The 57,671-nt window shown below is 47.6% G+C and carries 53 protein-coding genes, 2 tRNA genes and 2 rRNA genes (1 of these 57 running past the window's edge); 14 read left to right on the top strand and 43 right to left on the bottom strand.

Annotation, left to right across the window (positions count from 1 at the left end):
- Positions 1-343: the 3' end of an ABC transporter permease gene (locus KNP76_RS08630; protein WP_214844169.1), read on the top strand. 365 nt of this gene lie to the left of the window's left edge; only the last 343 of its 708 coding nucleotides appear in the window; the start codon falls outside the window, past its left edge; it ends in the stop codon at positions 341-343.
- A gap of 43 nt (positions 344-386) precedes the next feature.
- Here KNP76_RS08630 and KNP76_RS08625 read toward each other — a convergent pair whose 3' ends face one another.
- The 6 genes from KNP76_RS08625 to KNP76_RS08600 all read right to left on the bottom strand — a co-directional run bounded on the left by KNP76_RS08625 (position 387) and on the right by KNP76_RS08600 (position 6,419).
- Positions 387-953, bottom strand: a complete 567-nt coding sequence (locus KNP76_RS08625) for a YdeI/OmpD-associated family protein (protein WP_214844167.1) — start codon at positions 951-953, stop codon at positions 387-389.
- Positions 954-1,078: 125 nt separating this feature from the next.
- A complete protein-coding gene (locus KNP76_RS08620) occupies positions 1,079-1,366 on the bottom strand; it encodes a hypothetical protein (RefSeq protein ID WP_214844165.1) in 288 nt (95 codons plus the stop codon).
- Positions 1,367-1,378: 12 nt separating this feature from the next.
- Positions 1,379-2,491 (bottom strand): VanZ family protein, encoded by a 1,113-nt coding sequence (locus tag KNP76_RS08615; protein WP_214844163.1) that lies wholly within the window; start codon positions 2,489-2,491, stop codon positions 1,379-1,381.
- 555 nt (positions 2,492-3,046) lie between these two features.
- Positions 3,047-3,691: a DUF3841 domain-containing protein gene (locus KNP76_RS08610; protein WP_371816196.1), complete on the bottom strand. Its 645-nt coding sequence runs from the start codon at positions 3,689-3,691 to the stop codon at positions 3,047-3,049.
- A 71-nt stretch (positions 3,692-3,762) separates the two neighbouring features.
- On the bottom strand, positions 3,763-5,871 hold the full coding sequence (locus KNP76_RS08605) for a Piwi domain-containing protein (protein WP_214844161.1): 2,109 nt from the start codon (positions 5,869-5,871) through the stop codon (positions 3,763-3,765).
- A gap of 170 nt (positions 5,872-6,041) precedes the next feature.
- Positions 6,042-6,419, bottom strand: a complete 378-nt coding sequence (locus KNP76_RS08600; RefSeq protein WP_128124310.1) for a hypothetical protein — start codon at positions 6,417-6,419, stop codon at positions 6,042-6,044.
- A gap of 230 nt (positions 6,420-6,649) precedes the next feature.
- On the opposite strand from KNP76_RS08600, the gene KNP76_RS08595 reads away from it, so the two are divergent.
- Positions 6,650-10,822, top strand: a complete 4,173-nt coding sequence (locus tag KNP76_RS08595; protein WP_214844159.1) for an AAA domain-containing protein — start codon at positions 6,650-6,652, stop codon at positions 10,820-10,822.
- A 67-nt stretch (positions 10,823-10,889) separates the two neighbouring features.
- Here the strand turns inward: KNP76_RS08595 and KNP76_RS08590 are convergent, their stop codons facing one another.
- The gene (locus tag KNP76_RS08590) at positions 10,890-11,588 is read right to left on the bottom strand and encodes a CBS domain-containing protein (RefSeq protein WP_214844157.1); all 699 of its coding nucleotides are present in this window, start codon (positions 11,586-11,588) and stop codon (positions 10,890-10,892) included.
- Positions 11,589-11,617: 29 nt separating this feature from the next.
- Positions 11,618-13,945, bottom strand: coding sequence for a hypothetical protein (locus KNP76_RS08585; protein WP_214844150.1), 2,328 nt, complete (start codon positions 13,943-13,945; stop codon positions 11,618-11,620).
- Between the two features lie 65 nt (positions 13,946-14,010).
- Between KNP76_RS08585 and drmA the strand changes: the two genes are divergently transcribed.
- Positions 14,011-17,421 carry a DISARM system helicase DrmA gene (gene drmA / locus KNP76_RS08580; RefSeq protein ID WP_214844148.1) on the top strand — a complete coding sequence of 1,137 codons (3,411 nt, stop codon included), beginning with the start codon at positions 14,011-14,013 and terminating at the stop codon, positions 17,419-17,421.
- Positions 17,408-19,162, top strand: a complete 1,755-nt coding sequence (drmB, locus tag KNP76_RS08575; RefSeq protein ID WP_214844146.1) for a DUF1998 domain-containing protein — start codon at positions 17,408-17,410, stop codon at positions 19,160-19,162. The genes drmA and drmB overlap by 14 nt, the downstream gene beginning before the upstream one ends.
- A 65-nt stretch (positions 19,163-19,227) precedes the next feature.
- On the opposite strand, the gene KNP76_RS08570 is transcribed toward drmB, so the two are convergent.
- The 9 genes from KNP76_RS08570 to KNP76_RS08530 form a co-directional block, all read right to left on the bottom strand.
- Entirely contained in the window at positions 19,228-22,218 is a 2,991-nt protein-coding gene (locus KNP76_RS08570; protein WP_214844144.1) for a type I restriction endonuclease subunit R, read from the bottom strand.
- 14 nt (positions 22,219-22,232) lie between these two features.
- Positions 22,233-23,528, bottom strand: coding sequence for a restriction endonuclease subunit S (locus tag KNP76_RS08565; RefSeq protein WP_214844142.1), 1,296 nt, complete (start codon positions 23,526-23,528; stop codon positions 22,233-22,235).
- Complete coding sequence (locus KNP76_RS08560; protein WP_214844140.1) at positions 23,525-25,537, bottom strand: type I restriction-modification system subunit M; 2,013 nt, start codon at positions 25,535-25,537, stop codon at positions 23,525-23,527. Before KNP76_RS08560 ends, KNP76_RS08565 begins: the two co-directional genes overlap by 4 nt.
- A gap of 216 nt (positions 25,538-25,753) precedes the next feature.
- Entirely contained in the window at positions 25,754-26,098 is a 345-nt protein-coding gene (locus KNP76_RS08555; RefSeq protein ID WP_214844138.1) for a hypothetical protein, read from the bottom strand.
- Positions 26,099-26,121: 23 nt separating this feature from the next.
- On the bottom strand, positions 26,122-27,144 hold the full coding sequence (locus KNP76_RS08550; protein WP_214844136.1) for a restriction endonuclease: 1,023 nt from the start codon (positions 27,142-27,144) through the stop codon (positions 26,122-26,124).
- A complete protein-coding gene (locus KNP76_RS08545; RefSeq protein ID WP_214844134.1) occupies positions 27,144-28,424 on the bottom strand; it encodes a TIGR02679 family protein in 1,281 nt (426 codons plus the stop codon). Before KNP76_RS08545 ends, KNP76_RS08550 begins: the two co-directional genes overlap by 1 nt.
- Positions 28,421-32,515, bottom strand: a complete 4,095-nt coding sequence (locus KNP76_RS08540; RefSeq protein WP_214844132.1) for a TIGR02680 family protein — start codon at positions 32,513-32,515, stop codon at positions 28,421-28,423. The genes KNP76_RS08545 and KNP76_RS08540 overlap by 4 nt, the downstream gene beginning before the upstream one ends.
- Positions 32,512-33,666 (bottom strand): TIGR02678 family protein, encoded by a 1,155-nt coding sequence (locus KNP76_RS08535; protein ID WP_214844130.1) that lies wholly within the window; start codon positions 33,664-33,666, stop codon positions 32,512-32,514. The genes KNP76_RS08540 and KNP76_RS08535 overlap by 4 nt, the downstream gene beginning before the upstream one ends.
- On the bottom strand, positions 33,663-35,138 hold the full coding sequence (locus KNP76_RS08530) for a TIGR02677 family protein (protein WP_214844128.1): 1,476 nt from the start codon (positions 35,136-35,138) through the stop codon (positions 33,663-33,665). Before KNP76_RS08530 ends, KNP76_RS08535 begins: the two co-directional genes overlap by 4 nt.
- 200 nt (positions 35,139-35,338) lie before the next feature.
- On the opposite strand from KNP76_RS08530, the gene KNP76_RS08525 reads away from it, so the two are divergent.
- Positions 35,339-35,653 carry a hypothetical protein gene (locus KNP76_RS08525; protein ID WP_034806069.1) on the top strand — a complete coding sequence of 105 codons (315 nt, stop codon included), beginning with the start codon at positions 35,339-35,341 and terminating at the stop codon, positions 35,651-35,653.
- A 1-nt stretch (position 35,654) separates the two neighbouring features.
- The gene (locus tag KNP76_RS08520; RefSeq protein ID WP_051622581.1) at positions 35,655-36,002 is read left to right on the top strand and encodes a type II toxin-antitoxin system RelE family toxin; all 348 of its coding nucleotides are present in this window, start codon (positions 35,655-35,657) and stop codon (positions 36,000-36,002) included.
- Positions 36,003-36,110: 108 nt separating this feature from the next.
- Here the strand turns inward: KNP76_RS08520 and KNP76_RS08515 are convergent, their stop codons facing one another.
- The 3 genes from KNP76_RS08515 to groES form a co-directional block, all read right to left on the bottom strand.
- Positions 36,111-37,070 (bottom strand): hypothetical protein, encoded by a 960-nt coding sequence (locus KNP76_RS08515; protein WP_214844126.1) that lies wholly within the window; start codon positions 37,068-37,070, stop codon positions 36,111-36,113.
- A 131-nt stretch (positions 37,071-37,201) separates the two neighbouring features.
- On the bottom strand, positions 37,202-38,842 hold the full coding sequence (gene groL / locus KNP76_RS08510; RefSeq protein ID WP_214844119.1) for a chaperonin GroEL: 1,641 nt from the start codon (positions 38,840-38,842) through the stop codon (positions 37,202-37,204).
- A 42-nt stretch (positions 38,843-38,884) separates the two neighbouring features.
- The gene (gene groES, locus KNP76_RS08505) at positions 38,885-39,169 is read right to left on the bottom strand and encodes a co-chaperone GroES (protein ID WP_021065365.1); all 285 of its coding nucleotides are present in this window, start codon (positions 39,167-39,169) and stop codon (positions 38,885-38,887) included.
- Positions 39,170-39,429: 260 nt separating this feature from the next.
- On the opposite strand from groES, the gene KNP76_RS08500 reads away from it, so the two are divergent.
- Together KNP76_RS08500 and KNP76_RS08495 are read left to right on the top strand one after the other, a co-directional pair.
- Positions 39,430-40,080 (top strand): CPBP family intramembrane glutamic endopeptidase, encoded by a 651-nt coding sequence (locus KNP76_RS08500; protein ID WP_214844117.1) that lies wholly within the window; start codon positions 39,430-39,432, stop codon positions 40,078-40,080.
- A gap of 16 nt (positions 40,081-40,096) precedes the next feature.
- The gene (locus KNP76_RS08495; protein WP_029333739.1) at positions 40,097-40,306 is read left to right on the top strand and encodes a YdiK family protein; all 210 of its coding nucleotides are present in this window, start codon (positions 40,097-40,099) and stop codon (positions 40,304-40,306) included.
- 40 nt (positions 40,307-40,346) lie between these two features.
- Here KNP76_RS08495 and KNP76_RS08490 read toward each other — a convergent pair whose 3' ends face one another.
- The 3 genes from KNP76_RS08490 to KNP76_RS08480 form a co-directional block, all read right to left on the bottom strand.
- On the bottom strand, positions 40,347-40,565 hold the full coding sequence (locus tag KNP76_RS08490) for a hypothetical protein (RefSeq protein ID WP_214844115.1): 219 nt from the start codon (positions 40,563-40,565) through the stop codon (positions 40,347-40,349).
- A gap of 423 nt (positions 40,566-40,988) precedes the next feature.
- Positions 40,989-41,150: a hypothetical protein gene (locus tag KNP76_RS08485; RefSeq protein WP_214844113.1), complete on the bottom strand. Its 162-nt coding sequence runs from the start codon at positions 41,148-41,150 to the stop codon at positions 40,989-40,991.
- Positions 41,143-41,508 carry a hypothetical protein gene (locus KNP76_RS08480; RefSeq protein ID WP_214844111.1) on the bottom strand — a complete coding sequence of 122 codons (366 nt, stop codon included), beginning with the start codon at positions 41,506-41,508 and terminating at the stop codon, positions 41,143-41,145. The genes KNP76_RS08485 and KNP76_RS08480 overlap by 8 nt, the downstream gene beginning before the upstream one ends.
- 117 nt (positions 41,509-41,625) lie before the next feature.
- Between KNP76_RS08480 and KNP76_RS08475 the strand changes: the two genes are divergently transcribed.
- Positions 41,626-41,904 carry a hypothetical protein gene (locus tag KNP76_RS08475; protein ID WP_214844109.1) on the top strand — a complete coding sequence of 93 codons (279 nt, stop codon included), beginning with the start codon at positions 41,626-41,628 and terminating at the stop codon, positions 41,902-41,904.
- A gap of 33 nt (positions 41,905-41,937) precedes the next feature.
- Here the strand turns inward: KNP76_RS08475 and bsh are convergent, their stop codons facing one another.
- From bsh to KNP76_RS08455, 4 genes are all read right to left on the bottom strand, one after another.
- Complete coding sequence (gene bsh, locus KNP76_RS08470) at positions 41,938-42,912, bottom strand: choloylglycine hydrolase (protein ID WP_214844107.1); 975 nt, start codon at positions 42,910-42,912, stop codon at positions 41,938-41,940.
- A 158-nt stretch (positions 42,913-43,070) separates the two neighbouring features.
- Positions 43,071-43,229, bottom strand: coding sequence for a hypothetical protein (locus KNP76_RS08465; RefSeq protein WP_024372064.1), 159 nt, complete (start codon positions 43,227-43,229; stop codon positions 43,071-43,073).
- 108 nt (positions 43,230-43,337) lie between these two features.
- Positions 43,338-43,922, bottom strand: coding sequence for an NADPH-dependent F420 reductase (locus tag KNP76_RS08460; RefSeq protein ID WP_214844106.1), 585 nt, complete (start codon positions 43,920-43,922; stop codon positions 43,338-43,340).
- 13 nt (positions 43,923-43,935) lie between these two features.
- On the bottom strand, positions 43,936-44,409 hold the full coding sequence (locus tag KNP76_RS08455) for a hypothetical protein (protein WP_034805553.1): 474 nt from the start codon (positions 44,407-44,409) through the stop codon (positions 43,936-43,938).
- 151 nt (positions 44,410-44,560) lie between these two features.
- Here KNP76_RS08455 and KNP76_RS08450 point away from each other — a divergent pair, with 151 nt between their 5' ends.
- A complete protein-coding gene (locus tag KNP76_RS08450) occupies positions 44,561-44,743 on the top strand; it encodes a PspC domain-containing protein (protein WP_058765577.1) in 183 nt (60 codons plus the stop codon).
- A gap of 32 nt (positions 44,744-44,775) precedes the next feature.
- Here KNP76_RS08450 and KNP76_RS08445 read toward each other — a convergent pair whose 3' ends face one another.
- From KNP76_RS08445 to KNP76_RS08425, 5 genes are all read right to left on the bottom strand, one after another.
- Positions 44,776-46,122, bottom strand: coding sequence for an FAD-dependent oxidoreductase (locus KNP76_RS08445; protein ID WP_214844104.1), 1,347 nt, complete (start codon positions 46,120-46,122; stop codon positions 44,776-44,778).
- A 186-nt stretch (positions 46,123-46,308) separates the two neighbouring features.
- Positions 46,309-46,596, bottom strand: coding sequence for a YesK family protein (locus KNP76_RS08440; RefSeq protein WP_214844102.1), 288 nt, complete (start codon positions 46,594-46,596; stop codon positions 46,309-46,311).
- A gap of 98 nt (positions 46,597-46,694) precedes the next feature.
- Positions 46,695-47,483, bottom strand: a complete 789-nt coding sequence (gene tatC / locus KNP76_RS08435) for a twin-arginine translocase subunit TatC (RefSeq protein WP_214844100.1) — start codon at positions 47,481-47,483, stop codon at positions 46,695-46,697.
- 2 nt (positions 47,484-47,485) lie between these two features.
- The gene (gene tatA / locus KNP76_RS08430; protein ID WP_034815843.1) at positions 47,486-47,704 is read right to left on the bottom strand and encodes a twin-arginine translocase TatA/TatE family subunit; all 219 of its coding nucleotides are present in this window, start codon (positions 47,702-47,704) and stop codon (positions 47,486-47,488) included.
- Positions 47,704-48,360: a redox-sensing transcriptional repressor Rex gene (locus KNP76_RS08425; protein ID WP_029596207.1), complete on the bottom strand. Its 657-nt coding sequence runs from the start codon at positions 48,358-48,360 to the stop codon at positions 47,704-47,706. The genes tatA and KNP76_RS08425 overlap by 1 nt, the downstream gene beginning before the upstream one ends.
- A 149-nt stretch (positions 48,361-48,509) precedes the next feature.
- Between KNP76_RS08425 and KNP76_RS08420 the strand changes: the two genes are divergently transcribed.
- Both KNP76_RS08420 and KNP76_RS08415 read left to right on the top strand, forming a co-directional pair.
- Positions 48,510-50,411 (top strand): ABC-F family ATP-binding cassette domain-containing protein, encoded by a 1,902-nt coding sequence (locus KNP76_RS08420; RefSeq protein WP_214844098.1) that lies wholly within the window; start codon positions 48,510-48,512, stop codon positions 50,409-50,411.
- Entirely contained in the window at positions 50,408-50,815 is a 408-nt protein-coding gene (locus KNP76_RS08415; RefSeq protein WP_034815839.1) for a hypothetical protein, read from the top strand. Before KNP76_RS08420 ends, KNP76_RS08415 begins: the two co-directional genes overlap by 4 nt.
- Before the next feature lie 45 nt (positions 50,816-50,860).
- Here the strand turns inward: KNP76_RS08415 and KNP76_RS08410 are convergent, their stop codons facing one another.
- From KNP76_RS08410 to KNP76_RS08380, 7 genes are all read right to left on the bottom strand, one after another.
- Entirely contained in the window at positions 50,861-51,427 is a 567-nt protein-coding gene (locus KNP76_RS08410) for a hypothetical protein (protein WP_034815837.1), read from the bottom strand.
- A 14-nt stretch (positions 51,428-51,441) separates the two neighbouring features.
- On the bottom strand, positions 51,442-52,464 hold the full coding sequence (gene tsaD, locus KNP76_RS08405; protein WP_214844096.1) for a tRNA (adenosine(37)-N6)-threonylcarbamoyltransferase complex transferase subunit TsaD: 1,023 nt from the start codon (positions 52,462-52,464) through the stop codon (positions 51,442-51,444).
- Positions 52,461-52,922 carry a ribosomal protein S18-alanine N-acetyltransferase gene (gene rimI, locus KNP76_RS08400; RefSeq protein ID WP_211780043.1) on the bottom strand — a complete coding sequence of 154 codons (462 nt, stop codon included), beginning with the start codon at positions 52,920-52,922 and terminating at the stop codon, positions 52,461-52,463. The genes tsaD and rimI overlap by 4 nt, the downstream gene beginning before the upstream one ends.
- Entirely contained in the window at positions 52,915-53,571 is a 657-nt protein-coding gene (tsaB, locus tag KNP76_RS08395) for a tRNA (adenosine(37)-N6)-threonylcarbamoyltransferase complex dimerization subunit type 1 TsaB (protein ID WP_214841599.1), read from the bottom strand. Before tsaB ends, rimI begins: the two co-directional genes overlap by 8 nt.
- Complete coding sequence (gene tsaE / locus KNP76_RS08390; RefSeq protein WP_214841597.1) at positions 53,568-54,017, bottom strand: tRNA (adenosine(37)-N6)-threonylcarbamoyltransferase complex ATPase subunit type 1 TsaE; 450 nt, start codon at positions 54,015-54,017, stop codon at positions 53,568-53,570. Before tsaE ends, tsaB begins: the two co-directional genes overlap by 4 nt.
- 105 nt (positions 54,018-54,122) lie before the next feature.
- A tRNA-Met gene (locus tag KNP76_RS08385) sits at positions 54,123-54,199 on the bottom strand.
- Between the two features lie 25 nt (positions 54,200-54,224).
- Positions 54,225-54,301 (bottom strand) — tRNA-Met (locus tag KNP76_RS08380).
- A 139-nt stretch (positions 54,302-54,440) separates the two neighbouring features.
- Here KNP76_RS08380 and KNP76_RS08375 point away from each other — a divergent pair.
- On the top strand, positions 54,441-55,223 hold the full coding sequence (locus KNP76_RS08375) for a sporulation protein (RefSeq protein WP_214844088.1): 783 nt from the start codon (positions 54,441-54,443) through the stop codon (positions 55,221-55,223).
- Here the strand turns inward: KNP76_RS08375 and KNP76_RS08370 are convergent.
- Positions 55,218-55,850: a uridine kinase family protein gene (locus KNP76_RS08370; RefSeq protein WP_211780047.1), complete on the bottom strand. Its 633-nt coding sequence runs from the start codon at positions 55,848-55,850 to the stop codon at positions 55,218-55,220. The genes KNP76_RS08375 and KNP76_RS08370 overlap by 6 nt on opposite strands.
- 51 nt (positions 55,851-55,901) lie before the next feature.
- Between KNP76_RS08370 and KNP76_RS08365 the strand changes: the two genes are divergently transcribed.
- Positions 55,902-56,279 (top strand): HIT family protein, encoded by a 378-nt coding sequence (locus tag KNP76_RS08365; RefSeq protein ID WP_034808384.1) that lies wholly within the window; start codon positions 55,902-55,904, stop codon positions 56,277-56,279.
- A 10-nt stretch (positions 56,280-56,289) separates the two neighbouring features.
- Here the strand turns inward: KNP76_RS08365 and KNP76_RS08360 are convergent, their stop codons facing one another.
- The 3 genes from KNP76_RS08360 to rrf (KNP76_RS08350) form a co-directional block, all read right to left on the bottom strand.
- Positions 56,290-57,228, bottom strand: a complete 939-nt coding sequence (locus KNP76_RS08360; protein ID WP_214844082.1) for a hypothetical protein — start codon at positions 57,226-57,228, stop codon at positions 56,290-56,292.
- 135 nt (positions 57,229-57,363) lie between these two features.
- Positions 57,364-57,479, bottom strand: a 5S ribosomal RNA gene (rrf, locus tag KNP76_RS08355).
- Positions 57,480-57,574: 95 nt separating this feature from the next.
- Positions 57,575-57,671, bottom strand: a 5S ribosomal RNA gene (gene rrf, locus KNP76_RS08350); the annotation flags it as partial.

The raw sequence follows: 57,671 nt of genomic DNA, 5'->3' as shown, positions 1-57,671 counted from the left end.
ATTCGTGATCAGTTACGCGATGATTGTCTTAGCACTTTTCTATATCGCTGTTGGAACGATTTTCGGGTTAATGACGAAAACTGTCATGGAAGCTTCCCTCGTCGTTATGCTTCCGTTCTTTTTCTTCTCGTTTTCTCCAATGCTCGTCGTATTCAAAGATTCATTCGCGCTTATTGGATTATTGGAATATTTGCCGAATGTCCTGATTATCGACATCGCCCATCAAATCGAGGCGGGTGCTGGAGTCGGCTCTACATGGGTGGAGCTTGTGATTCTGTCTGCCTGGGCAATAATCATGTTCGTTGGGAGTATTGCCATGTATAACCGGAAACAGACGGATTGATTGAAACTAGGTGTCGCGTTGACTTGAATGGCGGCACCTTTTTTTATTCTATCAAGCGACCCCCATCATTCCATTGCCCATACATCTCGTTCGCTTTCGTTTTTTCAATGAACTTATTCAACCGTTTCGTATACAGGTCTCGGTCTTGACGGACACTTTGGATGGTATCGATCCGAATGCGGCGATATAACTCAGGAAAGTTACTAAAGTTTTGATAGAGTTCTCGGTCTCCTTGCAAACGCATTATGATTTCTTCATCAATCCGGAACGACTCGTTTCGCATATCAGGAAGAACCCGTTCACCGTTCTCTGTCATCAAACCAAGTCGCTGTAATCGACGGACGCGTTCTTTGTTCAGTTCGGTCCAGTTACTGTTTTTACGTCTCGGTGAAAAACGCTGTGCGAGTTCGCCTTCTGTCGTCTTTTTTGTAATGCCATCAATCCATCCGAAACAAAGCGCCTCCTCTACAGCATCTAAGTAAAGTAATCCTTGTCCTTCACGCTTTCGGCTTAGAATGACCCAACAAAAAGACTGTTCAATTGCGTTTTCTTCAAGCCACTTCCGAAAATCTTGTCGCCCCTCAAATCGTAGCAAATTCTCGATTTCCATCCGATCGCTCCTCCCTTAAACGTTTTCTTCATTGTCTTATAGACGAGACATGACGGTAAACAAAAAACAGTGCTCGTTTGAACACTGTTGACCGGTTCTTTCCGTGAACCCATACTTCAAATGCATCATTTCATGGCCGTCACACGTAATGACCACTCTTCTCCATTTAGTGTTCCAGAGAAGGAATAGATGGGCTGATAGAAACCTTTCGAGTCATACATGTAGTCTAATTGACAGTCCGTCACGACTAACTGGTCGCCTTTTTGAAGCGGGTTGTATTGATCGAAATCGCCATTCTCAATTTTCGCATACGCTTCTTTTGGAGACAGAATCTCAACATCACGAATGAATTCGTTGATCGTATTGCTATAAAACAGCGAACCGACACTCCCGTCTTTTTTGAAATCCATCATGATGACGCCATCCTAAATTTCTGAACTTGAATAAGTAGACGGCTGAATCATCCAGTGAAACGTCCCGGTCTCGGAAATCGTCAAGTCAGCCTGCTTCGGAAGTAAATCTAAACGAGCAAGCATCTCTGTCGCATATGCCTTCATTTCTTCACTGTTTTCATACGTCACGTTTTCTGGCAGAAACTCGTGATCCATCAGTGACCATGTCCCATCACGCATATAATAACTCATTTGATAATCGGTCCCCTGTTCTTTTTCGAACGTGAACATCCGATTGTCGCCTTCTCGTCCTTCTTCAGCAAGCTTTGGCAAACGTAACTTCTTTTGAAGATTATCAACGACGTCTCGTCCATGTTCTTCGTCGTTGCTGTATTTGTTTTTGTAAACGGGTGCATAAGCTTTTTCTGAATTTAACTCCATCGTAGTACTTAATGTCACCTTCTCCATGTCGGTTCCGTAGGTTGGATTAATGCTCATGTTCCCAAATTCTTTGAAATGATAAAAAGAGAACCAACCTGCAACTGCAAAAAGTAAAACCATGGGAAGCGCAAGTCGTTTTGTGAGCTGTTTCAATGAAATGCTTTTGTTTCGAACGATTTCATGGGTGAGCATAAAGAGTTGATATCCTAAGACACCACCCAACGTATTATGGAAAATGTCATCTAATTCAAAGATCCCTCTCCCCGTCACGACTTGAAAAATTTCAATGACTAACGTGGCAAGGAGCGTTGCAGCGAACGTCCATTTAAATTGCATAAATCGACGACTATATAACGGCAAGAGGATACCGAGTGGCACAAACATCAAGACGTTAAAAACAATCAATTGAAAGGCGATTAGTGAAAATGAGTTCCATGCATCAATGTATCCACTAAATATATTTAGGTTCACTTGCCCAGAGAAAGATTCGCCTCGGCTTAAATTCGTAATTCCAATCACAATAAAATAATACGCTACAAGAAGTGAGCCGATTATCGCCTTTTTCTTGCCACCACTTGAGGGATTCATGCCTTTTTTCTTCCTCATTTTAATCACAATAAAAGATAATACTAAAACGCCAATCGCAAGAATAGCGGCAGGTACAAAAAATGCACTTAATCGAATGACAATTTCCTTGATATCCATCATACGCCTCCGTTTGTTTAGTTATTCGTTGAGGTCATCCTCTTCTATAACTAGCGTAACAAGGCAAAGTGACTGCCAAATGACTTTAAAGTGATGATTTAGTCACTTAAGCGATGGTGCTATTATTGGTTTTTTTTTAAGCGCCATGCAAGGCTAATCAAATAATGAACTTACGAAAGATCTTCGCTCATCGTCGGCGGTGATTTTGTTTTTCTCGTTCTCACCGATGTTATTGGTGTACGAAGACCGGTTCTCTATCATCGGTTTGCTCGAGTACTTGCCAAACATCTTCTTGCTCGGCCCCATCAGATCGAAGCTGTCGCTGGACTCGGCTCTATATGGGTGGAGCTTGTGATTCTTTCTGCCTGGGCACTTGTGATGTTCGTCGGAAGCATTGTCAAATATAACTAATTCGTTCTCTGTTCAACTCGGTCCAGTTATTATTCTTGCGCCTCGGCGAAAAACGTTGGGCGAACTCACCTGCTTCGGTCTCCTTCGTAATCCCATCAATCCAGCCGATTGATTTCGCCTCCTCTTCCCTCACAGTTTTTGCAGTCAACGTGTTTCATCGTTCGCTCTGTATCGAAACGGTTTCGACTTGAATACACCTAACTTGAACCCGAGCCGCCATCCTATTCCTCGAATTCGATCCAACCAAGTGTCACCACGTCCCGTAAACGACATGACCGCCCGAACCTGTGTCAAATCAATTCGATGAACGACGTATTGATAGACCAGTTCTACGTTCGGTTGGTCCTCAATCGTTTTCTCACACCAAGCTTTGTCAAAAATACACTCCCATGATTTCCGTACAAACGCCTCACTCGGTCGCTCGTCAGAATCATACTCTTCTAACGTCTCGTACAACGGAAAGTTATTCAGTACGTGATGCCAATACGAGAACTCGGACGCCAGCACCTCTTCGTCTGGCAACTCAACCGTTAGTACGACACCACGATTCCCTTCGCCTATGTGTCCGTCACGACCTAAATCCGGGAATTCATCCCAACACCAAATCGGATAGTTCCCATTCAATGAGATGCCGACGCGTGCTTCATATTGTGCAACCATCCAATCATAAGCCGGTTTAAAGTCTTCTAGCTCTTCTTGCATAAACATCGTGTGCGCATCACTCGCTTCAAGATAACCTTGTTTTAAAGCTTGTCGCCATGCCTCTTCACGTTGATGGGTGTAATAGATGCCGATTCCATTTCAATCCTTTCGTCGTCTCATGTATTGTCGCAAAAATCACTTTATTAACACTTATCGTTTTAAACAAATGGCAACGCCTCTTCATGTTGCGTATTTGCATTGATCAATCCACGGTTATGGAACGTCGAACTTAAGTCCGCATAGTGTGTCGTAATCGGCAGTCGTGTTTTTAAGAGCGAGTGGACATGCATGAACGATAAACGATACACATCGCTTAACACAGCCTCAAATGGTAAGATGTTTGTCTGTTGCACCACTTTGAGCGGTTTCGCCATCCCGACACGTGCGTGAGGATTGGTCGAGAGTAGGTAGCCCATCCGTTCTTTTGAATAGCTAAGCCCCTGTGACGTCTTCCATTCCTTCTCATGAATCGCTATCCGTCGATTGACGTTTTTCAAAATTTCCACGTAGTCGAATTGAATCCCACGTGGAGAAAGAAGCGAGTCGATGAGAGCCAAATCTTCACGGCCAAACCCATCCCGGTGGAACGTGATATGCGTTGGCGCATGTCCGTACTGTTCTTCAAACGCATGAAGCGTGTCATAAACGATTTCCCGCATCGTCTCAGCACTGATCTTCTCCCCTGCTTCACTTGTCGAGAGTGATTTCTGCTTAATCATCGCCCCGTCTTTCCCAATGATTTGAATGATGCCCGACGCATGTTTTCCATTCTCATGGCTTACGTCTAACCCGACAAAACAATCCGAGTGGAGCGGTTCACCGAGAATCCAAGGTTGTAGGCCTGCCTTCACGTACACACCGAGTAGGATGTTGTACAGTGTATCTTCAGAGTTCAGCACGCGGTCATGTAGCTCCACACATTGAGTCACGACATCATGTTTCCCACCAAATTCCCGCTTAATGGCTTGATACGAATGATTGAGCGATGCTTCCTCGGCGATGACGACGACGACACCTTCAAAGTGTTTCGGGACATTCTTCAGTTGGAACATGACGTCTTCTGCCTGCAACAAATCGGTAGAGAGCGTTTGGCTCAATCCTTTTGGTTTATTCGAGACGTTGAGTGTCACGCCAAAGCGTTCAGACGTGGTCTTAAGCTTTTTGATAAAATCGAGGACTTGTTGCAATTTTTGGCGATCGTGTAATTTCGGGTCGACAAAGAAACTGACGGTCGCCTCCCCTGTTTCAAAAACGCCGCCTTGATTCAAACCACCCTTCGCGTAGCTTGCTGTCCTCCCTTTACCGAAGCGCAGTCGAGGAGATTGTAACGTTTTGATGGTATAGCCGAGACGAGCGGCCCGCACATCTTTCCGCTCAAACTGAAGCATCGGCAGTCGACCGATTAACTCGAGTGCTTCCGGCATCAGTTTTGACATTCGCGCGTCTGGCGACAATTTGATGATTCGATTGACTGCGCCGAGCTGTTTAGCTGGAATCGTCTCAAATGAACAACTCTGTTTCAGTTGCTCGGGTAAGTATGGAAGAATTTGATTGTTTCGATCTTTGACGTGTACGACGAGTGCGTCTGGTGCGATGACTCGTTTCGGATCTTTCTTTGCGAAATAATCAATGATTGAACACTTTAGAATCGGACTCACTTCACTCGCTCGATATGGCGCAACTTCTACAAATTCGTACTCATACGACTTCGGATGAGTCGAATCGATGACACGCATTCCCGTAGCCACGGATTTCGGCTCACGCTTGAGCTGCTGCAGTAGGTTTTCGCGGTATTCAAATTGATGGGTCAAATCGAATCCGAAGACAATTTCATCCGTCTCAGACACGTTCACGTTGAGATCGAGTGCCGGATAAACGAGTAGCCCGCTCGTCGACTGCGGATGCGCCTGTTTCGAGCGGAACTTCCCCCGGTTCATCATGTACTGTGGATGTCCCAATCGCTCCAACTGCTTTTTCAACAGTCGTTCAAGTAGCGTTCGCTCGACATTACGTGAAAGATTGATCGGACGTGCTTCGTATTGTAGAAACGTCTCATTTCCCCACTGTTTGATTTCCTCAAATGAAGCGATGTACTGATCAAAGAACACAATCGGTTGAAAGTTGTTCAATTTATTCAATTGGAAAATCAACTTTCCACCTTGCGTATGGCGTGACGATGGATCTTGGAGCGGTACGGTATAGAGATGGAGCGTCACGTCCGTTGCTTTCGTTAATGCTCGCCATTCTGTTAAATAATACTGGTTCATCTTTCTCTCATCCTTCCCCGTTGTTCAATCATTGCATCCACTATAACGGATTTCCTAATATTAGGTAGATAAAATAACGGATAGGGTTCAAATGGGAAGTTTACTTCTGAGACAAAAGAAAACCCCATCACTGTGATGGAGTTGTATTATTTACAGATTAGAATTAGGTTTCAATCGAGTCGATCTACTACATCTGAAATACTGTTAAATCCTAACCCTTGAATACTATCTAATTTTTCATGCAAGTCTGAAATAGTATTATATAGACCTGACCCTTTCAATTCTTCAATCGCTTCTATAATGTCGCCAAAATTGTGCAGTCCATGACCTTGAAATTCCACAAGTTTATCGTGAACATCAGTGACGCTATTAAACATTCCCGACCCTTGAATCTCTTCAAGTGTAAAAGTAATGTTTCCCAATTCTGTGTTCACTCCAGACAATGTAGCATTTAAAAATGAGGTTTCAGATTCTATATCACTTAATTTCCCCTCGATACTGTCCAGTTTATTAGCGATTTGTTGCAAGTAAAATACCACTTCTTCCATAACTACAATCCCCCTAAAATCTTTATTGGTTAAATAATACAATAAATCCTTTAATATTCATACTAACAACCTTTCAATATTTATGTGTAGGTTAGATAACTATTTCATTCAAAAATAATCAGACTAAAGTTATAATGTTAATTGATTCCTAAATAGACGGGAAACATTCCCTATGTTTGGAATGAGACGACTGTCACACCATCGTTTTTGAAAGAAAGAAGGATTACACCATGAATGCAACAACCCAACAAAAGACAGCTGATTTATTTAAGTTTTTAGCGGCTGTCAAACGGATGGATATTCGTACTGAAACTAATACAAAAAACTATGAACTTCTTTTATCTCCCGAGGCGTTAACGTATCCAAACGTGCGCGTCACTCAAGAAGAGGAGCTCTCCATCGAAGTTCATTTTCTCGCACCATTCGCACAGAAGCGCCCAAGTCTTCCGCGAGAGTTGTACGCCTACGTTCTCCAAGAAGGCGAAACGTATAAACGGACAGAATTGTTTCCTGAAAAACTCGACGCGACGTTCAATGACTTTTTAACCTCGATTGAAACGTGGGAACAAGAGAAAAAAGCACACGAGTCTGCTCGAAAATTATACGACACGATGTATCGGACGATGCAACTTCTCTCGACCGAGAGCGATACATATGAACTTGTCTATTCATTCGGGATGTTGCACTGGCCGAATGACAAAGTCGAACGGCCGTTGTTCACACGAGCAGCCGTACTCGAGTTCGATCAAGAGAAGAGTCTGTTCCGCATCGAAGCGTCAGCCATACCGACGAAACTCGAACTTGATATGCTCGACCGTGACCATGTTTGGATGTCATCTGAACTATCCCGATACGAAGTCGATTTTAAAGAAGAGCTCACTTTCGACTTCAAACCATGGGTCGAAACTGAATTACAAGAGCAGTCCGAGCGTGTATTGAAGCTGTTGAATGACGACCACGCCTATGGCGAAATCGCAACCGTCTATGCAATGCCCGGCATGCGCTTATACGTTCGCAAGAAGTCTGCCCATGCGTGGGTCGAAGAACATGAGAACTTGGCCACGTTGATCGAAAACGGTCTATCACCTTCACCTGCCTTGCAACAGTTTTTGACGTCGAACGACGAAGAAATCCACGCGCTTGACGCGCTTGATCGTGACACGTGGAAGCCGGTCGGTGAAGAGATTCTCTTCCCGCTTCCATATAATGAAGAACAAAAACGCATTTTAAGTCAATTGAGTAACCATGCCGGTGTCGTCGTACAAGGACCCCCTGGTACCGGGAAGAGTCACACGATTTCAAACTTGATTTCGCACTTGCTTGCACACGGAAAGCGCGTCCTCGTCACCAGTGAAAAGGAACATGCGTTGAACGTCTTGCGTGATAAACTTCCGGCCCAAATTCGCCAGCTCGCGGTATCCATCCTTGGATCAGATTCAAAGACGACAAAGCAGACGGAAAGTTCACTCCAAGAGATTGCCTCGTACTTGAATCGCACGACCGCTTCGGAATTAGAGAAGACAGGAACACAAAAGCAACAAAAGTTGTATGAGACACGTGAAGAGATTGCCCGTTTGCGTCGGAAAATGATTGAGCAAGCCGCTAGCGAGCATACAGTGATTCCATATCTCGATGAGACGCGTTCACCGACCGATTGGGCGAAATGGACGAGCGAACAAAAAGTCACGATGCAGCTTCCGCTCCCCGTATTGACAGACACTTGTCCGCTGACGGCTGATGAATTGGCGGACTTCTATCAACTCATGGCAGAACGGGAAATGCTCAACCAAGGACCGAATGTGACGACCTATCCAGCGACGACAACGCTTCCGTCCCTTGAAACGTTCTTAGCTGAAAGCGGTCGTTACGAACAACTCGCCGCTCTCGAACAGACGCAGGCCGCTGCGTCATGGTTACAGGAAAAATCAACGTCACTTCGTCAACAGACACGAGACCATATTCAGACGTTGCTCGAGTCATTTGATCGTCAACCCGAGTGGCTACGTGAACGGTACAGCTACTGGGCCACCCATCGAAGCGATGAAGTGCAATGTGAAGAAGACTGTCAGGCGTTTGAACGCGACGTCAAAGCACTCGAGTCGTTGGAGCGTAAACTCGCCGTCCACGACATCGAATTGCCGTCTACTTTACCGAATGATGTATGGACGCTCGCTGACGAACTCGGTCCGGTTTTAGACGAAGGAAAGACCGACGGCTTTTTCTTCAAACTGACGAAACGTAAAAAATATGCCGTCTTACTCGATGAAACCAAAATTGACGGGAAGGCCCCGCAATCGAGTGCCGACCTTCAACTGTTGAAACAATTTAATGAATTGAAGTCATCGTTGACGACATTATCACGTCGTTTCAAATATGCGTGTGAGCACTTTGAACTCGAGTTAGAGACGCCTGAATTTTCGTCTTATCGGACGGCGCTTCATGCGCTCCGTGAATGGAAAGCTGTCTTTGTGACGTACAACCAGTCATTGGCTCCGACTTTCCGTCTGTACAACGAACGGTTCCGCTATGAGAAAGCTTGGTTGGCGCAAGCTAAACAAGAGCTAGATGCCTCGCTGGCGCTCGATGAGATGAAGGAGCTACAGACAATCCAGACGTCTTATCTTTCACTCATCCATGACGCGCACATCCATCCTGCGGCGTTACGTCTCAAGCAAGCGGTGCAAACTTGGGATGCCGGACGTTACACACAGTCCATTGAAGAGTTGGCATTACTCGAACAACAAAACACAAAAGCGACACGCCTAAAAGAACTAACAGAGCGCTTCAAACAAGTCGCGCCAGGTTGGTTGAACGCGTTTTACGACGGGACTGCTCCGACGCTTCAACTTCAGACGTTCGAACTCGATTGGAAAGTAGCACGTGTCTTGACGTTACTCGAAGCACTGAGCGACGACGATTATCGGGAGAAGATGAAACGATTGGAGAAAGAGGAAGGAAAAGCAACGGCGGACTTGTGTGCGACATACGCGTGGAAAGAGCAGCTGACGCGGATGACACCGTCGAAACAAGAACGTTTGAACAGTTGGGCGAAGTTGATTCGCCAAATAGGGAAAGGCACCGGGAAACATGCGGCTCGTCATAAGCGGGAAGCCGCCCGTCAAATGGCTGCGGCCCAAGACGCGATCCCAGTTTGGATCATGCCGGTGAACCGCGTGCTCGAATCGTTCAAAGAAATCGATGAGCTGTTCGACGTCATCATCTTCGATGAGAGCTCGCAAAGCACGATGGATGCCATCTCGCTCTTGTCGCGTGCTCGAAAAGCCATCATCGTCGGGGACGACCGCCAAATCAGTCCAACGACGTTCCAAGACCAAAATGCGATCCAAGAGAAGAAAAAGACATACTTCGGAAACGACACGACGATGACGTTATTCGATGGCTCATCCAGTCTATACGACCTCGCCTCCGTCAAGTTCAGTGCGACGGTCGGGCTCCGTGAACACTTCCGTTGCGTGCCGGAGATTATCGGTTTCAGCAACGCCCATGTGTATGAAGGCCGCATCGTCCCACTCCGACTCCCGCAACGTGCCGAACGGTTGACGCCGGCGGTGCAGAGCGTCTTTGTCGAGGATGGGAACGTCGCTGAAACGACGAAAGACAAGTTCAACGTCCCGGAAGCGAAAGCGCTCGTCGATCACTTGAAACAGTTGATTGACGACCCACGCTACGCAAAGCGGACGTTCGGGATCATCTCGCTCCTCGGGAAAGCCCAGACGGATCAAATCGAGCGGATGGCAACCGACTTGATCGGCATCGACAAACTGATTGAGCACAATGTCCGTTTTGGTGATGCCTATACGTTCCAAGGTGATGAGCGTGACGTCATGTTGCTGTCACTCGTCGTCGCACCGAACCGCCGTTTTGCCGCACTCACGAAAGAGACCGACAGCCAGCGTTTCAATGTCGCGGCGAGTCGGGCTCGAGATCAGATGATTTTGTTCCACTCGGTGACACTGCAAGACATCGGCAATCAAAACTGCATGCGTTACAAACTCGTCAACTATTGCCAGAACCCGCTCGGCGATCAAGAGTCGTTCGAAGCGGTCCAGCACTTGTTTGACTCTCCTTTCGAAGAAGAAGTGTATAAACGCTTGACGAACCGCGGCTATCTCGTTCGTCCGCAAGTTCAAGTGAATGGCTATCGCATCGACCTCGTCGTCGAAGGCGAATCGAACCGCCTTGCGGTCGAATGTGACGGTGAACGCTGGCACGGGCCGGACGTCTACGAGCAAGATATGTTCCGGCAAAAAGTGCTCGAACGGGCCGGTTGGACATTCTGGCGTGTCCGGGGCCGTCATTTCTATCGGGATGCGGATCAAGCGATGGAGCCGTTATGGACGTTGCTTGATGAGATGGGTATTGAGCCGATTTTAGTTAATTAAATTTAATTGCCCCTAAGCAGAAATAGAGAAGGAAGCTGATGTAACAGTCAGCTTCCTTCTCTATTTCTCAATCAAATTTAGCTAAATCCCACTGTGTCACAATCCCCAATAACGCTTGATTCGACTTCCCTGATTCCGTAATCAATAATGCTTCTAACTTTTTGCCTTGATTTGCGGCCTGCAAAAAGTAATCTTTTGCTTCATAGATAGTATTTCTTCTCGAAACGAAGCGATACTTCTCAGCAAGTTCATCGACAGAAAGAAGATCGCTCACCCTGGTCTCTTCGAATGAAATGAGATCATCCTTCACTTTTGACGCCAGCCAATTCGTGATACCGCTTTCAGTCACAAGCGAAATAAATTCTCCGTCTGAATTAAAAACAGGAAATTGAGAGTATTGGAATTGATGAACAAACTGGAGCATTTTACTCATCGAGTCCGTTTCATTCAATGAATAGACGTCACAGAAGAAGGTGTTCATTCGCTTCGGAGAACGTAACTTCTCTTCAATTTCAATAATCTCACTCACAATTTTCTCGTGAGGTTCCGCAATCGGCTCACCGTTCAATCCGCTCCCATGTTGAATAGCGTTGCGCAAGCGTCCAAAACTTTTGAGTCGCTCTGCTTTTTGTCGAATCAAGGGATTTTGTTTAGCGGCTCGCTCCACAAGATAGGAAAACGAAAGATGTTCTTCTTGTCTTAATTGCTGACACAACATCGTTTCGATTTTATGGAAACAATCTAAGAAAATAACAGAATTTTTCATGAGATACCTCCATGTTTGAAAACCTTATTTCAACGCACCACAAGTTCTTCTTGCTTCACAGTTTTCCAAGCCTCTCCGTCATACAATTTGAACAACTCGCTAGCCAATTGATAATTCCGCTCAAACGCTACGTTACCTAGATTAAAGAATGGTTTTGTAGACTCGCTCCAATTCCACAACACACGCTTATCTTCTCGAATTGGCATTTGTCGATCTTCTAATAATGCAGTAAGTGCTTTGCGTTCTATCGGTTCAGAGTATCCAAGCATCGCATAAAGGAAGTATGCGTACTCCGTCTCATCAAAATTCAAAACAACGACATGCGCCTTATGTTCGTTAATAAACCGCATCATTATACGATACTGTTCAAATAATAACGGTGCTAAATGAGTACTTTCTGGATGGCTACCGTTTAAAATTGATTTCGTTAATCGGGAACACTTCAATCGATGAGGTAACCGTAAAGCTGGGAAAGTAGGGATTGCTAGTACATTCGTTTTAACTCCAGCTAGTCGAAAGAAACGTTCGATTTTTTGATTAAAAGCATGTCTTGTAGTCGAACTATTTTTTCCTTGTTCATATATGAGAGACGCCCATGTCAAAAACTGTTCTTCGTCTAAATTCTGATTGATTGACTTAGGGTTAAGGAGCATTCCACCTTCTTGGTATTCGAGTTCCTGAGTTCGGTTAAGTGGGGATTGGCCACCCCATACAATGACACGAACGTCTTCGACATCTTGTGGAATGAAATGTGGAGCTGGTATGTTACTGTCTTCATATATGAATGGCAGTAAGTCTCCCCAGATTTGAATCAATTCTTCGTTCATATTTAGCAAACTATTGGATTCTTGACGTGTATTCCAAAGACCAGGTTCAAAGCGCCATGTGTGAAGCGTATCTTGAATAAAGTAGGGATGTTTGTACAGAATTGACTCCACCGTTTTCGGTGAATATGGATAATGTTGTTGAACCTCTTCAATTAACTTATCCACAGAAACCGGAGATTTCTGTTTTAATAAATAGTTTACTAAGAGTGAACGTGCGCTTGGATGTTCAATGGATGAATCGAGTTCTTGTAGACGGTTAAGCCGCTCAGCTTCTCGCATATCCTCTGGTAGATACGGAGCCACTCGGACAGTCGCTTTGCCCTCCTGAAGATTCTCGAATATCATCTTTTGTCCCGGTTTAATTCGATGTTCAAAGAGGAAATCGCTAAAACTGTGGCTTCCTGCCTGACCTTTTGCGTTCATGGTAAGAATAAAAGAACTCGACTGATTTACTACCTCTAGCTGTCCAGCGGCAAAATACTTTGCCAGCTCACCAGACACCTGAATCGTAGAATTTCTTCGTTCGAGTGTAGATAAACGAACCGTCACACGATTATTGGCTGTACGTTCACGTTTAATAGGTTTAGTAACTTCTATGTTCTGCTTCAGTCGTGGTGATGGGATTGGAGAAATAATTGTTTTCCCTCGCGTTTTATTTGAGGTGAGATCTAGTTCTTTAGGTTTGGAATCATCATAAATAATCGTATTCTGAGAAATAACAATATTTCGTTCCACCTTTAAAACTTGTCTCAATCCTTCATAATAAGCAGAGAATATATTTTCATATGGCTGTTTCCGAAAATACTTTTGAATAATTTCTCGAATTTTAATCGGTGTTTCGCGATTCCGTTTCAAGTGCTCAATAATGGCACCTTTCTGTTCTTCAATTTCTTCTAGAATATCTGGTGACACGGTGATGTTGTAATCCATTGGTGGATTATCATAATCATTTAAACTAATGCGTTGATAAGATGTCTTGAAACGGGAATCTACTTTAGGAAAGAACAAGACGTTAGAATCTTGGATGTCGTAGTATGATTTTACTTGTGCAATCACATCATGCCTGACGATGTTTTCGAGTTTATTCTTGTACATATAGCGATGGACCAAATCATTTAGCAATTGCCATTCGCTAAGAATGATATACTGTGCATCTTTATGCCCGTGCTTCCCGTTTAAAACAATAAATCGAGGATCTTTATATAAACTTGCTATTTTATTTTTCAAATCTTTACTCATTAAAATAGGCTCTCGGTTTTGACGTAGTTCACGCTCAAGCGAGTCAAATTGTGACGAAGGATCATTTTTCCGTCTCACGTAATCGCCTTCGCTAATGACCGACGGTACATTTGCTTCTAACGCTGTAGTTAAATTCCGAACAGCATCTTCTCTCTTACATCCTCGTCCTGAATCCCAAATCATCATCAAATACTCAATTAATTTCTCTCGCGTCAATACATCGGTGTGAAGTGAGTTAAATGCCAACTGAATATAACTAATATTTGAAGAGACTACTCCTGAAGATTCCATCATTTCCCCTCGCCCCTTATATTCAAATGTTTTACAATTAAATTATATAAGAAAGGGGCAAAACAATGAATGATATTATCCAACGCCTAGTTAATTTTTTATCAGGTAAAGATAATCAACAAGCCTCGATTGATGAGGCTTTAGATTTGCTTGAAGATGAGTTCATCGATTTGCGACAACTTCGACAGATTCTAGCACACCAAACAAAAATTCATATGAATAAAGGTGTTCTCCAATTAACAAGTCAGGAGAAGCCAACTACACAAGCTAAAGCCTTTACACCTAAACAACGAACTGAACTCGTTGAGAACCTAGAAAAAAGACTGATAGGACCACAAAATGGTGAACATGAAACGCTCAAAGCTGCACCAAGTTCATTCTATTTGACCGGTCGACTCTTTCCATACGGGGCCTCATCAAACGTTATTCATGAAGAAGAGACGGATCAACCTTTAAACGAAGTTGAAGGCGTTACCGTTGAAGGTGAAGCCATCGAAGAAATCATCATTTCTCAAGACCAATTTCGTAACTCTAGCTTGGGTGTAAGCTTTATATTAAATGATATTGTCCCACTAACTTGTCATATCAGTTGGGCACGTTATGAATCCGTAGAAGAAGATAACTCTTTTTATTACAAACGGCAGCCGTTCTCAAAAATTGTCTCACTGGATTTAAATCAGAGTGGTGAACTGTCAATCGACTCAGATTCAAATCTACTTTTAAAATGGTATATTCGTCCGGGAAAATCCGGATTAGACATTAGTCTTTATCTTGTCCACAGCTTGGATTTAAGCTCAACTAATCGTTTCCCAAGACAAGAGGAGATTATTTTCCAACCGAAACTATCATTTAGCGTCAATAAACAGGCGATTGTTCCACGTCCTGCTTACGGCATGAACAACTTAATCAATTTCTTATATCGCGAACGGACTGTTCCGATTATTGGTCACCAAATCGGTACAGATTGGTCTGTAGATGACACAACCTACTACTTCACAACGACATGGTTGCCAAAAGAAGAAGTGCCTCTAGTTGAGCATCAACGTTTGGCGGACACGTCGTTCAATATGTTGGATCTGGCTAAACAGCCTAAAACTGAAGTCATTTCTCGATTAAAGAAATTACCAGATGCGTATATGGAATGGATTGAGGATGAGTCAGCGAAGGTGGACGGACTTAGCGAAATCGATCAATCCTTACTTACGCAACAAGTTGAACAAGCGAGAAAAACTTGTTCTCGTATATACGATGGAATTCGACTTTTGGAGACGAATGACAAGGCGTGGACAGGTTTCAGACTGTCGAACTTAGCGATGCACGTTCAACGTGAGCAAGGGATTCATGCCTCGGTATATAAAGAAACAGGACAATACGATTTTGAACCCGTCAAAAGCGAGTGGCGTCTATTCCAGTTAGCCTTTATTCTCATGAATTTACCTAGCAGTTTTGACGAGCAACATGAAAACCGTCAGCTTGTCGATTTGCTATGGTTCCCGACCGGTGGAGGTAAAACGGAAGCTTACCTTGGCTTAGCAGCATTCGTAATGTTTGTTCGGCGCTTAAAGAATGATGCTAGCGACCCAATGAGTTACGGTGGCATGAGTGTCATGATGCGCTATACGCTCCGCCTACTAACCATTCAACAGTTCCAGCGAGCGACGCTTCTTATTTGTGCCATGGAAGCGATTCGTCGACACGATGATACTTATTCGAATCAGATTCCTGATATTCAATTAGCAGACTTAGGTACCGTGCCGTTCTCGATTGGACTTTGGATTGGAAGTGCATCTACTCCAAACAATTATGATGATGCAAAGATCGCGCTGCAAAAACTAGCAAGCAACGAACCTCTTGAGAACGGGGAAGTCGGCAACCCGATGCAACTTAGCCATTGCCCTTGGTGTGGGGAGAAATTGACTGTACAAAACTATACGGTCAATCGAGCTAAAGCGACAATCAAATGTCCGAAAGCAAGATGTACATTCCACAGCGGCATCCCAGCATATACGATTGACGAGGCCATTTACGATCATTTACCGTCGCTCGTCATCGGGACCGTCGATAAACTAGTACAAATTGCTTGGCAACCGCGAATTGGAGAATTGTTCGGTCGTAAATCATCCTATCGAGCTTCCGACAACAAGTTCATAGACGACTCTCCGACACAAGATTTGCCACGGCAACACGCTTGGCTTCCTCCTGCGGATCTTGTAATCCAAGATGAGCTGCACCTTTTAAACGGTCCACTTGGTTCTCTAACAGGTTTATATGAGTTCGTGATTGATGAGCTTATGGGATTTGGCGAATCAAAACCAAAAATAGTTGCTTCTACCGCTACCATCAGTGGGGCTGAATCTCAAATTCGAGGTCTTTATGACCGTCCGGCAAACCAATTCCCAGTTTATATTCAATCACCTGATGACTCATTTTTTTCAAAAACAGTACCGATTGATCAGAAACCAGGTCGTCTGTATGTAGGTATTTCTTCGCCGGGGGTCAGTATGAAAATCCATACTGTGAACGTATACGGAGCATTGATTGCCGCGACACGGAAACAAGAGAAAAAAGCAGAACTCGATCCGTATTGGACCGTCGTTGGGTATTTCAATACAATTCGTGAATTGGCCGGTACGAATACGATGTTTTATGATGAGATTCGGACGTATCTTCAAGCGAATGAAATTGAAGAGCCATTACTCGATTTCGAAGAGTTGACGAGTCGTAAAAAAGCGCAGGAAATTCCAGAACTATTAGCTCGGATGGAACGAACATTTGAGAATGATGAAGTATTGGATGCTGTCCTTTGTACGAATATGATTTCCGTAGGAGTCGACGTCAACCGTCTCGGTTTGATGGTCGTCCATGGTCAACCGAAGACGACTGCTGAATACATCCAAGCTACGAGCCGTGTTGGTCGTCAACACCCTGGCCTAGTCGTAACAATTCTGAACCCTCAACGTACTCGGGATTTGTTCCACTATGAGCAGTTCAAATCTTTCCACCAGTCGTTTTATCAATACGTTGAGCCTACAAGCGTGACACCATTCTCTAAAGGTGCATTAAAACGCGGTATTACTGGTGTTCTCGTGGGATTGATTCGTCAAACGATGACATCGCCTTCTATTTCGAAATCCAATAGCGCAGGTCAATTTGATTTGGATGCTATAGACGTGACGATGATTGATCGCTTTGTCGCTCGAGCTAAGTCTGTGTATGATTGTTCCGAAACAGAAACTCGTCAGCTCGTTAGTGAAGTGTTAGATACATGGGAATCACTCGCTACTCGTACAAATCACGAACTAGCCTATCGTCAAAAAATTGTGAACGGTAGACCGATGAATACGTCACACCATTTGTTGAAGTACTTTGAAGAAGCACCTTATACTCATGAGGCGATGTTTGCACTAACTTCTTTGCGTAGTGTAGAACCTGAAATTAAAGTGGAAGAGGAGGTCAATCGCTATGACAGCTGGTGATTCAAAGCATTCTTATCAACGAGGCTCAATTCGAGCGGCTCAATTACTTCATCACTTTGGTCCGGGAGCTATCGTAGATTTACCAGATGGTAGTTTCATTACGAACGCAGTGGATCAATGGAAATTTAAATACGGTCAAATTCGAGAAGAAGATCACGATGCTGTCATGAGCGCATTCAATCAGAAGCCAATTCGCCTACTAAATAGCAATCCTGAAGCAATCCGAACAAAAGTATCACGATTTCCAATCTGGCGTTTTTGTCCGAATTGTGGATCTATGACAGATCAACCGAAACGCACATTTTGTACGAATCCAAAGTGTGAACCCCTTGGAGTAAAATATGCGCCAATGCGTTTTGTAACAGTTTGTCGAAAGGGACACATCAGTGATTTCCCTTGGGTGAAATGGGCGCATCAAGGACATGACGTTTGTGATAAGCCTCGTTTACGACTGATGACAGATAAAGGGACGCTATCGAGTTCTTACAAAACAATGCGAATTATATGCACGAATTGCGAAGCCCCCCCCGTTTCTTTAGCACGGATCAAAGAAAAAGGAGAGCTCGAACGTGTCACTGGTAAAAAATGCGCTGGAACCAAACCATGGATTTTACATCATCAAGTCGAGACGTGCGACGCTGAAATGACAGTAGCTTTGCGTGGAGAGACAAAATTACATATTCCAAACGTTCAAAGTGTGATTACTCTCCCACTCAAAACAGCAAGTCCTGAAGCGATTTATCAAGAAATTGATAAAAAGTATGAATTATTTAAAAATACATGGCCAAACTTCCCCCCAGACCAAAAAACATTCATGCTGAAAGGGTTATTGAGTGACGGAGATTGGACAGAAAACGACATTCAAAAGGGCATTCGTTATTTAGATTCTAATCGGCAATTGGAGGACCTTACTTTTGGTTCTATCAAACAACGTGAGCTCAGTGCGTGGAAACATACAAAAACTGCACCGCTTCAAGAACAAGATTGCCAAGCCGAGCGGGTGCCTGTTCCTGAAGATTGGACAGACTATATCAGTCACATCACACGCGTGGATTTGATGCGTGAAGTCCGTGCGTTAACTAGTTTTAATCGTTTGAAGTACGCAGATTCATTCGTCGAACGTAAAGCAGGAGATGGTGTTTCCATCTTTAAAAATCATACAAACTGGTATCCAGGAATCGAAATTTTTGGCGAAGGGATATTTATTGAATTAAATCCAGAGATGATTGAAGAATGGGAAAGTCGCGACTCTGTAAAGCGTATCTTTGAAAGTCAGTTAGCAAGATTTCAACAAAAACGTCTGAAACGTGACCAAGCTGAAATCGAATTATATCCGCGTCACATCTTGCTTCACACATTTGCTCACGCTTTAATTCGCGCATTTGCTGAAACGAGTGGGTATTCTTCTACCTCTTTACGAGAACGGTTGTATTTTGAGAATGGCGCTGCCTCTGTACTAATCCATACGGCCGAAGGTGACTCTGAAAGCAGTTTAGGGGGATTGATTGAACTCGCCAAGCCAGAGAAGATGGCATTGATGTTAAAGCGTGCCATTGAATTGACGGAGTATTGCTCCTCAGACCCGACTTGCCTTGAAGGTGGACAAGACCGAAAAGCTGCCGCATGTCATTGTTGTCTGTTCTTAAGTGAGACTTCTTGCGAATGGAACAATGAATTGTTAGATCGGCGGACACTTCATCCAAAGTTATCGGATGTTCATCTTGCGTTCTTTGATCTATAACCTGTCGTCAGTAAAAGGTAAGATACAAAAATGGTGTGTCTGCTTGTATGCGGACACACCATTTATTAATTATTCACTTCTCCATACACTTCATTCATCATATCTTCCATAATCACGTTTTTAAACTCATCGTTTTCTAGGATTTTCAGGAAGAACTCTTCATTGCTACTCATTCGGTCAATGACGAAGTTGATGAACGTCTTCTCGAATGCGAATTTAAAATTCTCTTTTGTATTGTTCTTCGCCTTTTCACGAATATCTTCACTGTTTAACATATCCTCTTTTACTTGCTCACGCGAAAGAAAATCTGTTTCAGTAAATTGTGTGCCAAAGCGTTCATTTAATTTTTCTAATACACTCGATAAGCGGACTTTCTCGTCATCTCCTGAAACACCTGACCCATGCTTCTGAGGGCTCAAGTCATATCCTCCTGTTTTCTGGAGCTCGATGCCACCTTCAAACACTTTTTGGTTGCGATAGTATTCAAGCGTCACATCATCAGCCAAGTAAACATCTTTGTCATCCCGACCTCGAGGTAACTTACGGAGTAAATACGTCAGATAAATATATAACTTGTGTAAGTCCAAATCGATGAACGTAATGACTTGTAAAATGAATCCATATGTTCGTGCAAACTTAGTAGCTACTTGTTTAAATGCATCCTGTTCCTCGTTTGAAAGGTTTTTGAATCGGTCTACACCTTTATCAAGAATCGCATTCAACTCAATCTGAGCTTTTGTGGACTTGTTCGCTCCACCTGTCACTTCAAGTTCGTTGACCCTTTGCACTTCTTCGGTCGTAAATAATTGATATGGTTCGATTTCAGCCTGCATATCATACAAGATGTTCGGGTCAGTCACTTCAGATAAGCTCGTCGATTCATAATAAGGTTGGAACGATGCCTGAATTTCTTCTGGTTCATTTACAAAATCTAGTACGAATGTATCTTCTTTACCGGGGCAAGTCCGATTCAAACGAGACAAAGTTTGAACCGCCTTTATACCGCTTAACGGTTTATCTACATACATCGTGTGGAGGAGTGGTTCATCAAATCCAGTTTGATATTTTTCCGCTACTAGCAAGACCTTATATTCATCGGAGTTGAACTTTTCCGGGAGCTCTCTTTCTGAAAACTGATTCATATCCGGCTCTGTGTAATTGAGTCCACCGTCTTGAACAGTTCCGGAAAACGCCACCACCGTTTTCAAGTCATTGTACCCCATCTCATTAATATAACGATCAAAGGCGATTTTGTAGCGTACGGCGTGCAATCGGCTCGCCGTTACCACCATTGCTTTGGCTCTACCTCCGATTTTACGCTGTACAAAATTCCGATAATGCTCAATGATAATTTCTGCCTTCTGCGCAATACTATGTGGGTGCAGAGACACGTATTGAGCCAATTTCTTCGTCGCTTGCTTTTGCGAGACTTCTGGATCATCGTCTACGGTTTTCGCAATCTTCCAAAACGTCTTGTACGTCGTGTAATTCTCAAGGACATCTAGAATAAATCCTTCTTCGATTGCCTGGCGCATCGTATACTGATGGAATGCTGCCGGTTTACCGTCTGGACCGACTGTTCCAAACTTTTCTAGCGTCTTTGGTTTTGGGGTAGCCGTAAACGCGAAGAATGACACATTATCTTGTTTCCCACTCTTCATAATGGCTTCTACGATTTTCTCATCGACATCATCCAAATTCTCTTCCGCAATCCGATCTTCTTCGTATGCTGCCTCTAACGTCTTATCGGATAAGACGTTTGTCAGTGCGGTCGATGCTTTGCCACCTTGAGAGGAGTGCGCTTCATCAATGATGACTGCATACTTTTTACGTTCTAGCCCCGCCACCTTTTCTAATACGAACGGAAACTTTTGAAGTGTTGTAATGATGATACGTGTCTCATTGTTAATCGCCCGTGCGAGTTGGTCAGAATTTTTATCAATCGGCTCAACCATTCCAGCTTTATGCTCCAACTGATAAACCGCATCTTGCAACTGTTTATCTAAGACACGACGATCTGTAATGACGATGACGCTACTGAAAATCGATTCGTTGTTCTCGTTATGCAATTTTGCCAATCGATGGGCGAGCCATGAAATCGAGTTCGTTTTCCCTGAGCCAGCAGAGTGTTGAATTAGATAGTTACGACCAACGAGATGATGGGATACATCTGTCTCAATTTTACGGACCGCATCCAATTGATGAAAACGTGGGAAGATGAGCATTTGGCGTTCTCCAATGGTCTCACCGTTTGAATCTTTGATTTCATCTTTCTTCACGAAAATGAAACGATAAAGGATATCAAGGAGGCTATCAGGTGCTAAAATGTCATCCCACAAATAATGTGTCCGATAATTGCTGTCCTGAGGCAATGGATTCCCTTTGCCTCCTTGATTACCTTTGTTGAAAGGTAAGAAATAGGTTTTTCCTTTATCGAGCTTTGTCGTCATGAACACTTCGTCCGGATCCACAGCAAAATAAACTGCCACTCGTTCATTAAACTTAAACAGTTGCTCCCGGGGGTCTCGATCATTTTTTAACTGTTTCATCGCATGTTCTACCGTTTGATTCGTTAGCGGATTCTTTAGCTCCATCACGACTAATGGTAGACCGTTTAGGAACAACACCATATCCAAACTGTTGTTATGCTTGTCACTGTAATAGACTTGGCGAGACACATTGAAACGGTTCAATTGATATTGTTCGTTCAACGTCTTATTCATATCCGTTGGTGGCTTGTTATAGGCTAATTGCAACGTCACACCACGATCTTTAATACCTTTACGTAAGCACTCGACTAACCCTTGCTTATGCAATTGATCTTTAATGCGCTTTAGTACTTCTTCTTTGTAAGAAGGACCATACGACTTCTCAAGCGTACGCATGCGTTTTTCCTGTGTATCCTCTAAGAACGCAAACAGTTCCTCTACGTCGATAGCATGTTGCTTAAAAGCGGCACTTGCATCACCTTCCAGCACACGCTTTTTATAGCCATTCGCAATTAACTCCGCTTCAATATTCGATTCGAATCCTTTTTCTGAAATATCCATCGCCATATTTTTCACCTCACTTAATCAATTTCCATTTCACGTACATCAATTTTTCCTGTTACCGCTTCGTAAATAAGGGATTGACGATATTCTTTTAGTTTTTCGATATTTTTTTTAATAAGTTGAATCAACATTTTTATTTCTTGAGACTTTCTAGAAATCGTATTTTCTATCTCTATTTGCTCAGATATTGGCGGTACTAGAGAAATTAATTCCCCCATATCTTTCCACCTGAAATCAGTAGAACGTTCCCTAATTCCTTTTGCTAAAGATTCTATATATCCAGAATTAGACATCACTCGAATTACTTCACATAAAAACGGAACGTGAATTTCCTTCTTATTTTTAGGAATACATACTGTATATACTGGAGATGCTTTTCCATCTGAATCAGAAACTCCGATAGCACCTGCAAAAGCGTCCATTTGATGGACTACCAAATCTCCTTTTCGAATTCCTTGATAACCAAATTCTTTAATTGAAAAAGTAAATCCATCTTCTCTTCTATTTTTTCTTAACGTAACTTGTCCATCTCGAAAAGCTGTAATAACTTCATCTTCATCTCGTACATTACGATTCACTCTATCTACTAGATATTTAATTTTTTTCTGCGTCCAATGCTCAGGAATCTCATTAACCCACTCAACACCTGAATCTTTCATTTTCACATTCGGATTTAACCCTTTTGTTACCGCTTCTGTGATGATTGATTGGCGTTGTTGTTCTAATTTTTCTATCTGTTTTTGTTTTAAATCTAGCAAAGTATCTATTTCGTGAACCTTACCATCTATAAACAAGCCAATTTTTGTTTGAAGATTTGATGGGATATCTGGGATTTTTATTGATCCTATAGTTTCTGTATTAAGATTTAATTGAGTCCCCATCTTTCCAAGTCCTTTGTATGGTGCACCTGATTCAAAGATATAGTAGAAATACTTTTTATCACCCTTATAGTCTGGAAAATATACGAATCCATCATGAATGCAACATTTTATATTGGTTATACAAGGTTTACCTACTGTACCTGCAATACTAACAAAAATATCTCCAGGTTCTCTCTTTACACTTAACGATGCACCTAATTCAGACATTTTTTGAGTTGTTTGTTCTAAGTACATTCCCGCATTAGAAACATCAGCAATACGAACCCATGCATATTCTCCATCCTCATCAAAATACTTAGGGTCATCAATCGGACGTGGTGAAGCACCTCTCTTAATTGAAGTCATCCATTTAATTTTTTTTACATCCCAATCAGTAGGAATTTCTCCAATCCACTCTATTTCACTTGATTTATATTCCTCATACGTTTTCATCCCATCACCTTCTTCAACTGCTCAGCAATCTCCGCTTCCAACATACGAATTTCATCCATAATTTCTGCTGAACTACGTAATGCTGTGTATTTATAGAACTGACGAGTGAACGGAATTTCATACCCAATTTTTGTTTTCGTTTCGTCAATCCATGCATCAGGTACATGAGGTAACACTTCACGAGCAAAGTAATCCTCAATATTTTCTTTTAACGGAACGATTTCTGTATCACGTAAATCTGAATCAGGCTCGATATCTGTTTTATTCTTCATACAAACATCAGCTGTTTCATCTTTTTCAGCAAGACCTGCTAAAATCGCTTTTAATACAGATGCTCCAATCTTGATGTCTGCTTCTTTGAAAGCAGCTTTTAACACCTTCGTAAACTCATCACGATTTTTATATACTTTATCGCTCTCTAATGTACGTAACACATATAAAATTTGTGTTTGTAGCTTCTTCCCTTCTTCGACTTCAAAGTGACCTGCATCGCCTTTCTTCTTCGATGTTGCTAAGTTCACGAACCCTTTTTCTTCAGCAACACGTGCTAAACGCTCTTCGTTCACTTGGAAGTTTAGGCGTAATGGACGCTCTACTGTAATTTTCGCATAGCCGAAGTCTTCATTATCAAAAATCTTTACGTTTTCATGTGGCTGCGCATCTCCGTATAAACGTACAATCTCATTGATTTGCTCTTCCGTAATTTCGTTACGCTTGCTACCCATAGACTTTTTCATTTTTTTCGAGAAGTCTGCCGCATTAACTAAACGTACCTTTCCTTTATGAAGAGGTGCTTTTTTATTCGTTAAAATCCAAATATACGTTGCGATACCTGTGTTGTAGAATAGATCATTTGGTAGCGCTACGATTCCTTCTACTAAGTCATTTTCCAGTACATATTTCCGAATTTCACTTTCACCAGAACCCGCATCACCTGTAAATAATGGAGATCCGTTCATAATAATGGCCAAACGTGAACCTTGTGGATTTTCAGGGGTTACAGGCTTCATTTTCGATAATAAATGCATTAAAAATAGTAGTTGCCCATCACTCGTGCGAGGTGTGCCTGGACCGAACCGGCCATTGAAGCCTTGTTGCGCATGTTCTTCTTTGATTGGTTTCTCATAGGATTTCCAATCTACCCCATATGGAGGATTTGAAATGAGATAATCAAATTTTTCACGGGAGAACTGGTCGTTTGACAATGTGTTTCCTAAACGAATATTTCGTGCGTCTTCCCCTTTAATGAGTAAGTCAGCTTTACAAATCGCATATGATTCTGGATTGATTTCTTGTCCGAAAAATTCTAAGTGCGCCGTAGGGTTTTGACTTGATAGATAATCTTGAGCTACGGACCCCATTCCGCCAGTCCCAGCAGCACAGTCGTACAACGTTTGTGTTAAACCCGGCTTGGTTAGAACACTTGCATCGTCATGTAAGAACAATAGATGGGTCATTAAGGTAATTACTTCACGAGGCGTATAATGGTCCCCTGCTTCTGCATTCTCATTAAATCGACGGATTAATTCCTCAAATACATAACCCATTTCAATGTTAGAAACCGTTTCAGGATGTAAGTCGATTTCGCTAAAACGCTTAATCGTCAAATATAATAAGTCATTTTGATCTAACTTATCGATTTGGCGATCAAAATCAAAGTGATCCATAATGTCTCGTGCCACTTTTGAAAAGCCATTTATGTAGTCGCGTAAGTTATCAGCGATATTATCCGAATCCGTTAATAGCTTACTAAAGTCATATTTACTTGTATTATGAAAATTTTGCTTAGAGATGCGATTCAAAATTGGTTCGCGAGCCTCTTCACTCATTGATGAAAATTGATCAGCTTTCGCCAGTACTTCTTCTTTCGTACTTTCTAAAACACAGTCAAATCGGCGCAATACGGCTAATGGCAGTACAATTTTTCCGTAGTCTTCTGGTTTGTAAGGTCCACGTAGAACCTCTGCAATTGACCAAATAAAACTTACTTTGTCTTGAAAATTAATCATTTTGAATACCTCATTTTACTTTTATTAAGAATCTGTCGTTGATAAATCTATTCTTTTCTATTTTTCTGGAAGATGACTTGTACTAATTATAGTTCAGTAGCTTTTTTTTGTGGACCCCTTATCATCGACCTATGCATTATTTTGTAAAAATTCTTCGTTCAGCGCTATAAAAGAAATGAGCATCGTGTCCAATTTGGACGATGCTCATTTAAATAATCAATATTGGCATAACTCATTATACGTTGCTTCACTAATCTCATCATACCCGTAGTCACAAAAATACTCGTATGCTTCCGCACCCCAATCCCGTTCTTCTGTTAAATAGAATATTTCTTCTTCCAACTCTTCGTTTCTCTCTCGGAGATGTTCTAATTCTTCAACCATCTCTAAATACTCTTGATATTGCTCTTCCTCATATTCAAACGCTTCTGCTCGTCCTTCCATCCCACGCTCTGCTTCTTCAGCGGCGTGATCGGCATTTGCACCAAACTTATCAATCCCATCGCAACCACTCAACAAGAAAACAGTTGTTATTATAACTATAGATATTCTTCGTTTCATATTCTGCTGCTCCTTTTAGTACATCATTCCGCCGGGACTGTGATCCACGCTCGTTTCAAAGGTAAAGAAGCTTGAATGTCTTCATCTAAATCATCATATACTCGTAGCAACGCCTCAATCAGGTCATCCGAATCCCATAGACGCACTTTAAAGAATTGTTCTTTCGCTTTATTGCGTGCATCTTTTGTGAAGCCTCCTAGTGAGACAACCAATCCGTACGTCGCGCCATAACTTGAGACGACACCTAACAAACTGTTAATGACATCGATCCCCGCTGGTGAAGCCGTGGCTTTTACTTGGACACAAATCCGAGGTTCTTCTAAGCCAAGAACACCTTTCCCTGCCAAAATATCGACACCTCCGTCTTTTCCGGGTGGAGACACGACCGGTTGAAATCCTTCTACTTTCAAAATGGCTGCGACTAAGTCTTGCAAGCGATGTCCAGCAAACTCTCGTTCAATGAGAATCCGGATTTGATCACGTCCAATCGCTTCTAAATCGACGATTTCTTCTTCATCGACATCAGTAATTGGCGGGGTAGACAGCGAATCTACGCCGTTTATGTAACGCTGCAACGCTTGTGGGATTCTTATCTCTGCATCGTTTCGTTGAATCCGACATACTGTCATAAATGCACCAAGAGAATACAGTAAATCTTGATCTAGACGAGTTCGTGGCATGTCTGTCGTTAACCACTTCACTCTTCGAATATGTCTAACCTCTTCAGCAATCGTTGTATTAAATTCGTATTCTCCTGTTACTTGACCGATCGCGATGACCGGTTCTGTCTTTAAAGGCAGCACAACATAATCACCGATTTCCATTTCCGTCGCAAAACGCCAAATTTGATTAGCCTTGTGACTGATAGCTCGTGCTTTATCTTCCAAATATGTTTCTTCGTATAATTCAATTAATTCTTCTTTGTCCTCGATGTCAGTCAAGTCACCTAAGTCTTCCCATCCAATCGCTACTAAATTGTGTTCAAGTGCCGCGTTTTCTTGATGTCCTGTTCTCCCAGCTCGTACCAACCAAATTGGTTTGTTCATCATGCATCTGTCCCTTCTATTTTTAATTGAACCACCATTTTCTCAATCAACGCTTCCTGATATCCCGCTCGTTTTAGCCGCTTCATCTCTTCCACCACGTCTTGCAACTCAACGTCCGTCACCCGATCTAGCTTCACCAATCGTTCCTCAGCCAACTCAACACTCGGCTCAGACGCCACATAACTCTCCAAGTCCATGCACCAATAATCGAGCTTGTCGCCGTAACGTTCTTTCAACCGTGCCGCCATCTGCAATCCTTCCGGGTCAAAGTCTCCGGCATATTTCAACTGACAACCCGATGCGACAAGCATATCGAGTAAGCGATAGGCCGCGAGTTTGAACTGACCGTGTGTACAGACGAGCGGTGCATCCGGCACGTCATCGAGTAAGCTTGAGAACACACCGGAGTTCTCGACGATCCAGACGGTATGTCCTCGGCTTGGTCTCACCCGGTCCACGTTCAACAGCTCACGCATCGGAACGTTCAAGACGCTATGCATCCATGCCGCTCCGTGCCACATTGGATGCTCCGTTCCCTCACGCTCCGCCATCATATTCGCACACGTCACAAAATTGGTAATGTCGTCCCGTAACAACTTAAATTCCAGTAACAGTTCGTTCACCCGCTCCGTATCGCTCGGCGGCGGACCCCCTTGCCCCCGTTTGACGTGCAGTGCGTGAATCAAGAGCCGCCCTAACTCGTTCGTCCGGTCGAACGCATGCGGATTGCCGAGGATGCGTTGTCCAAACACCGGCAACCGCTCATAATCGAGCGGCAACCGTTCCATCGCTTGCGCCAGTCGCTCGCAAGACACGTCAAATCCATCGGTCTCAACCATCCGATTGATCCAGTGCGTGTCTGCCGTACGCCGCTCTAAATAAGTGAACCAAAACGTGAGGCTCGGATACGTCCGCTTGAGCTCACGAAACCGCTCCGCCCGCTGCCCTTCCATTTGGGCAAGTGTTTCCTGTTTCGTCAATAGCGCTTCTCCGAAATACGCCTCGAGCAACTCCAGCAACGTCACGCCTTCAAACTTGGTCGTCTGCAGTTTCTTCTCGAACGCTCGGAGCGTCACCGTCTTCTTCAATCTGAGTGTCGCGACCTCGTCTCCGAAAAAGCGGGCGATCGCTTCAAGTTCATCATGTTTAAACGATTGAATCGAAACCGATCCACCAACTTTTCCGAGCGAGGCATACTTCTTCCGGAACTGTTCAAACAGACGCGAGAAGCCTGTCGATGCTTTGAAGTAGTGTACGGCTTCGTCGACTAACGACTTCATAACAACGTCTCTTCTTTCGCATGCCGTTTCTCGCCGTCCCACACGTAATGGAGGACGGTGACGTAGTCGGCGTTTTTCGGACGCAACAGCTCACAAATCGACAGCGACGAAATCGTATCATAATCGCCCCACAGGATTTGCGAGTTCATGATGTAGTCGAAGCCGAGTTGCTCGACAATCTCGAACATCTCACGGATATTGTTCTCGTCGACTCCTGCGAACGCCTCGTCGAGCGAGATGATATACGGCGCCGTATCGGCCGCTTCTTTATATCGGGAATAACACGCTGTGAAGAGAGGGATGTACATTGCCATCGCTTTCTCCCCGCCGCTGAACTTATCGAATTTATTGTTCGTCAGCTCGCGTTTCGGCTCATTCGTTCGATCGAAGTACAAGACGAATGAGAACCATTTCCGGTAATCGAGCACTTCACGGAGCACTTGCAGGAGCGTCTGTCCTTTGCCGTCTTCTTTAATCATCCGCTTCGCCTTACTCAGTTTCGACCGGAAGTGGGCCGTAATCCGTTCGAAATCCTCGTCCTTCAACAGCTTCGCATCTTGTTTCAAGATGTGGACCAAGTCTTTCGTGTCGAGCTCTTCCTCGCTCTCCGCCGTACGCGGCCGCCATTTGATCGAGAACGTAAGACCCGATGACGTATTCCGGCTCTCCATCAACTCATTCATTTTTCCGGTCCATTCTTCGGCCCGGCGGATTCGAGAGCGAAGTTTCGTCCCGACCGATTTGAAGAGGATTTCTTCATATAGTTCCTTGTCACTCTCGTTCAAGATGCTCTCTTGGCGTGCGAACTCTTCCTCGACCGTTCGCTTGACCGCTTGCGGGCTCGCCTGTTGGCCCCGCAAATCGAGCGAGATGATGCGACGCGTCGTCTTCTGTTGCCACATCTCAACTTCTCGTCTGAACCGCTCATCGACGACCTGCATCCACGCTTCAAGCGGCAGTTCTTCGGTGAAGTTACGCATTCGGTATTCCATCAAATCATTTTGCTGGTCGATGAACGCTTTCGATAGATGTTCGTCGGCTTTTGAGGCGCTGTTCGTGAGTCGTTTCCCGTACATCGCTTCAACCGTTCGGGACAACGTTTCGGGATCACTCCCGTCCACGTCGAGTGAGACGATTCCTCGTTTCCACTCCGCTTTCAGGGCCGTCTCCCATGCTACTCGCATCTGTTTTGACAACGCGTGACTATGTTGCTTCTCGTCCAACTTGTCCGCGTCCGTGTCAAGTTGCGCTTGGCGCGTCGCGACGAGCTGTAACGATTGGCTCCGTTCACGTTCAATTCTTGCCAATTCTGCTTGGACGTCTTGGATTTGTTGACGGATATCGTCAGCGCCCTCTCTCGCCAGTTGGTCCTCGATTTGCGCAATATTTTTTTGAACCCGGACCATTTTGTCCTCGAGCTCATTCAATTCACCCATGAGTTCGAGAATGTCTTCTTCCGCTTCCGCCAGGGCCGCCTCCATCGTGTCGAGCCGTTTGTTCGAGGCGACCGCGTTGTCGTGCTCCCGATGTGTGTCGAGTAGTAAATCTTTATAGCTCCCCATCGCCCGCTTCGCTTGTTCAAACGCGGCTTGCGTCTTTTCTAGTTCGAACGGCTCAGCCAGTGTATATACCTCACGCTTCAACACGTTGAACCGCTCACTCGTCTGTTTCAACATGTCTTCGATTTGACGGCAACGTCGCTCCAAACTCTCGATCTCAAATCTGATCTTTTGGATTTCTTGATGACTCATCCGCAAATCCCGGTCAGACGGGAATGCCTCCCACGCCGCGTCAGCCGATTGGATGTGTTGACCCAACTCCGCCTGCTCACCACGTAGCGTCACGCGCTCGAGTTGAAGTTGTTCGATTTCGTGCTGTAACTGTTCAATCTTCGCTTCCCGATATCGTTGACGGGCAGTTCGCCCAAGGAAACGGACGTGTTCGACCGGTACCGCGTGTCCGCTCAATTGACCGAGCCGATACGTCCCGTCTTCTCCGATGGACGTCTCGCCATCACCGATGAGGATACTGCGGAGCACGTCGTCGATTCGGTCCGAAGCAATCCCCGTATCCCCTGGGCTCGGTTTCAAATAATCGGCCAACGTATGCGCCATCATCTGTGGCGCCGGCAACAAGACCCGGTCGTATGTGACGTCCGCCTCGGTGACGAGAGCGTCTAACATCCCGCTGTCCATGAGCGCGGCTTCAATCCGTTTTTGAACGTCTTCCTCCACCCCGTCCACGAACTCGACGAGTGCATATAACGGAGCGAACACGACGCCGTCGGCCCGCATCTGTTCCCGGGACGCTCTCGTCATCGGGTCGATGTCCGGTTCGGGATCGGTCTTCTTTTTCCACTCGGCAAGTGAGGTCTCTATGTTTTGAATGTTCGTATCAATCACGCGTTCGGCCGCTTTCTTCGAGGCCGCTTTTTCACGTAGCCGGTTCTGGTAACCGACCACGTTCGGTCGAACGAGACGCAACACATCCTCATACGTTGACGGGTCATAGTCGTTTCGAAGCGTGCGCTCGATGTGACCCATCGTCTCCCCTTCGACACCAAACTCAGGATGCTCCTCGGTCCACCGATATACGTCTGCGAGATGACGCTCCAAGTCTTGGTCGAACGTCTTTTGCCAATCGCTCTGCTCGTGCTTTTTCTGATCACGAGCTTGTTGCTCGTCGGCGAGTTGCTTGTTTTCCGTTTGAAGTTTCCGTTTCGTCTCTTCGAGCGCGCGCATCCCTTCCGCCACTTTGCCGAGCCGTTCCGCGTGCTCCCCTACTTCGTGTTTCCACGTCAGGAAATCGAAGTCAAGGTTTAAGCGACGATAATCGGCGACATTCAACTCATGACGGTCGAACGCCGCCTGTTCTGCGTCGTACGCCATATCATCAATCAGGTCATCGATCGTTTGGAGTGTCGTGCGATGGACTACCTGTTCTTCGTCTTGCCGCTGTTTGGCGTCATAGATTTTTTGAGCGGTCTTCGCGCGTCGCTCATCCTGCCGTCGATAATCAGCCGTGATGTGCTGTAACGTCTCTACCTCTTTCTTCAACTCGGCTTCTAAGTTCCAAACTTTATGGGACGCCAAGCGTTGCCTTTGACGCTCTGCCGTCGCTTTGTCTTGGTCGAGCTGTTGAATCAATTGTTTGAGCATCTCGACCTCACGTGCCCTTGACGTCTGGAGTTCACGTAAATCCTCAAGCTCTTGCGCTTCCGTCGTCTCTCGTTCGGTCGCCAACCGGTACTCGACGGCGAGGTCGGCCACATGACGCTCATTGTACGCATCGTACGTGCGGCTCAACTTCTGAAGTGCGATGAGCTCACGCTCGAGCTGCTCGAGTTGTTGCTTCGTCTGATCCATCTGTTCGATCGTGTCGGACAAGTGGCGTAAGTCGTCATCTGACAATGGCGGAAGCGCCGCCTCGAGAATCTCGTAGATGACGGTCGGCCTGAAGTCTTTCGACAGTTTCGGGCTCCGCAACTGGATGAGCAACTTGATTAACTCTTCATAGGCATCGATTGACTCGAAGCCGAAGACGTGTTTGTTGACGAGCTGCATATACTCGCCTTGCGTCGTCACGACTTTTCCCCCATCCCCGATGACCCGTTCGAGCTCGACCCGTGAGTACGGGATTTTACTCGTCTGTGTCCCTTGGCGGTCGAGTTTATACAACTCGATGTCGATGTTAATGCGACGATTGTCCGTGATGACGAATCCCCAGAATTTGAGAGGCTTCCCACGCTTCGCTTGAAGTCCGATTCCGGTCGTCACGTATTGATTCGTCTCGGCCTTCTTGTATTCGATGAACAAATAGCCTGTCCGCTCTTCCCGGTCGACGACTTCTTTCTCGCCGAGTAAATAGTCTTCCATCTTACGGGCTCTCGAACCGAACGGGTCGAGCCGGTCCGGTGACTTCTTCCCGTCAAGTAACACGGGCAGGAAGCTCTGCATCGTCACGGATTTACCTGATCCGTTACTCCCTCGAAGCAACAGCTTCCCGTCCGAGAAATCGAACGTCTCTTCTGTGTAATACCAAAAATTAAGCAAGCCTGCCCGGTTCATTTGCCAGCGATTCTGCGCCCTCATTTCGCCAACTCCTCTTCAAATTTTTCTGGATAAACCCCAATGGTGCGACCGAACCCCGACTGGATGACAAGGATCCCTGAATCAGTCTCCACGTATCCGAACTCCCATTCCCGCAGGAGCGAGACGAGTTCTAGCGCCACTTTTTTCGGGGTGTCTTCTCGATATTGTTTTGGCCAGCCGGGGCCCCATTTAAGCTGGACCGCCTCGACGATTCGCTCGAATTCGGGCAACGTGACCCGAATCTCCCCCATCTCGTTGACAGGCAGTTCAAGTTTCCGAAGATGACTTGCCACATGCAAGGCGACGCCCGTGATTCCTTTTTGATTCGGGAACAACGTGTAACGCTGTTTTTGGTCGGGTAAGACGAGCATGGCCGCATTTTTGAACACTTCTAACCGGAACGGCGTGAACTTCTCGAACTCATCTCCGAGCCGGTTCCTGAAGTTACGGATATAGGCGAAGTCCAGGTCATCTTTGGACTCCCGGTACACGATTGGCGAGAACATGAGCTTGCGATACACACGTTTCCGGCGCTCATCTTCTTTTTGACGGCTCCACTCGCTCGTCAAGATGTCTTGAATCGTCTCGTAATTGAATAAGTCTTCTGGGTAAGACCGCATGAAATAGCGGGCATGGACGCTCACTTCGTACAACACTTCTTCCGTCTCGCTCATCGCGAACGAGTCGACGTCCCCGTCGACCGCACGAATCAACTTCAGTTCATCAAGTTGTTTGAGCGCGCGAACAAGCGATTTACGGTGCCGATAGTTCGTCCAATCGAGCGGCAAGTCGCCAGGGTACATCTCTTGGATGTCTTCCGTGATATGAGACAGCAAGAACTGCTCATCGACCGACTTGCTCTCTGTAAACGCGAGCGCGCAACAGAAAATCGCGTAGTCCATTGGCTCGGTGAACGCTTGGATGCCCATCCATGGCTTCGGGTCGACCGGGAGCTTCTCAAGTTTGATGAAATGTTGATGCACGATCAAATCGAAGCCAAACTTCTCTGTCACGTAACGTTTCAACTGATGTTCACGTTCACGGATTTTTTGGTAGACGAGTGGTTGCTCGGCTCGCAACACCCAAAACTGTTCAAAGAGGATTCCGAGCGCCTCCTGCATCCGTTCGTCTACTTTTGTTTCCTCACTCATGACGTCACCTCCTCGTCGATGAAGTAATATTCCACGTTCGGCATCTCAAGTGATCCATCCGTCGCCCGCAGGATGACGCGCTCTTCCTCGAGCGTCACCCGTACGCGGCGGCCATACTCAGTTTTGACGATTCGATCTTCCCGCACCATCGCTTTACCGAGCCACGACAGTAACAGCTTTCGCACATGCGGCTCAATCACTGGAAGTGTTTTGATCGAGATGACACCCGCTTCGATGTATCGTTCAATCGCTTCCTTCTCTTCTTCAAGTTGCTTTAAATGAAGTTGGCGCATCTCCGCAATCTTCTCAGACCGGTCGATGATGGCCCCGGCTTTCGTCGATTCTTTAAATTTCGTCGTCCGTGGTTTCGTCTCGTGCTGCATCGGCGCCTCGTCCCATACGTCGACGTACATGTCGTCGGTCGGAACGTGGTCCCCGTAAAGGTGACGCGTATGGAACACGCCGAACACGACCGATGACAGCTCATGGGCGGTTTCAATCGTCTCGATCCCATCGAACCACTTCGCCAAATGTTCGTAATCACGGCGCCGGCTCCGAAACTGTTGATGCCGTTCGCTCATTCGTTGAACGATGCGGGTGATGCGGCGGATGGCCTCATTCGTCCGTTCTTGCAGACGTTCAAACTCGCTCTCGCCGTGCGTCGTCCCGAGAAACCATGCTCTCAAGTTACGCCACTTTTCGACTAAGTCGATCATCGGGTCCATGTCGTCTTCTTCGAACCGGAACGCCTGATGCTGATGCCGGACGACTTGTTGGAAGAACGGCTCGAGCCGATTCGTCGTGAGCGACGTCAACAAGTCCTGAATCTGCATGGCCGTCCGCTGCAGCGCGATGATGAAGTCGCGCAAATACGTCGTGAAGCGATCTTTATAGACGAGGAACGCTTCCGTCTTCATCTTATCGACGACTTTCTCACTATGAATATAGGCGATATAGTCCGACGTGTTCTGCGTGATTTGACGGAAATAGAGCATCGCATCTTCCCAAAGCTGGGCACATTCGGAATCGGGCTTTCCGTTTGCCTGAGCGATCGCCTCAAGGACGTGATAGAGCCGCTCGAACTGTGTCTTCTCGAGTGAGCCGCCGAAACTGTCGCCGAGTTGCTCGAGTTGAATCATCATCCGCTCAAACTCGACCGTGTACGGCGTACATTGGTAGCGGAAACTTTTCTTTTTGTATTCTTCAATCGTCTTCGCCTTCCGGTGCTCTTGACTGGCAATCAAGTTGCCCCATTTGACGAGCGACTCTAAATCCTGATGCAACCCGTCCATCGTGTATTCTTGAAATTCTGTATATTGCTTCAAGTACGCATAAATCTCTTCCGGATATAAAAATTCACACATCCGTTCATGCTGGATGTAGAAGTAACGTAAAATCGGACGATAGCTCCACGCCTTCTCCGCCGTCAAATACGTCGCTTCTTTGATTTTCTTTTGCAGCCCTGGTTGCATACGGTTGCCCCTCTCTGTGTTCTCCATGATTAAGCATAATACAGATCAGAGAAAGCGGAAATAGAGCATTCCTGTTTTTGGAAAGGGATGAGCAATTTTTATAGCAGGCGACTTATTAATCGTTTAATTAAACGTTTAATAAAACGCTTTTCATGTTATAGTATATGTAAGGAAAATCGTTGTGAAGGAGGCGCAAGAAGATGGGAACACTAAAAGAAAAATCAGCTGTCTCATTGACAGCTGATCAAATCATTCCAACGACAACTGTGACCCGGTCTTTTAAAAAAGTTCGTGAAAAAGCACAAGCTGTCCCTCTGTTCGTGACAAACGCACAAGGAGAAATTGATACTGTGCTCGTTGGATTTAACCAATTTGAAGAAATGACTGAATTGATTCATCAACAAGCTGCTCTTCTTGAAGAACTAGAACTACTCTCTCGTTTAAATGACGCCACTCAACATTCAGATGAGTTTGTGGATGCAGACGACGTATTCAAGGAATTAGGCATCGAATAATATGTTCAAAGTCGAATTTCATAGAAAAGCCGTCAAAGAACTCAAAAAACTAGATGCGCAGATTATCCGGATCATTAAACAGGACATCGATAAAAAATTGAAAATCGACCCCATTGGTTATGGGGAACCGCTCCGTGGTAAATTAACTGGATGTTATAAATTAAAGTACAAATCTATGAACCTTCGTCTCGTTTATACCGTCAAACAAGATCAGTTGACGATTATGCAAATTACAGAAGAAGATGAACTTGAAGGTGTTGTTCGTATTTTGTCCATCGGAGAACGCACACGAGAAAAAGTATATAAAGAAGCAGAACTAAGAAAAGCCCAAGAAGAATCCGACATGTGATTCTTCTTGGGCTTGTTTATAAGATGCCCGAGAAAATAACATCACAGGCAGCACCACCAATTAGAACGTAGTGGTCTTCATACTCCTTGAAATATTGTTTGAACGTTTCTAATCCTTCCATCCCTGCAACACCCTTTCCATCAAACGCTCGATTTCAATCTCAATCCGAGGATCTTCTTTCTCATCATCAGACAACGATAAAATGACAGATAAAGGATCCATGTATCGCCCTTCATTTAACTCTAAGCGATATTTCACAACTTGCACTACACATGCAGGATCTTCATCGGACCGGACCGTCTTCATTTCTTTCAATCGAAGTGCTTTTTCTTCTTCACGTGTGATCGCATAAATTGGATAATCAGGTCCGTTTAACATCGTATACTCACTGAATGCGGATAGACCACTTGTCATGAGTGTATTGGGTTGAATCTTTTTCTCTAATCGATAGTCACGGACCACCGGGTTAAATAAATACGGATAAAAGGTGTCCCAAAACGTGTATGTGTCTTCTTTTCTAGAAAAAACGCGTTCTTTACCATCTCGGCATACAAGTGATGAATCAATTCCCTCTAACTCATCAAAGATACGTGAAACTGTCATCTTAGAGACATCTAACTGAGTTGCCGCCTCAGCTAGAGACAATCTTGTCCAATTCTTATAAATACTGAGCAAGATAAAACGTTGAGTTTGAAGTGAAACCTTCGTCACTTCCGGTAATTCACGGAGCTGAGACTTGTGAAGTAGGATGCCCATAAACGGCATATAAATCTGTTCCTCATTCAGAATAAAAGGAATTCCTTTCGCTGTCATTTGGTTCATTTTATACGTAGACAACGTGTTAAAACCAAAAACAACAGGTGTATTCGTCATTTTGCTCAATTTTTTTAAATGTTTTTCAAGTGTTATGACACTCACATTTGTTTGAGGAAGTGCAAACAGAATAGATTGACCCTGAATGATCCATTGACGAAACTTATACGCATTGTTTATTGAAAGAGGCAATTGCAACTGTTTCTGTGTTTCTTTTATGTCGACATGCATCGTTTCTTCAACATAAGATTTCATCGAGGAATCCTCCTTAACATACTTTTTTTAATCATAACACAATTTATGTTATTGTTTAAAAATTAGTGTTAAACATAAAAAAACCACCCACCAGCTTTCGCTGATGAATGGTTCCGGTTAAAGCGTATGACTTACATCATGCCGCCCATTCCACCCATGCCGCCCATGTCAGGCATGCCGCCGCCAGCGCCTGCTGGTTCTGGCTTGTCTGCGATGACAGCTTCTGTCGTGAGGAACATGGCTGATACTGATGCTGCGTTTTGAAGCGCCGAGCGCGTCACTTTCGCCGGATCGACGATACCGTGAGCGATCATATCGACGTACTCGCCAGTCGCGGCGTTATAGCCGATGCCGACCGATTCGTTCTTGAGCTTCTCGACGATGACCGAACCTTCTTCACCCGCGTTTTCCGCGATTTGACGGACCGGTGACTCGAGGGCACGAAGGACGAGTTTCACACCTGTCGCTTCATCTGCTGTCACTTCAGAAAGAAGTGCACGAACGGCTGGGATGACGTTGATGAACGCCGTACCACCACCTGCGACGATGCCTTCTTCGACGGCTGCGCGTGTCGCGTTGAGTGCGTCTTCGATGCGGAGCTTGCGTTCTTTCAACTCTGTCTCTGTCGCTGCGCCGACTTTGACGACGGCTACGCCGCCTGCGAGTTTCGCGAGACGCTCTTGGAGTTTCTCACGGTCGAAGTCAGACGTTGTCTCTTCGATTTGGTTGCGAATCGTTTGAACGCGTGCTTTGATTGCCGCTTCGTCCCCAGCACCTTCGACGATTGTTGTCGTGTCTTTCGTGACGACGACTTTCGATGCGCGTCCGAGCTGTTGGAGGGACGCCGACTTGAGCTCGAGGCCGAGGTCTTCTGTGATGACTTGGCCGCCTGTGAGCGTCGCGAGATCTTCGAGCATCGCTTTACGACGATCGCCGAAGCCTGGCGCCTTGACCGCGACCGCGTTGAACGTACCACGGAGCTTGTTCAAAACGAGTGTCGCGAGCGCATCGCCTTCGATGTCTTCCGCGACGATCAAGATCGGTTTACCTTGTTGCACGACTTGCTCGAGCACTGGGATGATTTCTTGGATGTTCGAGATCTTCTTATCTGTGATCAAGATGAACGGGTTATCGAGCACCGCTTCCATCTTGTCTGAGTCTGAGATCATGTATGGTGAAAGATATCCACGGTCGAACTGCATCCCTTCGACGACGTCGAGTTCTGTCGTGAAGCCGCGTGACTCTTCAATCGTGATGACGCCGTCGTTGCCGACGCGCTCCATCGCTTCTGCGATTAACTCGCCGACTTCTTCGTCCGCTGCCGAGATAGCTGCGACTTGCGCAATCGCTTCTTTCGACTCGATTGGTTTCGAGATTTCTTTCAACTCTTCGAGTGAACGACGAACTGCTTTGTCGATTCCTTTACGAAGAATCATCGGGTTTGCGCCCGCTGTCACGTTCTTCAACCCTTCACGAATCATCGCTTGAGCGAGGACTGTCGCTGTCGTCGTACCGTCCCCTGCGACTTCGTTCGTCTTCGAGGCGACTTCAGCAACGAGCTTCGCGCCCATGTTTTCGAAGTGGTCTTCGAGTTCGATTTCTTTTGCGATTGTGACGCCGTCATTCGTGATGAGCGGTGAGCCGAACTTCTTCTCGAGGACGACGTTGCGTCCTTTCGGTCCGATTGTGACTTTTACTGCGTCAGCGAGTGCGTCGACACCGCGGAGCATCGCGTGACGTGCGTCTTCTGAGAATTTGATTTCTTTTGCCATTGTTCATTTCCCCCTAGAAAAGTTTTTGAAAAATGGTGAGTCTTAGCCTACGATTGCGAGAATGTCGCTCTCTCGAACGATTAAGTATTCTTTGCCTTCATGCTTCACTTCGGTACCCGCGTACTTCGAGTAGATGACCAAATCATTTTCTTTGACGTCGAGCGCGATTCGCTCACCTTGGTCCGTGACGCGGCCAGTGCCGACTGCGAGGACGCGTCCTTGTTGCGGCTTCTCTTTCGCCGTGTCAGGAAGTACGATGCCTCCGATCGTCTTTTCTTCTTTCTCCACGACTTCGATAATGACGCGATCGCCTAGTGGTTTTAACATAGAAAAAACCTCCTCCGAATATGAATGATGTATCGTTGAATCGTAAGTTATTAGCACTCAGTAAAAAGGAGTGCTAACACTGATTAGTGTAGTATGAGACGCCTAAAATTGCAAGAGGGGAACATCGGAAAATTGCTCTCACTCGCGGTCAAGAGACCTTATTTGATACAATGGTCAAAAGGAACGCTTACTCTTATGATTAAGGACGTGTTGAATTGGCCACACTAAACTCAAACCAATCGATAAATACCCGTTTTTCGATGGCGCCTAACATTCGGGTTCGACACATCATCCCGATTCTCTTATACGCCTTCGTACAGTTTTTCCCTGTACTCATCAACGAAGTCCGTCCGGAATGGATTACACCGACGGCGACAGGCCTCTGGTTCGCCATCGGCTTCAGTTTGACAATTATCATCTCGTTCTTCCTGCTCTGGCCGGATTTGAAACTGTATAAACAGCAAGGCATCCAGTCGAACTTGAACGATACGGTCAAATGGATCGGCCTCGGGATTCTCATGCAGTACGGGCTCGTCATCGTCGCCAACTTGATTGAGACGGCCATCACCGGTGAAATGGTCGCCTCGGAGAATACGGAACGAATCGCGGATATTGTCCGACTCGTTCCTGTCATGACGTTATCGGTCGTCTTGCTCGGACCGATTATCGAAGAGATTCTCTTCCGTCATATCCTATTCGGCAACTTGAGCGCCCGGTTCGGCTTCTGGATCGCCTTCGGTGTCAGCTCTGTCTTGTTCGCGCTCATCCATGATGACAACCGTTTCCTCGTGTACGTCGCGATGAGCTTCGCCTTCACGGTCGCCTATGCGAAGACGCGTCGCTTAATCGTTCCGATTGCGATTCATGCGTTCAACAATGCGCTCGTCATGGTCGCCCTATTATTGATGTAGAAATGAGGTGGCACGTATGCCGCGACACTTAAAAATCATGCTGACGTTCAGCTTATCTTTCGGGATCTTGTTCACGGTCCTCGCCTACTACTCGGTACAAGAGTACGGTTTCAGCTTCTGGACGTACTTCATCATCGCCGTAGCCGCGTATGACTTCTTCAAGGTGTATCAAATCTTGACACTCGCCCGAAAAGCGAAAAAAGAAAAGACCGATAAATCGGCATAAAAACATCCCAAGCGACGGTGTCGCTTGGGATTTTCTATAGTCATATTTCCTTGGATGGATTCATCAGGTCGTTTCGATAGACGTCTCGCATGAGTAAGCCACCAATCGTCAAGCCCCGATACACGAACAAACCACCGAGTGCGACGAACACGGTTTCAGCAGTCGGAAGGGTTCGCAGGTCGAATAAAAGCCCGACAATTAAGACGAGCAGGAAAGACAAGACGACGAACGACACCGTCTTCTCGTTCAGTTCGTTCATGATGCTCGTTTTCGACTCGTCCGAAAGTCGCTTCACTTGTTGACTTTGACACTCCCACGATTGAAACCGTGGGATTCTGAAGTGCTTGTGCGAGCGCAGTCCATTTCTGTTTTGCTCAAGCCTTCAGATGAGGGTGTGCCATCACCCCTCCTGAGACAGACCATATAGGTTCTCAGGCTGATGGACTGTTACCATCCACCACAGGTCGTTGCAGGTGTGTCCACCTGATGTTTTAGCGTCTTTTACGTGACGACAGGCATCGTTTTACCGGTCACATGTTTTCGTGACCGAACCGGATACGATTCTCAAGGTGCGATGGACACGGGCGTTTTAGAGACTTGTACTTGTCTATGGAATATATATACCCGAATGTCGGATGTTCTTCACATCCGAACTCACTTTCATCCCATCCCTAAAGGCGGGCTATGCCCGGTATGGGCTTTCCCGTTCGTAAAATCTGTAATAGGAATAGACGGTGATCCCGAGACCCGTTACTGCAACGAGCGCGTATTGTTCAAGCCATAGGTCGAGTCCAATCAGTGCCAGCCACATCACGAGTAATCCTTTGAATACGTTCTTATTCATCTTTCGCCTCCTGCTCGTACGTATAAATCTCATTCATCAAAAACAGCCCTTTTGTCGCAAACAAATAGGTCAAAGCGGTCAAGGCAAGATCCTGAGTCGGGATCGTCACCTGCGTCGCACCAAATCCAATCAAATACATCACCACGAACACGAGGACGGCGACGAGCCACGTCTTCTCACTCGAGCGCCAAAGTAGACGTTCTTTGACCGAGGTCGCATACTCTCCCGTTTTTAGGCGTTTCTGCCGGTAAAACAACACGCTCGCGATGAGAAACAATAGATACGAAGACACACCAAAAACGGTGCCCGCAATCACCAAGCCGATTCCGACGGCGAAGGCCAGCTTCCGTCCGCTCATATCATCCACCTCCTCTTCCCATCTATACGAAGAAGTTTGCGACAAGTTTCGTTCGCTTTGAAAACGCGATTGCCGTACGTTATAATTGATAGGTGAACTATCAAAAGGAGAGATACGATGAAGAAAGTACTATTTTCTATCCTCGCTTCCGTCTTTCTTGTCGGTTGTACGGACGCCGATGGGTTGGCCACATACGAAGAGTATAGTGTGCTCGAGGAGACAATCGACGTCGCGAAGTACGAACCGAAAGTCGAGACCGATAACGATGGCAGCCGCGTCATCCTGTTCTATGAGAATGGACGTGTGGCCTATAAGAGCGTCTACGTGAAAGACGAGCGTCATTTGAAAGTGATCAGCACAGACGATGCGCCGCCCCTTTATAACGGTACGCTATAAGACACAGCCCTCTTCACGCGAAGAGGGCTGTTCTCAATTCTCGTAATGGATCTGTTGCTCGTGTTGAAGGCGATACGTGATCAATTGCTCGCTATCTAACTGCTCATTGAACAGCGATACGGCCGTGATTTGGTTATTGTCATACGTCCGATAATAATAGATACCATCGTCGACGTTACAGCACGAGGAATAGATGGTGTACTCGTACGTCCCATCCTCCGCCTCGTTCAATCCACGCACTTGGAGCACCGTATCCAACAGTTTGAAAAATTGCCCGACCGCAGACGCCTCGGTCGGTTCACAGACCGAGTTGAATGTGGCGAACGTCGCCCGGACGAAGCGCGATGTCGACGATAGGTCGCCCGGCAATCCCTGCCCGCCCAATCCGAGGCAATAGGCATCGAGATTCAATGTCGGCGCGAACGTATTGACCGGCAGCTTAGTCGAGACGTGCCGATAATCGTTCAGATTGAACAGCTGATATTTGAACGACGGATTGTTCGTCAAGACCCCGACCGGATTGTCGTACACGCGTAGCCCGTCCGCCATCGGCTCGACGACAATTGACGTGTCCCTGTCGGCGATGATCCAGTGCAGCGGGTGAAGCGGGAGCGCGTCGCTGAAGTTGAGATTGACCAGATGAATCGTCGCCAGTCGTTCTTTCACTTCCTCGATTGTCGCACACTGCCCGAGGATCCACGGGATGAACTCAAACGGGGAGACGTTGTCGCGTCCGTCGACTTCCGGCTTGAATATGGCATTCCCCGGGAAGTTCAGCCCCGCCATGCTCAGCCCTTTCTCATTCGTCGCTTCATAATAGAGTGGATAATCTTGGACGACGGTCGCCATCCCGATCATCGCGTAATGGTTCGTATTTTCGCCCATCCGTCTGAAGTTGAACGGATAATGTCGAGGCGTGATCGTCACTTGTTCGTGATAGGACACGTTCAGGTCTAAGTTTCTGCCGAAGTAGTGGGCGTGCGGCGCATACGTGATTGCGGTACACATAATTAGACTCCTTCCATTCCAATGCAAACAGTAACAACACTCTTTGGTCTATTCACGTTATGCGATGACTTAAACCACAGTCCCTCACACAGAAAAGACCGGTCAGGCTTTCTCCTCACCGGTCTTCATGTCCCTCTGTATGCTTTTGGAGACTTCTTCTATAACACGATAAACCCGACCGTCAACAGTCCGTACATGAAACCGAGCACGATGACACTGATGGCGATCGTTTTATACTGCGGGTACTTATGTAAGACGACCGCCCCAGCGATGACGTGGATGAACGCGACGATGAACGTCAAAATGGCAAAACCCATAGCTGTCTTCCTTCCTGACCAATCGTTTTCTAGAAAATCCTCAATACTCACAACCCCATTCTATCAAAGATTACTTGAAAGACCGAGACGAATTCGCCTCGGTCTGTTTTAGAAACTATTTTCTTTCAAGTAAAACGCAAAGTTCCGATGTTTCCGCTCTTTCGTCGCATAATGGATCCATAGCCACGCGAGCGACTCGAGCTCACGCGCGAGCTTCAAGTGTCTGAGCGTATGGGCATCAAAGCCGATCTTCGCAGCGAGGTCTTGCACGGCCCGGACCGACTCCTGTTCGTCGCCGGCGATGAACATCATCGATTTGTTCGGGTTCTCTAGGTTCTCGACACCCGTCTGGTTGAACGCCTTGACGATGCGGACGTGCGGGGCGAGCTCTTGCAGATGCTCGGCCCCCGATTTTCCTTCCGGCCGCTCGATGGCGTCAAACTCTTTAGCGATCGGATTCGTCACGTCGATGACGATTTTGTCGTCTAAGTCACGTAGCGATTGAATCAAGTCGACGGCGGCCGCGAACGGCGTCGTCAATAAGAGGATTTGCGCGTTCGACGCCACGTCTTGGAGCGACATCGTCCCCTCGCGCTCCGAACGCGTCCCATACAACACTTCATATCCGACGTCCTCGAACTTGCGTCCGAGCGTCCGACCGACTTTCCCTGCTCCTAATATCCCAATCTTCATATACAACTCCCCTTCACAGTTCTTCGTCTGTCCGTGTCACCGTGCCACCGAGTTCGGCGGCGAGCCCATCGAGCACCGAATGATCAAACTCCTCCCCGATACCCATCACACCGGTCTGTCCCGGCTCGATGTTGCCGACGGTCCGTTTGAACGTCTCTTGAATGCTTTGGACGTGCTTCAAATCTTTCGTCCCGCCAATGAGTCCGCCCGTTAGCGTCCCGAATAAAATCCCGAACGGTCCTCCGAGAATCCCGACGGCCATTCCAATCAAGGCACCTTTCGTCGACTTGTTCGTCGATGTCAGTTGGACGGCATCTTCGAACGAGAACGCCCCATTGTCTTCACGCTTGATGACGACGAGCTGTTCGAACCCGATTAGCCCTTCGGCGTGATACTTCTTCAACTTACTGAACGCTTGATACGAGACCGACTCCTCTGGAAACGTGAACGTGACGATGTGGTACGACTGCTTTTCCTTCTTCGCCATATCGGCTCCTCCTTTTAAAGGACCAGGTGACACATGCTTTCTCTTAACCCTTCCCCGGCTTCAGACGAAAAAAAACCTGTGACAATCGTACACGGCCAGCAGGTTTACATGGTAAAATTTACATAAAATATGTGAGATAGGAGCCACGCCTATGCAACGTCCGCTTCGAAAATCTGCCACGAACCGCTCACTCTCGGGTGTGTGTGGCGGCATCGCTGAATACTTTGACTTGTCTCCGCTCGGTGTACGTCTGCTCTTTTTAATCGTGCCGGGGAACGTCCTCATCTACATGATTCTCGCCAACTCGATGAAGGACGCTCCACGCTACCTATAAAAAAACTCGGAAGCCGCGGCTCCCGAGTTTTTTTATGCGTTGACTTTATCTTTCATCGCCGCGAGCGCCCCACTGTTGATGAAGTGCCATGGCTTGTTGTAGTGCGGTTGGAAGAAGAAGTCGACATAGGCGAGCTCTTCGACCGTCATCTCGTTTTGGATGGCGAGCGACAACGTGTTGACCGCTTGCGTCATGTCCGCTTTCGAGAGCACTTGTCCGCCGACGACACGATGTGTGCCGACCTCGTAGACAAGCTTGAACTGGACTTTTTCAGCCGTCGGCATGAATTCAGGACGATAGGCGTCCTCGACGACGACGCTCTCGACGTCGAGGCCGAACAAGGCGGCCGCTTCTTCCGTGAGACCTGACGAGGCGATATTCCAATCGTAGAGGCGAAGACCTGAAGTCCCTTGCGTCCCTTGATAACGGACACGCGGTGCGATCAAGTTCTCGGCGACGAGCGTCCCCATGCGGACGGCGTTCGTCGCGAGCGGGATGTAGGCGTGCGTGCGCGCCGGGTTGTAGTAGACGGCACAGCTGTCCCCTGCTGCGAAGACGTCCGGGTTGCTCGTGCGCATATATTCGTCGACGATGATGGCGCCGTTGCCAAGCATGTCGACTTGGCCTTCGAGGAGGCCCGTGTTCGGACGGAACCCGACACAGAGGATGACGAGGTCGGCCTCGAACTCGCCTTTATCGGTCACGACGTGCGTGACGTTTCCGTCTGTCCCACGGAACGCTTCGACCGTCTGGCCGAGCTCGAGGTCGATTCCTCGTGCCGTCATATCCGCTTCAAGTTGGTCGGTGAACGACTTGTCAAGATACTTGTTCAAGATGCGGTCGGCACTATCGATGAACGTGACGTGTTTGCCGTACACTTCGAACGCCTCGACGAGTTCGACACCGATATAACCGGCACCGATGACGGCGATGTTCGTCGCGTCTTTTGCCCGCTCGATGATGCGTTGGGCGTGGCCATAGTTTTTGCAGAGCTCAATCCCAGTCATCTCGATGCCAGGAAGCGTCGGGACGATCGGCCATGAACCAGTCGTGACGATCAAACGATCGAACGTGTCATACACTTCTTCCCCGGTGTCGAGGTTTTTCGCATGGACCGTCTTCGCTTCCGTGTCGATATTCAACACGTCGTGCTTCATGCGCATTGTCGCACCGAGTTCTTCGAGCTCAGTCGGTGACGCGTAGAAGAGCTCTTCCGCACGTTTGACGACACCGCCGACGTGGAGGGCGATCCCACATGAGAGGAAGCTGACGTTGTCGTTCCGCTCATACACCGTGATGTCGAGATTGTCGTGCTTGGCGAGTAATCCTTTGACTGCTGCTGTTCCTGCGTGTGTACATCCGATGACTGCGATTTTCATATGGTTGTCTCTCCTTTGAGTGTTAGGCAAGTTAGTGTTTGTGATAAATATCACATTTACTTTCTGAAATTAGTGTACTATTTCACAAGACAGTTTGACAATACCTTTGCTCAACTTTTCACGTAATTATGTCGAAAATTTGAACGCTCGTTGTGACACGAAAAAACCATCCTGTGATCAGGATGGTCAAGAGGATAGGCGTCGCTGTTTGACCCAAAGATAGGTGGCGACGCCGATATAAAGAATGAGCCCGAAGGCGTATAGACTGAATCCGATCAAGCTCCATCCCATCCCGTCCCAGCCACGGATGAAGACGAGACCAATCAAGAACAGTGTATAGCCGATTCCCCCGAGAAAGAGCGGAAACGTCAGTCTTCGCTTACGTGACGACCGTAAAAAATGAAGTGCGCAGATAAGTAAGGCCGTCGTCAAGACGCCGACTGCGATGAGCGCATCCCCGTAATATTCCCACATGACCTGTCCTCCCTGAATCGTTGATGGTCTCCTTATCTTACCACGGTGACGTCACACTTACTCGTTCAAAAAAAGCATCGCGTCCAAGAACGCGATGCTCACTTCTCATTCATCTGTTTCATCAAATCCATCTGTTCTTTCACTTGCGCTTCCTTCTCACGTCTGAGCACCCCGCGATACGTGACGCGTGAAATCGACAAGCTGATTTCATACAGGAAGAAGAGCGGTAGCGACACCATGAGGTGCGACGTCAAGTCAGGTGGCGTGATGAACGCCGCGATGACGAACAACGCGAAGTAGGCGTACTTCCGAATCTTTGATAAGAAAGACGGCGTCACGACCCCGATACGCGTCAAAAACATCGTCACGACCGGCAGTTGGAACAAGAGGCCGAACGGGATCGTGAGTTGCAAGAGGAACGTGAAGTAGTTCGACGCCCCGATGATTTGCGTCAGCCCGAGGTCTTGCCCGAGGTTCGTCGAGATGTCGAGGACGAGCGGGAACAACCAATAGTAGGCGAACGCGAGACCGACGAGGAACAAGATGAAGATGATTGGGATATAGGCGAGCGTCCCTCTCCGCTCTTTCGGATGCAGACCAGGTGCGACAAACGCCCACAGTTGATACAGTAGAAACGGACTGGCCGCGACGAGACCGATGACGAGCGCCAAATTCAAATAAATCATGAGCGGGTCCGCGACCCCAAAGGCGTTCAGCTCTAGTCCTCGTTCGACGAGGTCCGCCTGTAGATAGGCGAGCACGTATTTGACACTCGGCAAAGCGGCCAAAAAGAAGGCAAAGACGACAAATGCCGACAGCATCAGTCGTCTCCGCAGCTCTGTCAAGTGGTCGGACAGCGCCCGCTCTTGATCAGGTTGATGGTTCATGATTACTGCTCTTTCTTCTCAGAATCTTTCTTGTCTTTTTCATCATGTTCGTTCATCATACCGCTCGTGGCATTTTTGAATTCACGGAGCGTCTGGCCGGCCGCACGGCCGAACTCAGGCAACTTCTTCGGCCCGAAGATGATGAGCGCGATAATCGCGATAATGAAGAGACTTGCTCCCCCCGGAATCCCGACGACGAGTGACGATGCTAGTAATTCCATTATTGATGGACCCCCTCAGCAGATGGATAGTGTTGCATAAAGTAAATGAGCGACTGGAGTTCGATCGACAAGTCGATATGATGGACGCGGACCGTGTCCGGCACCGTAAGTCGAGCCGGCGTGAAGTTCAAAATCCCTTTGATGCCAAAGCGGACCAAGTCATCGGCGACCGGCTGCGCATAGGCGGACGGGACCGTGAGGATGGCGACATCGATTTTGTTTTGCTTCATGATCTGTTCCATCTCATCGACGTGATGAATCGGGACACCGGACATCGTCGTGCCGACTTTTGTCTCATCTGCATCGAACCCGACGACGATATGTGTGTTATTGTTTTTAAGGAAGTTATAGTTGACGAAAGCTGTCCCGAGATGACCGACCCCGACCAAGGCGACGTTCGTGATTTCGTCCTGGTTCAACGTCTTTCGGAAAAAGTCTAACAGATACTGTACGTTATAGCCATATCCCTTTTTACCGAGCGCACCGAAGTACGAAAAGTCGCGGCGAATCGTCGCCGAATCGACCTTGACCGCCTCACTCAGTTCGGCAGAAGAGACACGTTGTTTGCCTGATGAATGCAGGCTTTGGATAAACCGATAATATAGTGGCAACCGTTTGGCTGTCGCTTGCGGAATCTTTGGTTCGTTTTGACTCAACGGAAAGAGCCTCCTTTTTACGACACGTTACACACGAATCTGATTTCATACACCTTGATTGTAAACGAATTCACATGACCACTCAACGAATATACCTGAAAAGACTAAAAAATACAGTATACTAAATACAGAGAAAGGGGTTTTTTCACTTGATCCTATTGCAAGTCAACAACTTATCGAAATCATTCGGCGTCGAGCCGATTTTAGAGAACGTCAAACTCGAGATTCAAGAAGGTGAACGTGTCGCCCTCGTCGGCCGGAACGGTGCCGGCAAGTCGACGCTCCTCAAAGTCATCGCCGGGGAATATAACTACGACTCAGGCGACATCATGAAGCCAAAAGACGTCACGATCGGCTACCTCGCCCAAGACTCCGGGCTAGAATCGAGCGAGACGATCTGGAACGAAATGCTCACCGTCTTCACCGATTTAATCGAGCAAGAACAAACGCTCCGACGGATGGAGCAAGACATGGGCAGTGAACGCATCTTGAACGATGCGGACGCCTATGAACGGCTCCTCGCCGCGTATGACGAGGAACAACATACGTTCAAGGATCGGGGCGGCTATCAATATGAAGCGACGATTCGCTCGGTGCTACACGGGATGCGGTTCTATCCGGACGACTTCGAGCGTCAAATCGACACGCTTTCGGGTGGGCAACGAACGCGTCTCGCCTTGGCGAAGATGCTCCTCCAGAGCCCGGACCTCCTCATCTTGGACGAGCCGACGAACCACTTGGACATCGAGACGCTCGCGTGGCTCGAGAAGTACTTGAGCGGCTATAAAGGCGCCGTCCTCATCGTCTCCCACGACCGCTACTTCCTCGACCGGGTCGTCTCGGTCGTCTATGAGCTGTCGCGTCATCGGAGCCGTCGCTTCGTCGGCAACTATACGAAGTACCTCGAACAAAAAGCCGCCATCTATGAGCAAGAGAAGAAGCAGTTCGAGTCACAACAAGAAGAGATCGCCAAGATGCAAGACTTCATCCAACGTAACATCGCCCGCGCGACGACGACGAAGCGTGCCCAGAGCGTCCGGAAGCGACTCGAGAAGGTCGACCGGATGGATGCACCGGACGGCGACGAACGCAGCGCCGTCCTCTCGTTCACGATCAAACGCCAGAGCGGGAATGATGTGTTGAGCGGAAGCGACCTCGCCATCGGCTATGAGGAACCAATCGCTCAAAACCTGCGCTTCCAGCTGCAGCGCGGCGAATCGGTCGCCCTCGTCGGCCCGAACGGGGTCGGCAAGTCGACGCTTTTGAAAGTGTTGACGAAACAACAGCCGGCGCTCACCGGCGACATCCGTTACGGTACCGGCGTCGAGATCGGCTACTACGACCAGGAGCAACAGAATCTGTCTGATAAGAACCGCGTCATCGACGAGATTTGGAACGACTGGCCGCTCATGCGCGAGCAAGACGTACGGAGCCTGCTCGGCCAGTTCCTCTTCAGTGGGGACGACGTCATGAAACGTGTCCACGAACTGTCAGGCGGTGAACGGGCCCGCTTGACGCTCGCAAAGCTGAAGCTCGAGCAGCCGAACTTGCTCATCTTGGACGAGCCGACGAACCACTTGGACCTCGACTCGAAGATGATTCTCGAGAACGCGCTCCTCGACTATCCCGGCACCATCCTGTTCGTCTCGCACGATCGGTACTTCATCGACCGGCTCGCCACGCGGGTCCTCGAGATCACGCCGAACGGGATCGACGAGTACCTCGGTGATTACTCGTACTACGTCGAGAAGAAAGAAGAACTCGAAGAACTGGCCCGGCTCGCACGCGTTGAGACGAAACAAGTCGTCGTCAAAAAGCAACGGGCCGACAAGGAACAACAACGTGAGGAGCGTCGAATGAAACAGCGCATCGAAGAGATCGAGCTCACGATTGAACAGCACGAGGCGCGCCTCGAAGAGATTGAACAGCTCCTTTGCGAGCCGGACGTCTTCAACGACTTCGCGCGGGCACAGGAGCTATCGAGCGAGTCCGACGCGACGAAAGAGTCAATCACGGCACTGTATGCGGAATGGGAGGAGCTCCATTCATGATGCGGTCCCGTGCGCTGCGGATCGACTGGTTGCATGCGTTTTTGACCGGTCTCGCCTTCATCGTGCCGACCGGGACTGAATTCGTGTCCGAGCTCATCCGTGGAGAATCGACGATCGTCCCGACAATCGTGTTTTACTTCTTGCCCGTCGTCATCGGCTTCATCATCCAGACGTGGAGCGGCATCTTCATCAGTCTCCTGAGTGGATTGCTCATGAGCACGCTCTTCATCCGCCTCGTCGTCTGGCCGGTCGACGTGACGGTGCATAGCTTTTATGCACCCGGGTCGGTCTGGTTCCACTTCTATCAAACGACACTGTTCATGTGGGTGCTCGCGCTCCTCGTTTTCATCGTGAGCCGCGTGAATATGTGGTATAAACAGAAAAAACATCGTCCAGAAGCATGAAAAAGGGAAGCGTTCTCCTCGAATGGAGTCCGCTTCCCTTTTTGTTTAGAAATAACGCAGTGGCAAGAAGCCGCGCGTATGGAAGTCGAGTTTCGTGCCGTCTTCGGTGATGAAGAAGACGTATTCGTTCGTGTCGACGTCACGGACGAACACTTTGTAAAATGTCATCGCTTCTTCCCGGTTCGTCACGTAGCGTGCTTCATGGGTCGAGATGACTTGGGCGAACAGCTGTTGCTCATCGAACTCGGCGATGAGCGATTCGAACTGCGCCGCCTCTTCCTCGGTCGCCTCGCGTCCCGGGAAAAGTTCGTAGTAGGCGTCGCTCGCCTTCGGTTGAATCCCTAAGTTGCGATCGACGACGAGGACGCTCTCGATGTCTTGGTCGTCCATGTTCTTATACCCATACAGCGCTTCGACGAGCGTGTTCTCGCCCGTGACCCGGCTGATGCCTTCAAGCGATTCGGCCCCGGTGAGCGAACGCACACGCGTCGCTTCCGGCACGATTTCTTCTTGATAGGCGATATTATAGGCGCGGATAATCTCTCGTACTTGCAAAAACGTCGCGACGACGAGCAGTACGACGAGCCCGCCAATGATGATGCGTTTCGTCATGTCTCTATTTCCCCCTAGACTGTCATGCTCTCTTCTAAGGATAACCCAGGAACCGCATTCATCGCTAGTGTATCGCGCTTCCCGCGCACATACGCGTGATGTCCCGCGACCCCAATCATGCCGGCGTTGTCCCCACAAAGCGCGAGCGGCGGGATGACGAGGCGGATGCCTTCTTGGTCAGCCGCTGCCTGTAGCGCGGCCCGCAGGCCACGGTTGGCCGCGACACCACCGGCGACGAGGAGTTGTTTCGCACCTTTCTCGTTCACGGCACGAATCGCCTTCTCGACGAGCACTTCGACGACACTCGCTTGGAAGCTTGCCGCCAAGTTCTCCGGGATAATCGTCTCGCCCCGTTGCTCGGCGTTATGCACGGCGTTGATGACCGATGACTTCAGCCCGCTGAAACTAAAATCGAAGCTGCCTGGCTCGAGTCGGACGCGTGGGAACTTGTACGTGTCTTCCCCGCTCGCCGCGAGACGGTCGATGGCCGGTCCGCCTGGATAAGGGAGGCTCAGCGTCCGGGCGACTTTGTCGTACGCCTCACCGGCCGCATCGTCACGCGTCTCACCGATGACTTCGAAGACGCCATGTTCTGGCATATAGACGAGCTCGGTATGACCACCTGAGACGACGAGGCAGACGAGCGGAAAGTCCATCTCTTCGACGAGGTCGTTCGCATAAATATGCCCGGCGATATGGTGCACCCCGATGAGCGGTTTGTTGTGGGCGAACGCGAGCGCTTTAGCGGCACTGATGCCGACGAGGAGCGCTCCGACGAGTCCAGGACCTTGCGTGACCGCGACGGCGTCGACGTCTTGCATCGTCACACCGGCTTCATTGAGGGCATCGTCGATGACGTACGTGATTCGCTCGACGTGATGGCGCGAGGCAACCTCGGGCACGACGCCGCCGAACCGTTTATGGCTTTCAATCTGTGACGAGACGACGTTTGATAAGAGTGTCTTGCCGTCCTTCACGAGGGCGACCGACGTCTCATCACAGCTCGACTCGATCGCCAAGATGAGTGATGTGTTCATTCGGTTTCACTTCCTAACTTCGCCCAGTAAATCAAGGCGTCTTCATTGTTGTCTTGATAGTAGCGTTTGCGACGACCGGCGCACTCGAAGCCGAACTGCTCGTACAGCTTCTGAGCGCCGACGTTCGAGACACGCACCTCGAGCGTGAGCGCGGCGAGCGATTGCGCACGGGCGTACGTGACGAGCGCGTGAAGTAGCTGGTTTCCGACACCCTGTCCCCGATATTCCGGTAAGACGGCGATGTTCGTGATGTGTCCCTCGTCAACGATTTTCCATACCCCGGCAAAGCCGATGACACGACGATCATGAACGGCGACGAAATAGATGGCTTGCTCGTTTCGAAGCATCTCATTCATGAACGCTTCTTTCGTCCACGGAATCGCGAACGAGGCTTCTTCAACGGCCGTCACTTCTTCGACGTCAAGCCACGTCATGCGGCGGATGGTGATGTCAGCCATGATTTTGTCCCTCGAGCCATTTCGCCTCCGCCTCAGCGAGACGCAAATATTCCGGCTCAAACGCGTGGACGTCCGATGTCTCTTCTCCGAGTGCAACGAGATCGCTCGCGCGTCCATAGCAGTGGGCGGCTGGCGCTTCTGTATAGGAATAGTTTGCTAAGACGTCTCGGAACGGTTCGACGTCACCGACAACGACGAACTCCCCTTTCATATGTGTCTCGAGCCATGTCTCGACGGACGCATGCGTATCTGGGGTGAGTGGTTCATTATGCTGGTAATGTCCGATATAGGCGTTCCCGCGTCGTGCGTCGATGAGCGACACGACTGGGCGTTCTGTGTTCGGGGCTGCCGCCATGAGACGGAGGGCCGAGACGCCGACGAGCGGGATGTGGAGCGTATAGGCGAGCGTCTTTGCCGTCGTCACCCCGATGCGGATGCCCGTGTACGAGCCCGGTCCGGTCGTGACGATGACGCGCTCAAGTTCAGCTGGTGTCCATTTGACGGCTGCCATGAGCTGCTCAATCATCGGCATGAGCGTGACGGCGTGGTTCTTCGATACCATGACCGTTGCCTCGGCTTGAATCGTGCCATTTTCACTGAGCGCGACTGACAGTCGTGTCGTCGCCGTATCAATCATCAACTGTTTCATGCGAGCACCTCCTGGACGATTGTCTCGTACTTCTGTCCGACCGGTGCAAACGTCAGCCGTCGTTCTTCATCCCCAACACGCTCAATGGTGATGGCGAGCCGTTCAGTCGGAAGCGACGACTCGATCAAGTTCGACCATTCGACGATGGCGACACCGTCCCCGTTGATGTATTCTTCAAGACCGATGTCGTCCCCGGTGTCCTCGAGACGGTAGACGTCCATATGGTAGAGCGGTAAGCGCCCTTGGTATTGCTTCATGATCGTGAACGTCGGGCTGTTGACGTTCCGTTTCACGCCGAGTCCTTTACCGAACCCTTGTGTGAACGTCGTCTTGCCGGCACCAAGGTCCCCGTTCAATGTTATGACCGTTCCGGCCGTGACACGTGCGGCGAGTTTTTCCGCCACCGCTTGTGTCTCAGCCGCGGAATGGGTAATCAATGTATACATGAATGTTTCTCCTTTAGTGGTTGTCGCGATACGTACTCATTGTACACTCCATTTTAGACAAAAAAAAACACGAAACGTTATCGTTTCGCTATCTCATTTAAAAATTGGTTGCGGGGGCTGGATTTGAACCAACGACCTTCGGGTTATGAGCCCGACGAGCTACCAGACTGCTCCACCCCGCGACGACGTATGAAATTAAATAAAAATTGGTTGCGGGGGCCGGATTTGAACCGACGACCTTCGGGTTATGAGCCCGACGAGCTACCAGACTGCTCCACCCCGCGATGGTTTGAATTGTTTCGACATCCTCTATAATAAGTGAAGTAGTTATATAATGCAACCTTTTTCTTCATGTTTTTTCAGAATTGGAATCGGGAACATTTAAAAGAGTCTAATTTATTAGAGAAAAGGAGCGCGACCGTCATGTCGAAATGGGGCAATCGCTTTAAAAAATGGTTCTTTTCTGAGCTCGATGCGTCCGTCTATTTCCATACTGTCCCGTTCATCCCGAACGAGACCGTCCACGGGACTTTGCGTGTGATGAACACGACGACACACGTCGTCCGACTAAAAGAGTTGACGCTCAATTTCCTGACGACGTTCAAAGACATCACGCTCGAAGGAAACGAGTTCAATCGTGAAGCCGACATTCAAGAAGTGCCAATCAGTTTATCGGCCGTTCTCGAATCGGGTGCCGAAGAGCATATCCCGTTCACGTTCGATTTGACGATGTACGCCCCTTCGACTGCCGGCGCGCCTTACAGTGTCGAAGCGACCGTTTGGGACACCGATGGGAAACGGGTCTGGTTCGATGTCATCGAGAAAGTCGAAGTCGAGCCGCTCCCTGCCTTAAAACGTTTACTTGAGGCGACTGAGCACGCTGGTCTCGAGCTCATGTTCACCCGTAACGTGATCGACCCGATTGGCGAAGAGCGGCCGTATCCGTTTGTCGAGAAGTATGGCTTTAAGCCGATCGGCGACTGGGCTGACGAGTTCGAGGTCGTTAAATCATTTTGGCGCATCGATGAAGATGGGGTCGACGTCTATTATTGGCTCGATAATATCGAGAAACAACGAACGCTCGATTCCATCGCCAACGATGTCACGATGCGCCATCGCTCGCTCACGTGGGAACAGCTCGAACGTGAGCAAGACAGACTCGGCCTCGGCATCCAAGAGACGTTACGCAGCCACCGTTCTTCATGAGCGGTGGTTTTCAATCGTCCATACATCGTTACTCGTCGAGACGATTGTTTGAAACTTCTCGCGCTGCGGATGCATGAACAGGTCGTATTGGAGCCGACGCTCGTCGTGTGACGCCTTTAAATACGCCAGGTCCATTCCCCGTTGTTGCACGTCGCGTACAGAACGTCGCGCAAACTCAGTGTCGCTATCGGTATATAGATAAACCGATACATCCCACCAATCCGATCCAAGGAACGCGACGCTCATGCCTTCGATGATCGTGATCCGTTTTGCCGGATCAATCCACGTTCGTTCAAGGTATGGGACGTCAATCGTGAAGAAACCGATGCCTTCACGTACCATGCGGACGTCACGCTCTAGCGATAATAGATGGTGTGCGGACGGATGACAGGCCGTCATCTTATAGTGATGCGCCTGTCCATCGACCGTGTAATCGAGCATGGCACTCTTTCGTAACATCGAGTCCGTGATATATGGGTCGGTATTGATGTAGTTCACGTCCCCGAGGCGCTCACGTAGCGCATCTGCGAATATCGTCTTCCCAGCACCCCCGTGTCCTGAGATGGCGATAATCGTGCGCTCCTCTCGTTCGGCCTGGGTAACTATCCTATCAATCAATTCATTCATAATGCTCCCCCTTTTGGTACACTTCATATAGAAAGGAAGTGTACCAAGTCTATGTCAACTTGTCCATTTTGTCATCCACAGCTAGATCCGTCCCAGACGATTGTCGCCGAGAATGAGACATGCTACTTCTTGATGCACGAACGTGAACAAGACGTGCTTGTCGGCTCTGGCGTCATCGTCCCGAAACAGCATCGCGCAACGACATTCGAGCTTACACCTTTAGAATGGAACGATACATATGCGTTACTTCACGAAGCGAAGTCATTCCTTGAGGAGACGTATGGCCCTGACGGCTATACGCTCGGTTGGAATGTGGGTACTTCTTCAAATCAAACAGTTCCTCATGCGCACTTGCACGTCATCCCTCGCTACGCCAACGGACCGCACGCCGGGAAAGGGTTACGCCATTGGTTGAAGCGACCTGAATAAGTAAAGCAGCTCATCGCGTGACGATGAGCTGCTTTCGTTTGTTTTCAGTCTCCTCACGTCGCCGTTCTAAACGTTCGACTTGTCGCATCATGCGTTCGATGAGTTTTTCGATTTCACGATCGAGGCCATTCACCTTATCAAGTGACTCATTAATTCGTCCATGCATCGTCCATTCGGAGAAGATGTCATCGAGGAAATAGTCCGCGAACTGAATGAGCGATCCACGTTCAATGTGTAAGCCGCTGACGACTTCTTTCACGTCATCGAGTTCCCGCGAGAAGCGTTCAAGCGCGGATTGAAGTTCATGCATCGTTCGTTCAGAGGCGTCAATGGCATCATGTTTCATCGCTGTCGCAATCAACCCGCCGCCGAAGAACGTGTCATACGTCGACCACCCTTTCGCGCTGTCGAGATGTTTAAGCGTCTTCGCGATCGCTGCACGAGCCGACCGTCCTGCAACAATGGCTTCATTGTATTCAATTAACGCCTCACTCGTATCTGCCTGTTCGTTTGTGAGACGATACAACGTTTCTCTAACGTCGGGATCTTGTTTTAGCCGGGCTTCTTTCGCTTCCAAAAATCGTTCCCATTCCGTATCGATGTCTCTATACATTTCAAACGTCTCACGAAGATCGCGGCGTTCGAGCTCCAACTCATCAATCATCTTCTCATGTTCTCGTAACTTCAGTTCGGCCCGGGCTGCCTCTTCCAATTCAATTGTTTTTTGTTCATTGAATGTCCCGCGAAACTTTCGCCACGTATTAACGAGCGAGAACGACTCTAAATCATACACGTCACGCTGTTCTTTCGTGAAGGAGTTTAGCAGTTGCTTTCGCACCGTTTCATGTTCGGCAATTTGTTTATCAAGTGTTTTCAACTTGCGAGCGAGTCGATCTCGTTCAGAGAGACGCTGTTGCAAATCAAGTTGTTGTTGATGAAAATCGGTCATGTTAGGTTCTCCTTTCGCTTGCTTTGAGGTCTTCGTTCTATTGGTCTCTTATCTGTACGAAAGAATGTCTCGAAAGTTTCAGTCTGAACGACAAAAAAGGACGATCGAGCATTTGCTCAATCGTCCTTTGCGCTGGCCTAGCAACGTCCTATCCTCACAGGGGGAAACCCCCAACTACTTTCGGCGCTGAAGTACTTAACTTCCGTGTTCGGCATGGGAACGGGTGTGACCACTTCGCTATCGCCACTAGACGATTATTATATTAGCATATAGTTTACATTACGTCAACTGCCTAAATAAGTTACATAAGAAAAACGACCGAGCGGATGCTCGATCGTCTCATGTTGCCTGGCAACGTCCTATCCTCACAGGGGGAGACCCCCAACTACTTTCGGCGCTGAAGCGCTTAACTTCCGTGTTCGGCATGGGAACGGGTGTGGCCG

Source organism: Exiguobacterium sp. s150 (assembly GCF_018618435.1).
GTDB lineage: Bacteria > Bacillota > Bacilli > Exiguobacteriales > Exiguobacteriaceae > Exiguobacterium > Exiguobacterium alkaliphilum.
The sequence above is the reverse complement of the archived record's forward strand: the minus strand, read 5'-3'. Positions and strand labels throughout refer to the sequence as shown.

Coding starts and splice junctions, on each gene's coding strand:
- KNP76_RS08460 (WP_214844106.1), bottom strand. CDS start 43,922: ATGAAGATTGGGATATTAGGAGCAGGGAAAGTCGGTCGGACGCTCGGA.
- tsaD (WP_214844096.1), bottom strand. CDS start 52,464: ATGAACACATCACTCATCTTGGCGATCGAGTCGAGCTGTGATGAGACG.
- KNP76_RS08410 (WP_034815837.1), bottom strand. CDS start 51,427: ATGACGAAACGCATCATCATTGGCGGGCTCGTCGTACTGCTCGTCGTC.
- KNP76_RS08530 (WP_214844128.1), bottom strand. CDS start 35,138: ATGCAACCAGGGCTGCAAAAGAAAATCAAAGAAGCGACGTATTTGACG.
- KNP76_RS08375 (WP_214844088.1), top strand. CDS start 54,441: ATGTCGAAATGGGGCAATCGCTTTAAAAAATGGTTCTTTTCTGAGCTC.
- tsaE (WP_214841597.1), bottom strand. CDS start 54,017: ATGTATACATTGATTACCCATTCCGCGGCTGAGACACAAGCGGTGGCG.
- KNP76_RS08540 (WP_214844132.1), bottom strand. CDS start 32,515: ATGAGGGCGCAGAATCGCTGGCAAATGAACCGGGCAGGCTTGCTTAAT.
- groL (WP_214844119.1), bottom strand. CDS start 38,842: ATGGCAAAAGAAATCAAATTCTCAGAAGACGCACGTCACGCGATGCTC.
- KNP76_RS08545 (WP_214844134.1), bottom strand. CDS start 28,424: ATGAAGTCGTTAGTCGACGAAGCCGTACACTACTTCAAAGCATCGACA.
- KNP76_RS08535 (WP_214844130.1), bottom strand. CDS start 33,666: ATGAGTGAGGAAACAAAAGTAGACGAACGGATGCAGGAGGCGCTCGGA.
- KNP76_RS08600 (WP_128124310.1), bottom strand. CDS start 6,419: ATGGAAGAAGTGGTATTTTACTTGCAACAAATCGCTAATAAACTGGAC.
- drmB (WP_214844146.1), top strand. CDS start 17,408: ATGACAGCTGGTGATTCAAAGCATTCTTATCAACGAGGCTCAATTCGA.
- KNP76_RS08490 (WP_214844115.1), bottom strand. CDS start 40,565: ATGAACGAACTGAACGAGAAGACGGTGTCGTTCGTCGTCTTGTCTTTC.
- KNP76_RS08450 (WP_058765577.1), top strand. CDS start 44,561: ATGCAACGTCCGCTTCGAAAATCTGCCACGAACCGCTCACTCTCGGGT.
- tatA (WP_034815843.1), bottom strand. CDS start 47,704: ATGGAATTACTAGCATCGTCACTCGTCGTCGGGATTCCGGGGGGAGCA.
- KNP76_RS08605 (WP_214844161.1), bottom strand. CDS start 5,871: ATGAACCAGTATTATTTAACAGAATGGCGAGCATTAACGAAAGCAACG.
- KNP76_RS08515 (WP_214844126.1), bottom strand. CDS start 37,070: ATGAAATCTTATGTTGAAGAAACGATGCATGTCGACATAAAAGAAACA.
- KNP76_RS08570 (WP_214844144.1), bottom strand. CDS start 22,218: ATGGCGATGGATATTTCAGAAAAAGGATTCGAATCGAATATTGAAGCG.
- KNP76_RS08590 (WP_214844157.1), bottom strand. CDS start 11,588: ATGAAAAATTCTGTTATTTTCTTAGATTGTTTCCATAAAATCGAAACG.
- drmA (WP_214844148.1), top strand. CDS start 14,011: ATGAATGATATTATCCAACGCCTAGTTAATTTTTTATCAGGTAAAGAT.
- KNP76_RS08365 (WP_034808384.1), top strand. CDS start 55,902: ATGTCAACTTGTCCATTTTGTCATCCACAGCTAGATCCGTCCCAGACG.
- KNP76_RS08465 (WP_024372064.1), bottom strand. CDS start 43,229: ATGGGTTTTGCCATTTTGACGTTCATCGTCGCGTTCATCCACGTCATC.
- groES (WP_021065365.1), bottom strand. CDS start 39,169: ATGTTAAAACCACTAGGCGATCGCGTCATTATCGAAGTCGTGGAGAAA.
- KNP76_RS08565 (WP_214844142.1), bottom strand. CDS start 23,528: ATGAAAACGTATGAGGAATATAAATCAAGTGAAATAGAGTGGATTGGA.
- KNP76_RS08525 (WP_034806069.1), top strand. CDS start 35,339: ATGGGAACACTAAAAGAAAAATCAGCTGTCTCATTGACAGCTGATCAA.
- KNP76_RS08415 (WP_034815839.1), top strand. CDS start 50,408: ATGATGCGGTCCCGTGCGCTGCGGATCGACTGGTTGCATGCGTTTTTG.
- tatC (WP_214844100.1), bottom strand. CDS start 47,483: ATGAACCATCAACCTGATCAAGAGCGGGCGCTGTCCGACCACTTGACA.
- KNP76_RS08370 (WP_211780047.1), bottom strand. CDS start 55,850: ATGAATGAATTGATTGATAGGATAGTTACCCAGGCCGAACGAGAGGAG.
- KNP76_RS08595 (WP_214844159.1), top strand. CDS start 6,650: ATGAATGCAACAACCCAACAAAAGACAGCTGATTTATTTAAGTTTTTA.
- KNP76_RS08620 (WP_214844165.1), bottom strand. CDS start 1,366: ATGATGGATTTCAAAAAAGACGGGAGTGTCGGTTCGCTGTTTTATAGC.
- KNP76_RS08440 (WP_214844102.1), bottom strand. CDS start 46,596: ATGTGGGAATATTACGGGGATGCGCTCATCGCAGTCGGCGTCTTGACG.
- KNP76_RS08585 (WP_214844150.1), bottom strand. CDS start 13,945: ATGGAATCTTCAGGAGTAGTCTCTTCAAATATTAGTTATATTCAGTTG.
- KNP76_RS08485 (WP_214844113.1), bottom strand. CDS start 41,150: ATGAATAAGAACGTATTCAAAGGATTACTCGTGATGTGGCTGGCACTG.
- KNP76_RS08520 (WP_051622581.1), top strand. CDS start 35,655: ATGTTCAAAGTCGAATTTCATAGAAAAGCCGTCAAAGAACTCAAAAAA.
- KNP76_RS08455 (WP_034805553.1), bottom strand. CDS start 44,409: ATGGCGAAGAAGGAAAAGCAGTCGTACCACATCGTCACGTTCACGTTT.
- KNP76_RS08550 (WP_214844136.1), bottom strand. CDS start 27,144: ATGAACAAACCAATTTGGTTGGTACGAGCTGGGAGAACAGGACATCAA.
- KNP76_RS08555 (WP_214844138.1), bottom strand. CDS start 26,098: ATGAAACGAAGAATATCTATAGTTATAATAACAACTGTTTTCTTGTTG.
- KNP76_RS08615 (WP_214844163.1), bottom strand. CDS start 2,491: ATGGATATCAAGGAAATTGTCATTCGATTAAGTGCATTTTTTGTACCT.
- KNP76_RS08445 (WP_214844104.1), bottom strand. CDS start 46,122: ATGAAAATCGCAGTCATCGGATGTACACACGCAGGAACAGCAGCAGTC.
- KNP76_RS08495 (WP_029333739.1), top strand. CDS start 40,097: ATGCCGCGACACTTAAAAATCATGCTGACGTTCAGCTTATCTTTCGGG.
- KNP76_RS08475 (WP_214844109.1), top strand. CDS start 41,626: ATGAAGAAAGTACTATTTTCTATCCTCGCTTCCGTCTTTCTTGTCGGT.
- rimI (WP_211780043.1), bottom strand. CDS start 52,922: ATGGCTGACATCACCATCCGCCGCATGACGTGGCTTGACGTCGAAGAA.
- tsaB (WP_214841599.1), bottom strand. CDS start 53,571: ATGAAACAGTTGATGATTGATACGGCGACGACACGACTGTCAGTCGCG.
- KNP76_RS08360 (WP_214844082.1), bottom strand. CDS start 57,228: ATGACCGATTTTCATCAACAACAACTTGATTTGCAACAGCGTCTCTCT.
- KNP76_RS08625 (WP_214844167.1), bottom strand. CDS start 953: ATGGAAATCGAGAATTTGCTACGATTTGAGGGGCGACAAGATTTTCGG.
- KNP76_RS08500 (WP_214844117.1), top strand. CDS start 39,430: ATGGCGCCTAACATTCGGGTTCGACACATCATCCCGATTCTCTTATAC.
- bsh (WP_214844107.1), bottom strand. CDS start 42,912: ATGTGTACCGCAATCACGTATGCGCCGCACGCCCACTACTTCGGCAGA.
- KNP76_RS08480 (WP_214844111.1), bottom strand. CDS start 41,508: ATGAGCGGACGGAAGCTGGCCTTCGCCGTCGGAATCGGCTTGGTGATT.
- KNP76_RS08560 (WP_214844140.1), bottom strand. CDS start 25,537: ATGATTAATTTTCAAGACAAAGTAAGTTTTATTTGGTCAATTGCAGAG.